Annotated in this window: 31 protein-coding genes; 7 read left to right on the top strand and 24 right to left on the bottom strand. The window is 46.3% G+C overall.

Annotated features, from left to right (window positions below; translation table 11 throughout):
• Positions 1–263 precede the first annotated feature (263 nt).
• The 6 genes from tsf to QME03_RS04925 form a co-directional block, all read right to left on the bottom strand.
• A complete protein-coding gene (tsf, locus tag QME03_RS04950) occupies positions 264–1,256 on the bottom strand; it encodes a translation elongation factor Ts (RefSeq protein ID WP_281723667.1) in 993 nt (330 codons plus the stop codon).
• An 87-nt stretch (positions 1,257–1,343) separates the two neighbouring features.
• A complete protein-coding gene (gene rpsB / locus QME03_RS04945) occupies positions 1,344–2,159 on the bottom strand; it encodes a 30S ribosomal protein S2 (protein WP_025816739.1) in 816 nt (271 codons plus the stop codon).
• Positions 2,160–2,390: 231 nt separating this feature from the next.
• Positions 2,391–2,777, bottom strand: a complete 387-nt coding sequence (gene rpsI, locus QME03_RS04940) for a 30S ribosomal protein S9 (RefSeq protein WP_009236730.1) — start codon at positions 2,775–2,777, stop codon at positions 2,391–2,393.
• A gap of 9 nt (positions 2,778–2,786) precedes the next feature.
• Positions 2,787–3,248 (bottom strand): 50S ribosomal protein L13, encoded by a 462-nt coding sequence (gene rplM, locus QME03_RS04935; RefSeq protein ID WP_025816742.1) that lies wholly within the window; start codon positions 3,246–3,248, stop codon positions 2,787–2,789.
• A 337-nt stretch (positions 3,249–3,585) separates the two neighbouring features.
• Entirely contained in the window at positions 3,586–3,780 is a 195-nt protein-coding gene (locus tag QME03_RS04930; protein ID WP_281723666.1) for a hypothetical protein, read from the bottom strand.
• A gap of 39 nt (positions 3,781–3,819) precedes the next feature.
• Positions 3,820–4,056 (bottom strand): hypothetical protein, encoded by a 237-nt coding sequence (locus QME03_RS04925; protein ID WP_281723665.1) that lies wholly within the window; start codon positions 4,054–4,056, stop codon positions 3,820–3,822.
• A gap of 529 nt (positions 4,057–4,585) precedes the next feature.
• On the opposite strand from QME03_RS04925, the gene QME03_RS04920 reads away from it, so the two are divergent.
• The 4 genes from QME03_RS04920 to QME03_RS04905 all read left to right on the top strand — a co-directional run bounded on the left by QME03_RS04920 (position 4,586) and on the right by QME03_RS04905 (position 8,799).
• A complete protein-coding gene (locus tag QME03_RS04920; RefSeq protein ID WP_281723664.1) occupies positions 4,586–6,295 on the top strand; it encodes a sigma-70 family RNA polymerase sigma factor in 1,710 nt (569 codons plus the stop codon).
• 142 nt (positions 6,296–6,437) lie between these two features.
• Positions 6,438–6,965 carry a hypothetical protein gene (locus tag QME03_RS04915; RefSeq protein WP_281723663.1) on the top strand — a complete coding sequence of 176 codons (528 nt, stop codon included), beginning with the start codon at positions 6,438–6,440 and terminating at the stop codon, positions 6,963–6,965.
• Between the two features lie 161 nt (positions 6,966–7,126).
• A complete protein-coding gene (locus tag QME03_RS04910) occupies positions 7,127–7,531 on the top strand; it encodes a hypothetical protein (protein ID WP_345740170.1) in 405 nt (134 codons plus the stop codon).
• Between the two features lie 518 nt (positions 7,532–8,049).
• Positions 8,050–8,799 (top strand): class I SAM-dependent methyltransferase, encoded by a 750-nt coding sequence (locus tag QME03_RS04905; RefSeq protein ID WP_281723661.1) that lies wholly within the window; start codon positions 8,050–8,052, stop codon positions 8,797–8,799.
• A 1,203-nt stretch (positions 8,800–10,002) separates the two neighbouring features.
• Here the strand turns inward: QME03_RS04905 and QME03_RS04900 are convergent.
• The 9 genes from QME03_RS04900 to aroQ form a co-directional block, all read right to left on the bottom strand.
• Complete coding sequence (locus QME03_RS04900) at positions 10,003–12,840, bottom strand: M16 family metallopeptidase (protein WP_281723660.1); 2,838 nt, start codon at positions 12,838–12,840, stop codon at positions 10,003–10,005.
• A gap of 7 nt (positions 12,841–12,847) precedes the next feature.
• Entirely contained in the window at positions 12,848–14,152 is a 1,305-nt protein-coding gene (locus QME03_RS04895; protein ID WP_281723659.1) for a thioredoxin family protein, read from the bottom strand.
• Positions 14,153–14,157: 5 nt separating this feature from the next.
• Complete coding sequence (locus QME03_RS04890; RefSeq protein WP_281723658.1) at positions 14,158–14,643, bottom strand: hypothetical protein; 486 nt, start codon at positions 14,641–14,643, stop codon at positions 14,158–14,160.
• A 3-nt stretch (positions 14,644–14,646) separates the two neighbouring features.
• Positions 14,647–15,276: a fasciclin gene (locus tag QME03_RS04885; protein ID WP_281723657.1), complete on the bottom strand. Its 630-nt coding sequence runs from the start codon at positions 15,274–15,276 to the stop codon at positions 14,647–14,649.
• A 69-nt stretch (positions 15,277–15,345) separates the two neighbouring features.
• The gene (locus QME03_RS04880) at positions 15,346–16,896 is read right to left on the bottom strand and encodes a RagB/SusD family nutrient uptake outer membrane protein (protein ID WP_281723656.1); all 1,551 of its coding nucleotides are present in this window, start codon (positions 16,894–16,896) and stop codon (positions 15,346–15,348) included.
• Positions 16,897–16,900: 4 nt separating this feature from the next.
• Positions 16,901–20,365, bottom strand: coding sequence for a SusC/RagA family TonB-linked outer membrane protein (locus QME03_RS04875; protein WP_281723655.1), 3,465 nt, complete (start codon positions 20,363–20,365; stop codon positions 16,901–16,903).
• 1,130 nt (positions 20,366–21,495) lie between these two features.
• On the bottom strand, positions 21,496–22,428 hold the full coding sequence (locus QME03_RS04870) for an ABC transporter ATP-binding protein (RefSeq protein ID WP_281723654.1): 933 nt from the start codon (positions 22,426–22,428) through the stop codon (positions 21,496–21,498).
• A gap of 97 nt (positions 22,429–22,525) precedes the next feature.
• The gene (locus tag QME03_RS04865; RefSeq protein ID WP_281723653.1) at positions 22,526–23,161 is read right to left on the bottom strand and encodes an O-methyltransferase; all 636 of its coding nucleotides are present in this window, start codon (positions 23,159–23,161) and stop codon (positions 22,526–22,528) included.
• 3 nt (positions 23,162–23,164) lie between these two features.
• Positions 23,165–23,581, bottom strand: a complete 417-nt coding sequence (gene aroQ, locus QME03_RS04860; protein ID WP_025817370.1) for a type II 3-dehydroquinate dehydratase — start codon at positions 23,579–23,581, stop codon at positions 23,165–23,167.
• Positions 23,582–23,626: 45 nt separating this feature from the next.
• Here aroQ and QME03_RS04855 point away from each other — a divergent pair, with 45 nt between their 5' ends.
• Positions 23,627–24,553, top strand: a complete 927-nt coding sequence (locus tag QME03_RS04855) for a site-specific tyrosine recombinase (RefSeq protein WP_281723652.1) — start codon at positions 23,627–23,629, stop codon at positions 24,551–24,553.
• Between the two features lie 151 nt (positions 24,554–24,704).
• On the opposite strand, the gene QME03_RS04850 is transcribed toward QME03_RS04855, so the two are convergent.
• From QME03_RS04850 to QME03_RS04825, 6 genes are all read right to left on the bottom strand, one after another.
• On the bottom strand, positions 24,705–25,733 hold the full coding sequence (locus tag QME03_RS04850; RefSeq protein ID WP_281723651.1) for a M28 family peptidase: 1,029 nt from the start codon (positions 25,731–25,733) through the stop codon (positions 24,705–24,707).
• A gap of 323 nt (positions 25,734–26,056) precedes the next feature.
• A complete protein-coding gene (locus tag QME03_RS04845; RefSeq protein ID WP_281723650.1) occupies positions 26,057–27,874 on the bottom strand; it encodes a membrane dipeptidase in 1,818 nt (605 codons plus the stop codon).
• Positions 27,875–28,094: 220 nt separating this feature from the next.
• Positions 28,095–28,562, bottom strand: a complete 468-nt coding sequence (locus QME03_RS04840; protein WP_110369984.1) for an Lrp/AsnC family transcriptional regulator — start codon at positions 28,560–28,562, stop codon at positions 28,095–28,097.
• Positions 28,563–29,038: 476 nt separating this feature from the next.
• Positions 29,039–30,016 carry an FKBP-type peptidyl-prolyl cis-trans isomerase gene (locus QME03_RS04835; RefSeq protein ID WP_281723649.1) on the bottom strand — a complete coding sequence of 326 codons (978 nt, stop codon included), beginning with the start codon at positions 30,014–30,016 and terminating at the stop codon, positions 29,039–29,041.
• Positions 30,016–30,891, bottom strand: a complete 876-nt coding sequence (locus QME03_RS04830) for an FKBP-type peptidyl-prolyl cis-trans isomerase (protein WP_281723648.1) — start codon at positions 30,889–30,891, stop codon at positions 30,016–30,018. The genes QME03_RS04835 and QME03_RS04830 overlap by 1 nt, the downstream gene beginning before the upstream one ends.
• Positions 30,892–31,060: 169 nt before the next feature.
• Positions 31,061–31,666, bottom strand: a complete 606-nt coding sequence (locus tag QME03_RS04825) for an FKBP-type peptidyl-prolyl cis-trans isomerase (RefSeq protein ID WP_281723647.1) — start codon at positions 31,664–31,666, stop codon at positions 31,061–31,063.
• Positions 31,667–31,928: 262 nt separating this feature from the next.
• Between QME03_RS04825 and QME03_RS04820 the strand changes: the two genes are divergently transcribed.
• Both QME03_RS04820 and QME03_RS04815 read left to right on the top strand, forming a co-directional pair.
• A complete protein-coding gene (locus QME03_RS04820) occupies positions 31,929–32,633 on the top strand; it encodes an SIR2 family NAD-dependent protein deacylase (protein WP_281723646.1) in 705 nt (234 codons plus the stop codon).
• Positions 32,634–33,042: 409 nt separating this feature from the next.
• Positions 33,043–33,447 (top strand): hypothetical protein, encoded by a 405-nt coding sequence (locus QME03_RS04815; RefSeq protein ID WP_281723645.1) that lies wholly within the window; start codon positions 33,043–33,045, stop codon positions 33,445–33,447.
• 1,190 nt (positions 33,448–34,637) lie between these two features.
• On the opposite strand, the gene QME03_RS04810 is transcribed toward QME03_RS04815, so the two are convergent.
• The 3 genes from QME03_RS04810 to QME03_RS04800 all read right to left on the bottom strand — a co-directional run bounded on the left by QME03_RS04810 (position 34,638) and on the right by QME03_RS04800 (position 40,891).
• Positions 34,638–35,216 carry a hypothetical protein gene (locus QME03_RS04810; protein WP_281723644.1) on the bottom strand — a complete coding sequence of 193 codons (579 nt, stop codon included), beginning with the start codon at positions 35,214–35,216 and terminating at the stop codon, positions 34,638–34,640.
• A gap of 225 nt (positions 35,217–35,441) precedes the next feature.
• On the bottom strand, positions 35,442–40,373 hold the full coding sequence (locus tag QME03_RS04805; RefSeq protein WP_281723643.1) for a DUF4132 domain-containing protein: 4,932 nt from the start codon (positions 40,371–40,373) through the stop codon (positions 35,442–35,444).
• A gap of 101 nt (positions 40,374–40,474) precedes the next feature.
• Positions 40,475–40,891, bottom strand: a complete 417-nt coding sequence (locus QME03_RS04800; RefSeq protein ID WP_025815764.1) for a hypothetical protein — start codon at positions 40,889–40,891, stop codon at positions 40,475–40,477.
• Positions 40,892–41,386 lie beyond the last annotated feature (495 nt).

Raw genomic sequence — 41,386 nt, 5'->3', positions numbered from 1 at the left:
TGGCATTTGACAGTCTCCAGAGATTCTTAAGAGGGAATTAACTGAATTACCCTAAGTATTCTAGGTATTCTAGTTGTTCTAGGTTATTTTTGGTTTTCTAGATTTTCTAGTTGTTCTAAGTTGTCCTAGTTTCTCTTTTTTCTTGTCTTATAAGCAAAAATCCCCACAGCCCAAGGCTGCAGGGATTAGTCATTATTCTATCAAGTAGCCACCCGTATAAACCGGTAAAGCCTTATCGGCCCAGCATTACGGGGGGGTATCATTTATTCAGCGCGAAGCGTGAAGCGCTTGAAATCAAGAACGGTGAGGTCTTTGTCGGCAGCTTTAAGATACTGTCCAACGCTTAATTTAGAGTCTTGGATGAACTCTTGTTCGAGCAAACAGTTTTCCTTAAAGAACTTAGCCATACGGCCTTTAGCGATGTTGTTCACCATTTCTGCAGGCAGTGAAGCAGCTTTCTCTTCAGCAACGGTGGTTTTAATCTTGCGAATTTCTTCGGCTTGAGCCTCGGTGATGTTACCTTTAGCAATACCTTCGGCGATGTGCTCTTCGCTTTCGGCGATGTAAAGGTTGAATCCAGCCTTCTTCAAGGCAGCTTGCACAGCCTTTTCAACTTGCTCTTCCTTGGTTTTTTCGATAGCTACTTTCAGCTCTTCGTCCTTAACCTCTTGTGGAACGCTAGCCTCGTCAAGCGCGATAGGCTTCATTGCAGCAATCTGCATCGTAACTGCGTGACCCTCTTCTGCAGCAGGCTTGTTGGTTTGAACCATGGTGCAAAGCAGGTTTTTGTTCATGTGGTTGTAGGTGTAGATGTTTTCTCCCTCGATGAAATGGTATCCATCAAGTTCCATTTTCTCACCAGTGATACCCGAACGAGCGATAACAGCGTCTTCAACCTTCGTTCCATCAGCCAATGTAAGCGCCTTAACCTCGTCGAGGTTTTTAGCCTTAGCAGCAACGGCAGCATCGATGATGTCTTGCGTAAGTTGAATATAGTCTTTGCCATTAGCAACGAAGTCGGTTTCACACTTCAAGGCGATGATAGCACCGAAGCCATTTCCAGCCTTTACAAGTACGCAACCGTTAGAGGTTTCGCGGTCTGAACGCTTAGCGGCGATAGCCTGACCCTTGGCGCGAATAATCTCAATTGCCTTCTCGATGTCGCCAACGGTTTCGTCGAGAGCTTTCTTGCAGTCTGCCAAACCAGCACCAGTGAGTTTGCGCAGCTTCTGTACGTCTGCTATTGAAACAGCCATAATATTTTCCTTTGCTTAATTTTATTGTTGAGAAAAGAAGCGGCTCGGGCGGCTATTAATGCCCCTTTGCCGCTTCATATTTTATTTTTAGGCCTCTTCTTTAACTTCTTCAGCTACTTCGGCTACGGCCTTAGCCCCGTCTTTGCGTGCTTTTTTAGGAGCGCGAGCGGTTTCTTCGCTTTGTTCGGCAGCAGCCTTTTCGTCGGCTTTTTCTACCTTACGCTCTTCCAAGCCTTCGGCGATGGCAGCGCAGCAAGCGTTGAGAACAACCTCGATGCTATCTTTAGCGTCGTCGTTTGCGGGGATAATGAAGTCGATATCGCGAGGGTCTGAGTTGGTATCAACCATTGCGAACACAGGGATACCAAGGCGTTTAGCCTCTTTAACAGCGATAGCTTCCTTCATTACGTCGATAACAAAGAGAGCGCTAGGCAAGCGTGTGAGGTCGGCAATAGAGCCAAGGTTCTTCTCAAGTTTAGCGCGTTGGCGTGTTACTTGAAGCAACTCGCGCTTTGAGAGGTTGGCAAAAGTACCGTCGTTCATCAGTTTGTCGATGTTCGCCATTTTCTTAACAGCCTTACGAATGGTGGGGAAGTTGGTGAGCATACCGCCTGGCCAACGTTCGATAACGTAAGGCATGTTTACGCTAGCAGCCTTTTCGGCTACCACGTCCTTAGCTTGTTTTTTAGTAGCGACGAACAAAATGCGCTTGCCCGACTTAGCAATTTGCTTGAGCGCTTCGGCTGCTTCGTCTACCTTAGCCACAGTTTTGTGGAGGTCGATGATATGGATGCCGTTGCGTTCCATGAAGATATAGGGAGCCATTGCAGGGTTCCACTTGCGGCGGAGGTGTCCGAAATGGCAACCTGCCTGTAACAGTTGGTCAAAATTTGTTCTTGACATGTCTTTGTTTTGTTTGGATGTTTACTTTCTTTTAAATTCTTTTTATTTAGAACCAGCGGGCAGGTAATCGTGGCTTATGCCTTAACGAGTCGCGCCCGTTTAGATGCTAAACGTTGTTCAGCTTGGGTTTTGCCAGTGCTTGGTGCCTAAATACAGCGTTGTGATACTTAAGCCACCTTTGAGATAGACCTTAAGCGCAAGCCAGTAAATGGCAAGCAGGGCATAAACACATTAACGCTTGCTGAACTGGAAGCGACGACGAGCCTTGGGTTGACCTGGCTTTTTGCGCTCAACAGCACGAGAGTCGCGTGTGAGGAAACCTTGGTCTTTCAGAGCTTTCTTGTCTTCCTCGTTTACTTTAACCAGTGCGCGTGCGATGGCTAGGCGCAGTGCTTGGCTTTGTCCGGTGTAACCACCACCGTCGAGGTTAGCTTTGATGTCGTATTTCTCGGCTGCTTCGAGCAACTGCAGTGGTTGTCTAACCACGTACTGCAAGATGGCAGAGGGGAAATATTGGTTGATGTCTTTCTTGTTGATCGTTATTTTGCCAGTACCTTCAGAGAGGTAAACACGAGCTACAGCGCTCTTGCGGCGACCAATTGCATTTACTACTTCCATTTCTTTTCCTTATTTATACTGGTTAATGTCGATGGCCTTGGGCTGTTGAGCAGCCTTGTCGTGCTCGGTTCCTTCGAATACGTAGAGGTTGCCAAGCAAATGGCGGCCTAGGATGCCTTTGGGCAGCATGCCCTTAACAGCGTGGCGGATGATGCGATCTACGCCACCCTTACGCTTGCGCAATTCGGCAGGCGTGTTAAAACGCTGTCCACCGGGGTAGCCAGTATAGCGAGTGTAAACCTTATCGGTTTCTTTCTTACCCGTGAAAACCACTTTCGCGGCGTTGATGATAATTACATTGTCGCCACAGTCAACGTGGGGAGTGAAGTTGGGTTTGTATTTGCCGCGGATAAGCTTAGCTACCTTTGAGCAAAGACGACCAACTACCTGGTCGGTAGCGTCGATAACTACCCACTCTTTCTTAGCCGTTTCCTTGTTAGCGGAAATAGTCTTGTAACTTAAAGTGTCCATTCTAATTTTTAATTGATACTACTAAAAAACATTTTTCGGTTTTCGCAGCCGATTCACTAACCGTCAGGCTCGGCCAAAAGCATGACTATTAACACGGTTGCAGCGGAGGCTCTAAGGGTTACCCCCATAATAATCGGACTGCAAAGGTACGAATTAATGTGCTTTAACTAATAAGTGCGACAGCTATTTAACTTTGTCGTTACGTTTAATTAACAAAGTTTAGTAATTCGAGATAGTCGATTGGGGGTAATGTAAATTACACCACCGTTAGGCTTGTGGCGCAGCCCCATGCGTTGTTATACTTATCAGTCACGATAAATCCATCGTTCTTATAGTCTTATTGTAAACCCGATGCCCTTTCGCCGAACAATGTGCGATGCCTAAACGCGATGTCGCCACCCACTTCGGCCGCAAACGGTCTGCTTTCTCCATCTCTGCGCTTAAAGCTAAGGGCGATTAGCGGTGCGTTGGCTTGCATGCGTGCAGCAGGATTGTGTACAATTTCCACCCGTTCGATGCCGCTTGCAGGCATGGTGCGCAGCAATTCTTACAGTTGGTTGTAGGGAATGTTCTATGGTTCGCCGTTGATAGACACGGCAATAGCGCGTCCGCCAAGCATGTAAACGCCGTTTTGCACCACTATTCCAGGCAGTGTGCCAATGGCATCGTAAACGTTCTCCATGTCTTTTTGTGCCACAAGTCGTGGCAAGTCGTAGCTAACGGCATGGTTCAAATGCTGTTCTTCTGTTTGTGCTTGCACGTTTGGTGTGCTCCAGGTAGATAGTGCGAGGGCTAAAAGGGCGGTCAATGTGTTTCTTTTCAGTTGTATCTGTATCAGGTGATTACTTGTTTGGGGTCGCGTTTGTTTTAAGAAAGACGTCGTTTTATTCCGCTTTCTTTCGCAACCAACCCCTGTAAATTTATCGAATTTTCGGGTTTACGCCAAGGAATTATAAGAGAAAGTTGGCGACTAAATGGCCTAGTTTTTCCACGCATACACGTTAAGCTAAGTATTTTAAGCACATTCTCTGCCTTTAAGTTTATTGACGTTTAACTGTGTTTTCCCTCTTATCATTATCGCGAATTGACCTGAAACGGAAACACACTGTTGCATAATCGCATCCAAAACGAAATAACATCGCAAACATTTGGCATTCTCCTCTTAATGTAGTAGTTTTGCGTTATTCAAGTCATTTCGCGCTTGTGTCTTCTCAACAGCTCTATGCCAACGTAGCTGTTTAAGTGCCAAATAATGAAAATACAGCATTTGTCATGCAGTCTTTTGCCTTCTACTCACTCCTCTTAATAAGGAAAAGACATTTCTTGTTAAGAAATATATGATAGATATAGACGCTTGCAAAAGGGGAAACAAAGAAACCCTTGGTGAACTATATGCGGCGTATGCTCCCAAATTAAAGAGCGTATGCCGTAGCTATGTTAAAGATGAAAGCGTGGCAGAAGACATTCTACACGATGCATTCATCATCATTTTTACATCCATTGGCGAACTAAAAGAAAACCAAAAATTAGAAGGATGGATGATAACCATAGTGAAAAATCTCTCGTTAAAGCATCTTCGACACATGCAAAAACACAGCACGTCTCTGTTGAACCTAAACAGAGAGGTGATGGACGACACCTTAGAAAACAGGCAAAGCGTGGAGTTAGACGTGCTGTTACAAGCCATCGATGCCTTACCCAGAGGCAGTCGCGAGGTATTTAAGCTGTCGGTTTTGGACGGACTCTCGCACAAGGAGATTGGACGAATGCTTGGAATTAACCCACATAGTTCGTCTTCGCAATTGTTTAGGGCAAAAAAGATGTTGCAGGCAATGCTAAGTAATTATTGGGGATTGCTGCTGTTGCCACTTTTCATTCCTATATATATATATATGGTGACAAGGCAAAAGGCGGGCAGATTAACCACATTAAAGCCACGAACAACGAAACAACGGCAAGCTACCCCCGAAAGGACGAAGGCCGAAAGCATGAAACCCAATGCCAATCAGCCAGCATATTCCACCCCAACGCCAACTACACCCGCTGTTGGGGATAGCAAATTGGCACAAACTGTCGCCAACAACGGCACATTTTATTTTCCTAATAGTGCAGACAGCACAAAGCTTACAAAAACTATTTTGCCATTTGATGCAGACACAATACAACGGAAACTGGCCGTAACACACACACCAAAAGACACGCTGCCATCATCGCTACCTGCAATTGCTGCAAACAAAGACATTGCTTTGAATGAACAAATGGCCCAGAGCATCAAGCCCAAGAAGAAATATCCTTGGACGTTTAACCTTGGATATTCGTCTAATGCTGGCGCAAACAGTGCATTGTCAAATCAAAACTATCTCACGATGATTGACTATGCTAATGGTGAAGCCACCGCAAAACTATACACATGGGAAGATTGTCAGAACTATTTAGCAAGGAACAATGCGCTGATGGACTCTGTTGAAAGGGCTAGGCTTACCTGGATTGTGAACAACAACATCGACTCGCCCACAGATGCTGATGCCGGCTTAGGCGAAAAGGCCAACCATCATCGCCCCATTACATTAGGGCTCTCGCTCAATAAGCAATTAAGTCTGCGCTGGACATTTGGCACAGGGCTAACGTACACAAGCCTAAATTCAGAGTTTGAAAGTGAGTATCATCGCGCAACATTGAAGAAAACGCAAAGAGTAGACTATCTTGGCATACCTTTGCGCCTTACCTATAGCTTTTGGAATAAGGGACGTTTCAATGCCTACACCACGGGTGGCGTAACGTTCGAGATGCCTATTTATGGCTCACTTGCTAAGAAATACACCATAACGACAGACTCAACGTACACTTCGCGCGAGGATATTAAGGCGCGTAGTCAATGGTCGGTCAACCTTGGCGTAGGCGTGCAGTATCGCCTATTCAAGCCGTTCAGTATCTATTTAGAGCCCAACATGTTCTATTACTTCGGCAATGGAAGCGGTATCGAAACCTATCGCACCGAACATCCGTTCATCATAACCGTACCATTCGGTTTGCGTCTAACGTGGTAGACCATAGAAAAGCAGGTAACAAAAATCTCCATCAAGCGTGCAGTCTTTTCAAGTATCTTTACTCTTTATGGTAGATGCGGCCTAAAAACCGCCTCTTTACATCGTGTATATCTTATCAATATAATTATAAACCGCATTCATTATGAAAAAATTATTATCTATCTTATCCATTCTCGCTCTTTCGTTTGCGAGCATAAGTTGCAGTAGTGACGAGAAAACACAGTCTGAAGAAACAGTCATCAAGCCCGAACTGTATGCAATTGGTACAACTCCCGTCAGCCGCTCTGCCATTTTCAAACAGTATCTGTTCACACTCGACAACATCAAAAACTTCAATTCGAAAACAAGAGAGATGGTGTTCGTTAACTTTGAGCCGAACAGTTCCTTGTTCCCCATTTACCAAAGAATAGAAATATGTACGCCCAACAAAGTATTGCTTCATATCACTACGTTTGTATCCGAAGTTAATAGCCAACTGTTTACCGACCTGTCTTTGGTCTCTGAGAACGGCAAATTTTATCTGAGCGACTGTTATCCGCGACATATAGAAAACAATAGTGACTATGCGAGAGAAAACGAAGCGATAAAAGAGGCTAAACAAAAGCGTGCCGCCGAATGGGAAGAGTTTCTCTCTGTACTTAAAAAGCATGGTAAACTAATTGAAGAGTAAACATTAGGACAAGTTAATGGAAAGGAAAAGTATATATGAAGAAAGTGATTTTTAGCCTGATATGCTTTGCTGGGCTATCGGCATGTTCCACAGAAAACGCGGTGGTAAGTTCGTTAAACACTTACGATGTGTCAAATTCACCATGCAAAAGGGAGACGACAATGGCAGATTTGCAAAGACAACCGCGCGAGGAAGAGAACAAACAAACGAAACTAAGCATTGAATTGGGAAAAGATGGTGTTGCCCAATGTAAGGTGGAAGACGTAAAGGACAATTGCGCCATACGAGAACGAGTGGTAAATGTTACCTGCGAGGGCAACCAAATTACCTTAGTTGTTCATCATAAGGAACGCATTGAAGTGTTGGCAGATTGTAACTGTATGTACGACGTTGACTTTAAGATGAGCAAACTCTCCCAAGGCAATTATCACCTCAAAGTGTATTATGCAGGAAGTGTCGTTAAATACGATAAGGAACAGCTCGTGTACGATGGGGAGATAAGGCTTGTGTCGGGCAAGGTAAAACAAGTTACGTTAAGAAGTGGTGTTACGTTGCCTGTTGATTAAAGCTTCCGTTAGGGGTTTTCCTCTGTACTTTTGCAAAGACTTTTATCTTAGGTGGGTGCTGTTATTTACGTTCAATGGCTCTTAAATCTTATGGTTGTTGCCCCTTTTTCAGACCGGCATTACGTGTTTTGTAATTAAGAAAATGGTCAGCACGGTTAGGCAAAACCAAGCCATAAAGGTAATTAACAGCATCCACCCACCTCTATCTGTCTATCTTCTTCACCTCTTTCCGTTCTTATTTTTGTTCTGCACCTGTCGGCGACAAACGATGTGGTACATCCCATGAACAAACACACAACGCTTAAGGGGAAGAACTTGCTTGTTGTCGTTTTTCTTTTTACCTTTGCATGGCAGTGATAATGTTTCCCAAAACCACATCACCACGCGCTTTTGTGTGCAATGTGGTCTCAGGGAAAGGTATTATTTATAAGGCGAGAGAACCATTACGGCGGTTCTTTGGTCTGTTGAAACGATCGATTAAAAGAGAAACGTGTATAACATAACAACATATCATCATTATGGCAGCAGACATATCAACATGGTTGAAACCCGAAGTTAAGGCAGAGGGTTTAAAACAAGAGGACGGCATCTTCGTGTATATGGATAACAACTTTGTTAGTGGGGATAACCACAAGTACATGAAGATGTACGATTGGATGTCTTACGTTTACGATTTTGGAGAGAAATGGATGGGGCGACTTAAATATGGCGGGGCTATCGACCAATTGCGTTCCCAACTGATGAGCCGTTTGGAGTGGCGAAACAATATCTCCGTGCTCTATGTTTCTATTGGTACAGGGGCCGACTTGAACCATCTGCCGCAGGGTGTCGACCTTAAAACGTTGGAGTTGGTGGGTGCCGACATTTCGTTGGGTATGCTTAAGCGGTGCAAAAAGAAATGGCAGAAGAAAACAAACTTAACGCTTGTGCAATGTCCTGCCGAACAACTGCCTTTTGCCGACAATACTTTCGACCTTGTTTTCCACAATGGAGCCATCAACTTCTTTAACGATAAGGCCCGTGCAATGAACGAAATGCTGAGGGTTGCCAAACCTGGGAGTAAGATTCTTGTGGCCGACGAAACAGCCGACTTTGTGGAGTCGCAGTATAAGAAAAGCGTTTTCTCTAAGTCGTATTTCGATGGTAAGACGGTAGACTTGCACGAAATGGAGCAATGTGTTCCGCCACAGGCAGAAGACAAGCAAACAGAACTGTTCTGGAACAACAGGTTTTATGGCATCACGTTTAGGAAAAGCAGAGGTGGTTAGGTGGCTGCTCTACCAGTCTTGTTAATTTGTCAGCCCGTTAACTTGTCACCTTGTTAACCCATCAACTAAAATTTGTCAAGTTTTTAGTGCGGATTTTAACATTATGAGTGCCCTTTTTATCCACCAATCGTATGTCAGCGTGCAAAAAATCGATTCTCGCGAGGGTTTGTCTTGATGCAAGCGGGGGTTAGTTTGTGAATGGAACAAAATGAATATTTATTTGGAAGAGCCGCCATTTACACCCGTTTTGGGGCTATTTGCTGCTAAATGTGGTGCAATATGCTGCTAAATGCGGTGCGTTTTGCTGCTAAACGCAGTGCGTTTTGGTGCTAAACGCAAGGTAAAAAGGTACAAAACGCAAGGCGAAATGGTGCAAAACGCAGTGTAAAATGCTGCTAAACGCAAGATGGAGAGCATAAATATTCAGAGCAATGGTATAAACAAAACCTTTTATCACCACCAAAATCATAGCTGAAAGGGTCCAAATAGGGCTGAAAAGTGGGTTTTTAGGGGCTAAAAGCGTGTAATTGGGCTTGAAAAATTTCGAGCTTACGACCAAACTAGAAAGGCAAAATGGTGCAAAATGCAGGTTGTATGCTTAAAAACGGACAATTTAAAAGATGTGAAAGGTTATAAAAAGTACCGATTTACCTACTTTATGGCCTCTATTTTCGCTAGAACGCTGCGAAAATTAGAGCGGTTTTGTAAAATAAAAGATAATAATTTAAGTTTTTAAGTTTTTAAGTTGATGAGTTTTTAAGTTGATAAGTTTTTGAGTTGATGGGTTTTTAAGTTGATGAGTTCGTGGGTTTGTGAGTTGATGATTGTTTGAGCTGACGAGTTTGTTGTGTACTGATGTTATAGTCAAACGGAATTGTTTTTGGAAAACCATAGTTGCATGGTAAGCAAACCAAAGTGTTCCTTCTCTCTGTGTAAGGGTTTGTTGATGGCGAGGCTACACAGGTATGGCATTCTTATAAAACAATTACCCCAAGGCAATTCTGTTTGATTATTCTGTGCAGGTAAATGTTGATTGCAGCTCTAAACAAGCGTAGGTAATGCGTTTTGTCGCAACGTGGTTGAGAGTGGCATTTTTTGTTTGGGAAAAACAAATCGGCGCTCGCACCTATATGATAAGATGCGAACGCCGATGTGGTGTTATATATAATAAGGTGTGACCTTATTAGAGCGCTTTGTTTGTGCTTAGCTTAGTTTGCCTTCGTGTGCAATGGCTTGCACAACGATTTCGCGTTTCACGGCGTTGTTGAGCAGCTTTGCGGCAACGGCCATCACGTCGGCTGGCGTTAGAGTGCTAAACACGGGTTCAACGGCTGCGCTTTCTTCGGGCGTTATGGTTTCTCCTGTTTGTGCATACACGCCTAAAGTGGCCATCCAAAGTGAGGGATTGGTGGCGAGTTCGGGCGAAGCGGGCGACTGTTCGTCTACGGCTAGGGGCACAACAGCCTGCTTAAACTGGTCGGCTGTGAATTTACCTTGGCTTACTTCTTCGAGCAAGGCATATACTTTGGCCACGGCTTTGTCTACGTTTTGGCGTGCGGTGGATAGGTGTATGCTCAGTGTTTCGCTTGTTTCGGGCTGCGAAGTGTAGTTGGCGCTTACGCCGATGGTGTAACTGAGTTGCTCTTTCTCGCGAATTTCATCGAAAGCTTTGGTTTCTAATATCGAGCGCATCACTTCAAGGGCTGCTTGTTCTTTATCGCTGAGACGCTGTTTGTTGGCAAAAGATATTTCTATCTCGGCCATATCGCCTTGCATATCCACGTTGAACCTGCGTTTGATAACTGGTTCTTTAGAAGCGAAATTCATCGCTGTGGGAGCTGGAAGCGTCTGATTGGGGTCGCCTTTAAGCGATGCTAGGTAGCGCGTGGCGATGTTTTTAGCTTGCGCTTCGGGCATATCGCCCACGATGAAATAGGTGAAACGTGCTGCATTACCAAAGTGTGCGAAGAACTGCGAGGGTAATTCATCGAACTGCATGCGGTCGAAGAAGGCCTCGTTTTCTATGGGATTGGCCTCAGATGGCGGGAAAAGCAGTTGTCGAATTGAGTCTTGTGCAGCCTCCATTCCTTCGGTTGCACGATTGGCATAGAGGTATTTGCTACGCTGAACATACTTAGAGAACACGCTTGGAGAGAAGTTATGGCGCGACAAAATAAGGTTTAAATAACCAAAGAAGTTATCGGCTTGGCTCACATCCATGCTTCCAGAGAGGTCGTCTGAGTAGTCGCCGGGCGACATGGTTAGGTCTAATTCCTTGCCTTGTAGCCACGAAGCCAGTTGGTTTCGGTTATATCCGCCCACGCCCGTTTGCATTAATTGGTTGCGCATGGCCGTGTAATTGGGCAGTTGTTGTGGCGAAACGGCGGCTTTACCGCCAGGAGCAGTGGCCGAGAAAAATAGTTTTCCCTTGGCTTGTGGCAAGTATTTATAGATAACGCGTGCGCCATTAGAGAGTTTCCACTCTTTAGCTGCGAGCTTAGCGATGGCTTTTTCGCTCACAATTTTGCCTGCAACGATGTGGCTAAGGTCGAGTTTTGTGGGTGTGCTGTTGTCTTGAGTCATTGCCACTTGGGGCTTTTCGCTGTTTGCAAGCGCTGTAAGGAAGTTGGTTTGCGTGATGTTTAATTCGCCAGGATTGCGCTCATAGGTGATGAAAGCCAAGTTGTTTGGTGTGAATAGCTTAGCAATCCAAGAGTTAAAGTCTTCCACTTCTTGTTCAACAAGCACCTCAATGTTGCGTTGAATTTGCTGACGGAAGTCGGTGATGGGTGTGCCATACAAAAAGTTTTGCTTCATCAATCCAAACACATTGTCGGGTGTTCCCAGTCCGTTTGCTTCCAAGGCCTCTTTCATTCCCTGATACATCTTGCCTTTTTCTGCTTCGAACTCTTGTTTTGCGAAGCCGCTATTCGCCATTGCAGCTCTAACATTGAGCAGTTGTTCCATAGCTTGTTGTGCATTGTTGGCATAGGGAACAACGTCCCAAGCCACCTGCGCGAAGCCACGTACAAGGGGCGAAAGGCTTACCGAAGCGGCGATAAAGGTTTCTTCGTCGGCGTTTTTAAGTCGAGCAAAGCGTCGTGGAGCCAGTGTGTTGAACATGTTTGTGAAGAGGAAATTCTTCACAGCCTCGTCGTCGTTGCGGTTGTTTGCTAGTCGGATGCGTTGATATAGTCCGAAGGAAGCACTCTTATTCTCCTTGTCTACAAACTGCATGAAGAGCGGTTCGCTATTATCTCCAATTAATCTACACTCCAAGTCGTATGGAGTGGGCTTAGCAGGCAGGGTCGAGAGCGTGGCTTTGATGGTGCGTTCGGTCTGGTCTAGGTCAACATCTCCAATGATAGCCACGAATTGATGGCGCGGTCTGTACCACGTATCGTAGAATTTTCGCAGATCTTTTGCCGAGAAAGCGCGTATGCGAGCTTCGTTTCCAATAACGTTGCGGTAGGCATATTTCGAGTAGTTGTACATCACTTGAGCCGTGCTGTCTGTGATGCGTCGGTCTATTCCCTCGCGTCGGCGCCATTCTTCCATAATAATTCCGCGTTCTTTCTCAACGTCGGCAGGTAGCAGTTTAATGCCGTGGCACCAGTCTTTGAGTAGCAAGAACATCTTACCCATCAGCTGTTGGTTGTTTGTGGGCACGTTGTGCACGGCATATCTGGTATCGTCAACGCCCGTAAACGCCTCAAATTCGGTTAGTGCGTTGGCCTTAAGAAAAGCCATTACGCCCCCAGGGAAGTTGTCGGTGGCATTAAAAGCCAAGTGTTCCAGTGCGTGAGCCAACCCCGTTTGGTTGTCGTCTTCGTTCACAGCTCCCACGTTTTGGTAGAGATAGAACTGAGCCACGCCTGGTGTAGAGCCGTCGTTATATATATAATAGGTAAGTCCGTTGGGCAACTTACCTTTTCTTAGCGCTTCGTTTTGTGCTTGCACCTGCTGGGCCAAGGCCAAAGATGCCAGGCCTAGCAGAGCAAAGCGCATGCTTCGCGCCATTTTTCTTAGCGTTGTGTTCATGCTTTGGTTACTTTTCTAGTAGTTCCAGAGTAGCCAATTTTTGCTTAATGGCGTTTTGTACCATGGCTTGTGGCATCTCCATGTTTTGCATTCTTAGCGACTCGGCGTAGCCTTGGTTATAGCATTCGCGTGCTTTAGTGTAGTTCTTCAGCTCACGATACGAGTCGCCAATCATTACGAGATAGTTTACGCGTTCCATCACAGCCTCTTCTGCTTTCAATGCTTGTTCCACCCATTCGATGGCTTGTTTGTGGTCGTCGGCTGTTAGTTTTTTGCCAGCAGCGATGTAAAGGTCTTGTGCAGCCTTGCCATAATCGGCTGGAGCCACCTTGTCTCCCATCTTTTGCAAGAGGGATTTTGTATCGCGGATGTAGCCTTTCACGTCTTTGTTTTTATAAAGATTGTACAGTGCATCGTAGTAAAGCTTAGCCCTATCGTAAGGTTTGATGGTGGGCAGAGCAGCTACTTCGTAGGCTTTAGCATATTCGTTTTTGATTTTTTCAACGTATTGCTTGTACTTATCGCTACCTTCTTTCACCAGTTCTTCGGCCCAAGCATCGTTAGCCATAATCACATAGTAGGCTGCGGGGTTGCCAATGGCAGCTTTCCATGCGTCAAGGTTCTGGTTAATAAAGTCAACCATCTCTTGCTTATGCGCTTTATCGTCGTTTCCTTCAAGGTTGTAGATAATGGCGTAGTCGTCTTTGTTGATGAGTTTCGGACCTTTTTTAGCGGCGATATAGCCTTTATAGAGTTTTTGAATGCGCACAACCCACTTGTCGGCATCCATTCCTTCTTGCGCAGCAAGGAAGTTTGGGGCCTTCATCAGCATCTGTTGTTGCACTTCCAGGTCGTTGGGATTTTTCTTATATTCGTCGTATAGCTGTTCGAAACTAACGCCTTCGCCGGCCACAATCTTTGCTGCCTCGAGCAAATCTTCTTTTCCCAGTGCGCCAACGTTCACGCCAATGGTTCGTCCATCGGGCGCAATGAAGGCCACAGTGGGGTAGGCTTCCACCTTATATTGCTTGGCAATCTCTTTGTTTTCGGGCTTTTCGGCGTCTATTTGTAGGCTGATGAAGCGCGGATTGAAGTATTCGCCCACTTCGGGAAGTGTGAAAACCTCTTTGGCCATGCGTTTGCAGGGCACGCACCACGTGGCATAGAAGTCAACGAAGAGCGGTTTGTTTTGTTTTTTAGCTTCGGCCAAGGCTTCGTTAAACGAGCCTTTGAAAAACGTTATACCTTGTTCGCCCTGCGCTTTGCACACCAGTGCCAGCAACATAAGGGGCAATAATATCAGTCGTTTCATATTTATTATGGGTTTCTTTGTTCGGGTTCGGGTTCGTCGTCGCCAACGATGATGGTGTAAACATCGTCGATGGTTTGCGAATGCCCATCGTTATATACTCTAAGCGATAGCGTGTAGCGTCCATTTGGCAGTTCGGCCACGCCTTCTTGCATCAATACAATCATGCCACCGTCTACTTTTAGCAGTCCCTTTTGCGCTAAGGCTTTAAACTTTTCGGCATCGCCGCCTTCGGTGGCCTTAACGTCGGCCAGTTCGTAGTTAATGGGATTGGTGCCAGCCACGCCCTGAATGCGATACGACACCCAAGGGAGGTTGTCTGTAAAGCGCAGTGTGCTGGCGTGCGGGTTGTGGTAAACGTTGAGCGTATCGGGGCTAAACGATGCGCCCTTTGTTCGTAGAAATCCTACAGGCATTGTGTTGCAAGCTGCCACTGCCATTGCGATAAGCGCAACAACAAAGAGCGTGCTGCCCAAATTATATATCTTCTTCATGTGTTAAAAGTCGCTTAATCTAAAATCGTAATCCATTGAATGCACCACGCCTGTGAGCGTTTGAATGTTGCTTGAGGCCACAGCGCTTTCTTTACTAGCGCCTAACGAAGTGACGTAAATACGTTTAGGACCTGCTCCTGGCACGCCACCAAAGGTGTCGTTGAAGGTGTAAATCCAAAATTGTTTACCCGATGCCATATCGAACGTTTCGCCTCCAGTGCCCACAAGCACGTTGGCGTCGCTGCTTTTTCGTCCTGGTTTAAAGTCGTCGAGCAGCATTCGTTTGTTTAATAGGCCGTTAAGCACAAATGCTTTGCAGTCGTCTACGGGCATTTCTTCAACACTTGTCATACCGTTTTCAAAGAGATAGGCTCGTATGGAGTTGCTGGTAGCACCAAAATAGGTGATATCTTTGCCGTAAGAGCTGGTTCCTTTGAACACATCTTCTAGTTGGGCGCGTGTAATCATCTGTTGTAACAGTTGCCAATTGTAGGGGTCTTTGCTAAAATATTCCCACATGGTGCAGTCGTGTATGCCATTTGCTTCGCCTGTATCATCGAAATTATATTGCGTGCAGCTCACCGATATTAGTGTCAGTAAGCATGCCACAGCTAAAAATTTAATGCGTTTCATATTCTTTCTTTCTGTTTGGGCCACGGTTCAACGTGTTGTTGTGCGGTGGTCACGGTTAGGAAATATTGCTTATTCGTATCGCTGCCAATATGTTTTTTGGCGGATAAGCTTGTTTATGGGGTTTCCGTCCTTATCTGTCTTGGCATCGATGGGCAGTGGTAAGCCCAAAGCACCGCCGCGAATGTCGCTCAAAGTAAGGGTAGTGAACTTGCCAGTCAGCTCGTCCTTGATGTAATTGTTGCGGATGATGTCGGCATAGCGTGCATCGTTCTCGGCGATAAACTCGCGTTCGCGTTCGCGGAAGATGGCTTTGCGCAACCCCTTCGTGTCGTTGGCCGAGGGATAAGCGGTGGCTCCTGCACGATTGCGAATAACGTTGAGGTCGGCAATGGCTTGCCCATTGTTACCCAATTTGGCTGCACATTCAGCGCGAAGCAGATAGAAATCGGCCAAACGCCAGTACACATAGTCGGCATTTATCGAACGATATAGCTTACCCGACGACGTTGTTTGGTCGGGGTCGATAACAGCTGTGCGGAATTTGTAGGGTATGGCGTAGTTGTGGCCTCCATATGTGTGGTTCGTATCAAACTTGTAGAAGAAAGCCGTGCGCCGCAAGTCGCCTGCATCTGGGTACAGCTTGCTGATGGTTTCCTTGTAAAGTTTAAATCTTGGCTGGCTTGCTATATCGGCCAGCGTTTGTGTCTCGTCTACGGGCCAGCTTACAAAGTTCTCGGCCACTTTGTTGGGCGAGTATGTTTGTGCCGAGCGAGCTTTGTCGTAATACAAGCTGAAGATAGCCTCGGGATTGGTCTTCTCTGGTGCAGAGAGATATTCGCAAAGTTCTTCGGGTGTGTTGCAAAGGCTGTAGTCGCCCACCTCTTTGTTTATCAGCATAGTGCTATATTCCATCGATTTGGTGTAGGCTTCTTGTGCATTGCCCTCCAATTTCATCAGTTCGATGATGCTTCCTTTCCAGGCATAGAGGTGTGCCAGCAGTGCAGCGCATGTTCCTTTCGATGCCGTTTGCCTGTTGGTAATGGGTGTTCCGTCCATCTTACGCAGTTTGTCGTAGGTGGGCAGCATGTTGAAAGCCTTTGTGGCGTGGTCGATGGCCGTGTTTATCACGTCCATTCGCGACGAAGTGGCGTATTCCTTAATCACGTAAGAGTTCTCGGTGATAACAGCGTCGTCGAAACGTTGCGCCAGTAGGAAGTATCCAAGCCCCAAACCAAACTCTGCTTGCCCCAAGTAGTGGTTGCGACGGTCGTCGGTAAGGCTTTTTGCTTTATCAATATTGTCTACAATGACGTTTGAGGTAAATATGATGTCGTAGAGTTCTTTCCACGATTCGTTTTGTGCAATCACCAGTCTAGGGTTCCATCGGCGCACCTCCATACCATCTTGCAGCGTGTCGGCAAAAATTCCAACGGTGGTAAAGGTGTTGTTGTTGGGTACGTTGACGTTAATGAAATATTCAATCGAGGCGGTGGCAGCGTTCACCCCTGCTTCGTCGTTAAACGATGTGCTATATGTTTGCGCATTCTCTGGCGTTATGTCTAAGCTGCAAGACGATAGTGTGGCGGCCAAGAGAAGCGTTGCGATGCTTATTCTTTTCATCTTTCTAGAATTTAACATTGATACCAAATGTAAGCTTGCGGTTTAGTGGATATTGCGAACCATCGTCTTTGCCAGTATAGGGGTCGATAACTTCGGGATCTAAACCAGTGTAGTTAGAGAGCATAAAGAGATTTTCGCCCGAGAGATACACGTTGACACTCTTAACAAACTTAGATTTAAACCAAGCTGCGGGAAGTGTGTAGCCCAACACCAGTTGTTTCAATCTAAGGAAGCTGATGTTCTCAATATTCGAATCGACATTACCGTCGAAATGTCCCAAATAACCAGGATCGGCAAATTCTAATGCGGGTTTAGTGGCATTGGGATTGTCTTTGCTCCAGTAATCGCTGGCTTTGAAATAGGCCATCAGGGGGTTAACGCTCTTGTTAAAAGTGAAGGCACTGTTTTGCACCATGTTCATCACTTTGCGTCCAAGTACGTAGCTAAACAGCAGGTCTACGTTAAAGCCCTTCCAGTCTAGGTGGGCATTAACACCGCCGTAAGCTGTTGGTAGGGTGCTACCTGCATAATACAAGTCGCTGTTGTCTATCCTTCCGTCCATGTTTTGGTCCTTAATCTTTCGTCCGCCAACGCGCAAGGGATAGTTGGGATTAACAAAGTAGAGGGGCATGCGTACGCCTGTTTGACTATAATGGTAGGGTATTTGGCTTTCGTCTTTTACTATTCCCTCGTCTTGATAGGTGTAGATGCCGTAAACGGGGCGGCCTAGCACCTTGTCGTTGAGGTCTTCGCCGTTATCTGTCTTGCGGAAAAGGTTTCGGTTGTGCGACACGTTGAGTCCTACGCTCAGGTTAAGGTCTTTACTGCGGATGAGGTCGGCTTGTACGTCAAACTCTATGCCCTCGTTAGAGATGGCCGAGATGTTGTCCCAAACCTTATTTGTATAGAAGAAGTTGCCCGGCAAGTATTTTTGCATAAGCAGGTTGCTTGAATACTTGTAATAGTAGTCGAGTTTGAATTTCAGTCTGTAATCCAACACTTGCAGGTCGAGGCCCACATCGTATTGGTCGCTGTTTTCCCAAGTAAGGTATTTATTGGCTAATGCGGCGGGAACCAATCCTGCTGTGCCGTTAAACACATTGGTTTCGGAAAGTACGCCCAACGCAAGGTAGGGTTCTTGGAACTTCTGGCCCGAGCGTCCCCACGATGCGCGCAGCTTGGCAAAGCTAAGCCACCACAGCTTTTTCATAAAGCGCTCTTCGCTAAAGGCCCAACCCAAGCCCACTGAGGGGAATGTGCCCCAGCGAACATTGCTGCCAAAGACTGACGACCCATCTCGACGTACTGAAAATTCGCCCAAATACTTCTTCTTGTAGCCATAGGCGGCACGTCCAAGGAAACTGAGCATGGCCTGATCTTCCTTGTTCGAGTCGAAGTTTCTCGCAGGCTTCTTTTCTCCGCTGATGTCTGTTAGCTGTGTTGGCCATCCTTCACCCACATATTTCACTTGATTGGTGGGTCCACCTTTGGCCCATCCGCCGATGCTTTGCATCAAATCGTAGTTATAGGTTACACCAGCCATCAGCTCCAACTTATGCGCTTGGGGCAGGGGCACATTGTATGTGGCAATGTTTTCGGTTTGTAGATTGGTCATTGCCGCATTCGAACCGCGCGCCTCCGACAGGTTGTCGTACATCAAATAGCTGGGGCGGAAGATGTAGATGCGGGTAAAATAGTGGTCGATCGACGCAGTGGAGGTAAATTTCAAACCCTTTATGGGCGAATAGTTAAAGCCTCCGTTGAGTCGTAAGTTATAGTTCGAGTTGGTTTGGTCTATATCGCGCAGTTGTTTCACGGCTTCGCGTTCGGCCGTGCTGCCCTTACCAGGCAATACACTGGGTGTTTGCTTGGGGTCGAAGGTAAGTCCCTGCACACGTCCGCCCGAACCTGCGCTTTGGTCGGTGTAAGCCATGTTTATACGGATAAACATATCGAGCTTGGTAGAAAGCTTGAAGTCGAGGTTTGTGAGCAAGCTGTAACGGCGGAAGTTAGAGTTAATCATAATACCCGTTTCGTCGTACACGCCTGCATTGGCCATATAGCGCATATTTTCGGTGCCACCAGCCAGTTGCACATCGGCTTTGGTAACACGTCCTAGCCTAAATCCGTACTTCCACCAATTGGTGCGGTTGTTATAGAAGGTGTTGAGCGAGTCTTGCATGATGGGGCTAATCTTTCCGTCGCCCGTCATCACGTTTCCGTTTCGCCACAGATAGTCCATACCGCCATCGAGATCGTTGCCCCAACCCCATGTGTCGGCATAGTTATTGGGCAGCACAATACCGTCGGTTGCCCCGTTGTAGTGTGCCGAGCGGTATTTCTTGGCCAGTAAGAGTGCGATGTCGCGTTCGGCCTTTCCAATGGTTTGTTTGGGTGTTGCTGGCAGCCACGAGAGCGATTGCGACACGTTTACCTGTATTTCGTTGCGCCCGGCCTTACCCTTTTTGGTGGTGATAAGGATAACGCCATTGCCTGCACGCGAGCCATAGAGCGATGCCGAGGCGGCATCTTTAAGCACTTGCACACTCTCGATGCTCGAGGGGTCGAGCCCAGCGAGGGCATTAATGCCACCCATGTTTTGGGGGTCGTTGGCCACGGGCACGCCGTCTACCACGTAAAGTGGTGTTCCGTCGTTCACGCCTTGCTGGTTGAGCGAGCTAAATCCGCGTATGGTTACTTTCGAACCGCCACCACCTGGCGAACCCGAAAGGTTGGTTACGTCTACACCTGCAATACGGCCTTGCAGCAAGTTTTCAAGACTAGGCGAGGGCACTTTCTGCAAATCTTCGGCCTTTACCGAGCCAATGGCTCCCACTTGTTCGCGTGTGTTGCGCTTACCGTAGGCAATAACGGCCACTTCGCCCAACATTTTTTCCGACGAAGGCAGCAACACGCTTAGTTCGCGACGAGCATCATACTTCATGGTTTTGGTTTCGAAGCCCACGCTCGATATGGTTACATTGCCCTCTTGGCGGTCTACCTTCATGGTAAAATGTCCATCGAGGTCGGTGGTTGTGCCTTGGGTAGTGCCTTTAATCTGCACGGTGGCAAAAGATACGGGCTGTCCGTCTTTGTCTTTCACAAGTCCCTTGAGTGTGAAAGCTGTTTCTTTATGCTGCTCCATGCGGTAAACGTTGATTTTCTTTCCGTCTACGTTGTAGGCGAAAGCGGTTTTGGCCAGCAAGCTTTGCACAGCTTGCAAGGCATCAACGTTTTCGAAAGAGATGGTTACCGTTAGTGTGTCGTTACGCACATCATCGGTGTAAGATACTTCGTAGTCGCCTTGCCTTCCTACAAAATCGAGGATTGTGGCCAGCGGCTTGTCTTTAAACGACACGCTAATGCGCTTGCCCTGCGTTTGGGCAATGGCTTCAACTGGTTGGAACAAAGTTAAAGCGATGGTCGTTACAAGCACTGCTAGAAGATAGCGCTTTAGAGATACTGCCATACAATTGGTTTAAAAAGTGATGATATTATGTTGATATAGGTAAGAATTTATGTCATTTTACCCATGGTTTGATTGCAAAACTAAATCAATAGTTATTCTTCTATGTTTCAATTTCTAGTGGCAAATATAGTAAAAAAACTGCATAAACATAACGATATGTCTGTTTTCTTTCCAAAATTATTTTTTTTTCACACCAAGTTGCGGTCATTAATTATTGAAAAACGAACACTGTGGGCGCACCAATTTATGCTCTCTTGGCGCCAGCATACTGCTGATGTGTGTAGGTGGGTGTGGTTGTAAGGTGTTAATATATAATTAATTACTGCTGCATAGCCTTGTGGCGAAAGTGGTTTTGCTGCTGCTAGGGAACATCACTGTCATTAGGTGGGATTGCACGGACAGGAAAAACAGGTTCTGGCTATCAAAAAAATGCGAATGATGGCCACAATATGGTGATTTGCTTATATCAAATGTTTGATTTGTTAGCTGTTTTTGGGCAAGATTGGGACTTAGTGCGCTGCGTTAAATGCGGTGTAAATATTTTACAAAGCACACCTCTGTGGGTGACCCTTTTTAGAGCATTATCTGGCTAAAAAGGGGTTTTTTATCTCCAAAAACACAGTTCTGAGTTTTATTTTTGCGCCAAGTTTTACCCCAAAACGTGCTTTTTGCACCTTTTTGCTGTTCTAGTTTGGTGAAGACGTTGGGTTTTTTATCGCCCAAAAACGTGCTTTTTGCCCCCAAAATGCCCCTAATAATGGCCTTTTTCTATCCGGGTAAAGGTAATTTTTTTGTACATGGATGGCTTCTGCTGCCCCAAAACGTGTGCAAAAAGCACCATTTTACCTTGCGTTTTGCTGCATTTTACCTTGCGTTTAGCACGAGTTAGCCTTGCGTTTAGTAGGAGTTAGCACTGCGTTTTGCTGCATTTAGCACTGCATTTTGCTGCAATTAGCTCGATTTTTGGTGTAAAATGCGGTTTATTTATGCTAAAACGCCACTTGCTGACTTTTATGAGTGTATCGCTTTTTTTGACCAATCAAACTCACGCGAGAATTGTTTTTTTGCGAGCGAGTGGGCGATTGCTTGCAAATATCGCACTCATAATGTTAAAATCTGTGCGAAATATTTTACAACCCGTTGAACGTGGCCAACTCTTCGCCCAGCAGTTGTAAGAGGGCTTGCGTGCGTTGGTGGTAGTCGGTGGTAGAAGCGAGTGTTAGTTGGGCTTGCTGTGGGCTTTCGGCTTGGCCTTCAGTGCAGAAAGCCATGTGTTGTTGGCCTTGCTCATTGGTAAGGCAGCGTTTTTCAAGCACCTGCAAATGGGCAAGATGGTTGGTGTGGTTAGTGGTTGTGTCTTGTGGGTTTGAGTGTTGGGCTTGGCCCTTAGTTACTACCCAAAGCGCGTCGGCGGTGTGCACAGCCTGTTCTAAATCGTGGGTGGAAAGAAGCACCATCTTATTGGTTTCGTGGGCCAATGCACTAAGTAAGGTCATCATTTCCACCTTACTTTTATAGTCGAGAAAAGCTGTTGGCTCATCGAGTAGCATTACGGGTGTATCTTGTGCCAAGGCTTTTGCAATCATCATTTTTTGTCTTTCGCCGTCGCTAAGTGTCTGCACCATGCGGTTTTGCAGGGCAGTTATGCCCACTGCGTGCATGGCCCATTGCACCTTGTGGTGGTCGTGGGCGCGAAGTGTGCCCCAAATATTGGTGTAGGGTGAGCGTCCAAGGGCCACAACTTGTTGTACGGTGAGGTTTTCAACGCTAGTTTTGGTGGTAAGCACCACGCTGATAACCCTTGCCAACTGGGTTTGCGATAGTGAAGTGAGACTGGTGGGGGCGTGGTTATCGCCCTGATTGTAAAGTATTTGTCCAGCTAAAGGGGGCTGAAAGGCGACCAGTGTGCGCAGCAGCGTGCTTTTGCCTATGCCATTGGCACCCACAAGACAGGTTAAACGCCCCGATTGTAGGGTGGCGTTGATGTGGGTTAGCACGCTGATGGGTGAGCGACGACCACGGAGATAGCCCACAGAGAGGTTGTTGAGGGTTATGGAGGGCATGGTGGGGAGTGGGTGTTTGTTGGAAAAAATGTTTAGCCAAAGCAGCAGGCGAGTGTGGTTAAACGTTTAATTGCAGATGTTTGTGCGTGAGGATTGTTTACTGGGAAGCAATTTTGCGTATCAAGGTTAGTCCGTCGCGCAGAGGCAAAATCACTTTTTCAACGCGTGTGTCGGTAGCCACGAGGTCGTTAAATCGGCGTATGCCCAGTGTTTGTTGGTCTTTATCGTAGGCCGAATCGAACACATGACCATCCCACAGCGTGTTATCAGCCATGATAAAGCCCCCTTGTCGCAGCACGGTGAGCGCCATTTCGTAGGTTTCCACATAAGTGCGCTTGTCGCCATCAATAAACACGAGGTCGAAGGTTACGCCCAGTTGTGGTGCTTGGGTGATGGCATCGCCTATGATGAAGCGTATTTTGCTGGCCACATCGCTGTTTTCAATCCAGGGTCGAGTAAAGTCTTCTTGCTCGTCGTTAATTTCAAAAGTGTAGAGCAACCCATCATCGGGCAATCCTTGCGCCAAACAAATGGCGCTATATCCGCTAAAGGTACCCACTTCGAGCACGCGTTTGGCTTGTGTCATGTGCACAAGCATTTTAAGCAAGCGGCCTTGTAGATGTCCACTTGCCATGCGTCCGTGCAACGTGTGGATGTTGGTGGCTCGATAAAGTTGATAAAGATAATCGCCTTCGGGGTCGATGTGGTTGGCGATGTAGGTATCTTGGTCCATGCTTTAGGGTTTGAAACTGGCCACAGCCAGTCGGTAACTATCTAATCCGAAGCCACAAATCACGCCCTTACATGCGGCAGCGATGAGGCTTTGATGCCTGAATGGTTCGCGTTGGTGCACGTTAGAGATATGCACTTCAACAACAGGTGCGCTTATCGCCTTGATGCAATCGGCCAATGCAATGCTGGTGTGTGTGTAAGCTGCAGCGTTGAGCACGATGCCATCGCAGGTGAAACCCACTTCTTGCAACTTGTCTATGAGTTGGCCTTCGTGGTTGCTTTGAAAGTAATCAATCTGCATGTCGGGGAAAAGCGCACGCAGGCGAGGCAAGAAATCGTTGAACGAAGTGTCGCCATATATGCCTGGTTCGCGCACGCCCAGCAAGTTAAGGTTGGGCCCATTGATGATTTGTATCGTCATGTCAGCTTTATTTTGTACTTTTGTTCACAAAATTACGAATAAACGATGGAAAGAGAAAATAAAACCGTCGACAATATGGTGAAGAGCTATATGCGCTACCTAAAATTGGAACGCAACCTTAGCCCAAACACCATTGAGGCATATCGCAACGATTTGCGCTGGCTATTGGGTTATATCAACTACCATGGACTGAAGGTTGAGGCTGTTACGCTAGAGCATTTAGATAACTTTTCGGCTTCGCTTCACGACCAACGCATCACGCCACGGTCGCAAGCACGGATATTAAGTGGTGTTCGTTCGTTTTTTAGATTTCTGCTTCTCGATGGTTTTATCGACTCCGACCCAACCGAATTGCTGATGTCGCCACATGTTCGCAATGCTTTGCCCGATGTGCTTAGCACGGCCGAGGTTGACCGCTTGGAGGCATCGGTTGACCTTTCTAAATGGGAAGGGCAACGCAATAGGGCTATTATAGAGGTGTTGTTTAGTTGCGGACTGCGTGTGTCGGAACTTGTTAATCTGAAGCTTTCTAACCTTTACGTGGAGGAAAAGTTTCTTCGCGTAACTGGAAAGGGAGATAAAGAACGGCTAGTGCCTATATCAAGCAGGGCACTAGACGAATTAAAGGCTTGGTTTGTTGACCGCAACGCTATGCGCATTAAACCAGGTGAGGAGGATTATGTGTTTCTTAATAGGCGTGGCGCACACCTTACTCGCACCATGATTCTTATCATGATTAAGCGCCAAGCGGTGGAAGCAGGCATCACCAAGACTATTAGTCCGCACACGCTTCGCCACTCGTTTGCTACGGCTTTGCTTGAAGGGGGCGCCGACCTCATCGCTATTCAGGCTATGATGGGCCACGAAGATATTGCTACTACCGAGATTTATACCCACATAGACACTTCATCGCTGAGAGAGGAAATAACTAAACATCACCCAAGAAATAAGAAAGAGGCCGAAAAAAGGTGAACGTGGAAGGGATTTCGGGTGGGTGGGGTTCTAGTTATCCTAGGTATTCTAGTGTTTTAGGGTTTTCTAGGCTTTCTATATTTTTAGATATCCTAGGTGTTCTAGGCATCCCAAGTATCCTAGGTATTCTAGGTTTTTAGTTTAGAAATCCTTATTTCTCAGTAAAAAGCACTTGTATAACCGTTTGTCCCACGGCTTTTAGCGTGTTGGGATCGATGTTTTGGAGGTTATCGTTGATGGTGTGCCATGTTGGTCCAAACGAACTTTGCACGCAATCGGGATAATAAGGAATGATGTCTATCGTTGGGATGTTGGCCTTTTGATTAAGAGGCACATGGTCGTCTGTAATCATTCCGCCATCTGTTTTGGGGAAATAACTGCCGAAACCAGCTGCTCGAGCAGCGCGCCATACCTTCTTTACGATGTCGGGAGCAAAGGCCATCGACATGCCTTCACGATAAAACTTAGAGCCACGACCGCCCACCATATCGAGTAAAATGCCATAACGAGCCTCGTAACCAGTGGGTAGGTTGGTGGCAAAATATTGTGCACCCAATGCCCAAGTGTCTTCACTGTCGGCCTGATTGCTCCATTTTGGCGTGCCCCAGTCTTCGGCATCAAGACAAACAAAGTCTACACCGATGGCCAAATCCTTGTTTTGTTGTAGCAGTCGAGCAATCTCTAGCATCACGCCCACGCCGCTTGCGCCATCGTTTGCGCCATCAATAGGCTTGCGCCAATTGGTGCTGTCGGGGTCGTTGTCGGCCCAAGGACGCGTGTCCCAGTGAGCACAGAGCAGCACACGCGTTGTTGCTTCGGGCTTATAACTGGCAATAATGTTGCGACTTCGCAGCATTGTACCATCATAACCGCGCAGCTCGGCACGCTGGTTGGTAATCTTGCAGCCATAACTTTCAAATTTCTTTGCAATCCATTCGCCACATTCGTCGTGGCTCTTTGTGTTCATCGACCGTGGTCCGAAGGCGCATTGAGCAGCGATAAAGGCATAAGCCGAGTCGGCATTAAAGGTTGGTCCGGTGGGATTTAGCTTCTCTGCAGCTGCCATTTCAGCGGCTTCGGCTTCTTCTGCTGCACTCTGTGAGGGTGAAAACAAGCCCAACGAATAGGCTATGATGGCTATAACGGCAAGCATGATAACTGCTATGGTGGTTTTTTTCATTGATTTTTGAATTTATAGAACAGCTGATAACTACCTCAAAAGTGTTTGCGAGAGTCTTGTTTGCAACCTATGGCGATACATATATATGGAGATGTGACTTTTAATTGTTGGAAATGGGCCGCTGTTTAAATGCATAACTTCGTAGGCTTGTCAACTTATTAACGCTTTGACTCATCCATTTATTAAGTCATCAACTGATTAACTCATTAGCTTATTAACTCATCAAGTTATCAAGTTATTAACTTATCAACGGATTAATACTTCAACTCATCAATGCATTAACTCATCAACACGTTCGTTCAATCCCACATCTTACTTTCGAATTATTGCGCTTTACATTGTTGCATCACCCTTAACCAGTTGCCGCCCCATATCTTTTTGATGTCTGTTTCGGAGAAACGGCGGTGCAAAAGTTGGATGGTGAAGTTGATTATTTCCGACGAATTGGCTATGCCTCGCACGCCACCGTCGCCGTCGAAGTCGGTTCCAAGCCCCACGTGGTCTATACCCATCACCTTTATTGCGTGCTCAAGGTGCTCCATAGCGTCGTAGATGTTGGCTTCGCCTAATGTTCGTAGAAAGCCCTTATATAGTGTAATGTGCGCCACTCCGCCCTTAGCAGCAAGCGCACGCAGCTGTTCGTCGGAGAGATTTCGGGGCACATCGCACAGCGCTTTGCAGTTGCTATGACTGCAAACGATGGGGTGACGGCTAATTTCTAGTGCATCGTAGAAGCTGGATTCGGCCCCATGACTAAGGTCAACCATGATACCCATGCGGTTCATCTCTTCGATAACGCGACGTCCAAACTCGCTAACACCACCATGAGTAGCTGTTCCGCGAGCACTATCGCAGATGTCGTTATCGCCGTTATGGCATAAAGTGATGTACGAAACGCCCCGATGAGCAAAGTGAGCCACGTTGGTTAAGTCGTTTTCGAGTGCCAAACCGTTTTCTATTCCCAGCACAATACTCTTTTTCCCCGCAGCTTTATTGGCATAAAGTTGTTGAGGCGAGCGAGCTAAAGCCACGTGTTCGCTGTTTTGTGCCACGATGTTTTCAATCTTATCGAATATCAAATCGGCATAACTTCGTGGGCCCGACACGTCGAAAGCCACTTTGTTGCGAAAGGCTTCTCCAGCTTTGGGTTGTGGCAAATAGGCCACCATGGTGGTTGCATCCTGTCTACCTTCGGTCATTTTATGCAGATCTACGAGTATTCGTGGGTCGCGTTGGTCGAATCTAACGTTAAGCGGAAAGAACATTGGTGTATCGCAATGCGTGTCGAGTGTAAGCACTTTGTCGTGCATACGTTTGGCTTCGGCAAAGATTTCGGCTTGTTTAACCAGCCATTGAAACAGCGGAAGACCCTGTTCTTCCATCCATTCGGGATGCCATTGCACGCCCAAGAGAGGTTTAAACTCGGTGCTTTCCATTGCCTCGGGCACACCATCTACAGTGGCTGCAGTAAACTTAAACTTGCTGCCAGCATTGCAAACGGCTTGATGATGGAACGAGTTTACATGCATGCTACTAGCATGGAAAATCTCTGTTAGTAGCGATTGGGGTTCGAAATACACCGTTTGCGTGGCCAAATTGCGTGGTGCGTCTTGCGAATGTTGTATCAGATTATCGGCGAACCTAGGCAAGAAGTGTTTGAATTCTCGTTCTGCCAAGGCGCGTCGAACCTCGTAAGTAAAATGCTCTTCGATATCTTGCGCCACCTTTCCACCCAGTGCTATGGCCATTGTTTGCATGCCACGGCAGATGCCAAGGATAGGGATTTGGCGGTTATAAGCCAACTGCGTGATGAGCAGTTCGGGCAAATCGCGCTCGGGATTAACGCCATGTAAGCGTGGCGAAGGCTCCTCTCCAGCCCAAAGCGGGTTGAGATCGGCCCCTCCAGTGAGGATAAGTGCGTCGATGTTGTTTAGTGTATTCACAATAACATCCACGTTATCAACTGGCGGAATGAGCACGGGCGTGCCCCCAGCGTTAATTACTTGGCGGTAATAACGGTCTGCTAGCATGGCGCTTTCGTCGTTAAAATTGGCCGTTAAGCCGATAACGGGTTGGCGCTTAGCTTGTGGAAACGAAGCGTATATGTTTTTTAATTGCGCTTGAAAATCGAAGTTGTGCATGAATTTTTGCAGTTAGTTTGGGAAATAAGGTAACAGAAGACTTTGAGTAAAGGTTTCGATGCAGGCGAGTTTGTGGTTAACCAAAAGGCTTTAAAGCCTTGTTTGCAAGTTGCTATGCAAACAAGCGCTAGCGATAAAGTCGCGTTCTAGGGCGTGATTACTTCGCCTTGCTGCTTTTTGATGCAGCACAGGCCTGACTTTTAACCTTTTCTCTCTTTCCTTATTTCTCTTCGGGGTCTACCAAAATCTCTCTTTTGATACTTTGTTCGAGAGAAATGAGTGTCTCGGTAGACACAACACCAGGGATGGTTTGCAGTTTATTGTTGAGTAAGTCCATTAGTTGCTCGTTGTCTTTGGCGTAAAGCTTGATGAGCATGGTGTACGAACCTGTGGTAAAGTGACACTCAACGATTTCGGGAATGCTAGTAAGTCTCGACACAACATTCTTATACATGCTGCCACGTTCGAGGTTAAGCCCTATATAAGTGCATGTTGAATAGCCCAAACTCTTGGGATTAACGTCGAAACCGCTACCAGTGATAACACCGTTTTCTATTAGGTGTTGCACGCGTTGGTGTATTGCAGCACGCGATACACCGCATTCTGCTGCCACGTCTTTAAATGGGATGCGGGCATTTTGCGACAAGATGTTCAAGATTTTCTTGTCTAGGCTGTCTATTTTCTCCATGTTTTGTTAAACGTGTTTTATGATTTAGTTGTTTTAATGTGTTCGTAAACTGCAGCAAATGTAAACAATTTAAATGAAACGAACAACAAAAAGTTAGATAAAAAGGTGTTTATGGGGGCTTTTGACAATTGGTTAACGTCATTAAAGATAAATTAAGAGGTTAGAAGCTAAGTGAAATATGCACATGGGATTGTCTATTTACGTAAAAAATCCAGATGCTTATCGAGCCACTTTCTTGCTAGTTGATGTTTGTTAGCTAGTTGTTCTCATAGCTCTTTGTTGTTCTGGGCGTGTTAAATAGCAAGTTATCCCAATGTTTGTCAACGCTTTTTGCGGTATTGATGGCCGCAGGTGGGCGTCAGGTGCATGCACTTAGTTTCTAACCTCTTATTGTTAGGTTGCTTTAAGCTGGTTAATGGCGTATTGGGGTAGCGTTTACGCAAGCTTTTTTAGCCAAAGACCAGGTTTATAGCTTGTTATTTTCTTTTCTTTGCAGCAGGGCGAGTAGCCTTTTTTGCAGGTTTAGCCACCTTTGTTTCGCTTGCATCGGTGTTAGCTTCGGGCTTCGCTTTAACCACTTTGATTAGTTCTACGGTGAAGATAAGCGTAGAGTAGGGAGGGATAGAGCCCATTTGGTTTGCTCCATAGGCCAAGTTTTGAGGGATATAAAGTTCCCATTTGCTGCCAGGAGTCATCAGTTGCATGGCTTCGGTCCAACCAGCAATCACGCGATTGACTTGGAATTGCGAAATGTCTGGTGTGCGACTGTAGCTGCTATCGAATATCGTACCATCGATAAGTTTACCTTCGTACTTCACAACCACCTCGTCTGTTGCTGTGGGTTTTTCGCCTGCGCCATTGGTAATCACCTTATATTGCAGTCCGCTAGGCAGTGTCACCACGCCTGGTTTTTTAGCATTCTCGGCCAACCAGTTTCTACCTGTACTAATTTGAGCTTCAACTTTAGCCTTTTGAGCGGCCTCAATGCGCTTTTCTAAGAGTTGTTGAGCTTCGTCTTCAGTATATTTAGTGAAGTTTTTTTGTAGTGCATCTACAAATCCGATGTAGAAGTTTTTAGCCGAAATAGAGTCTTTCGTTCCTTCAAACTCGTGTTGCATTGAGGGCAAAATACGCTGTTGTGCCATCTGTGCTATTTGTATACCAGCTACATAAGCGGCAAAAGCAGCATCGGTTTGGTTGTCTAGCGCCTTGCGAAAACCGCGAATGAAGTCGGCCATATAGGTGGTATCCACCTTATATTGTTGCTGAACAAAAGTCATGAGACCCTTTGTTGCAGCCATACCGGCAGCGTAACTCATCGAGTCGGAAGTGGTTTTTAACTCTACAGGGGCAGGAGTTGCCACCTGTACTGCGTCTTTCTTTTTGCCTGCGAGGGCGGTATTAAAGGTGGCACTCGCTAAAAGTGCGAGTGCCAAATAGGTTGTTTTTTTCATTATTTTTCGCCTACTGAAACCAATTCGATTTTGAAAATAAGTGTAGAGAAGGGCTTAATGTTGCCTTGATCGCGTGAGCCATAGGCCATGTCTTCGGGGATATATACTTCCCAAACGCTACCTGCGGGCATGTGGGTGAGTGCTTCGGTCCATCCCTTAATTACTTGGTTGGCACGCATAGTAACGGGCTCGCCGCGTTGATAAGTGCTGTCGAATACCTTACCATCGATGGTTTTGCCTTCGTATTGCACCTTAACCACAGAAGTATCTTTAGGTATTTCGCCGTTTCCTTCTTTAATCACTTTGTATTGTACACCGTTGGGCAGTTGTTTTACGCCGGGTTTCTTAGCGTTTTCGGCCAAGAACTTCTTTCCAGCTTCCTTATTAGCGCCGTATGCGGCTTCGGCCGACTTAGATTTGATGTCTTCAGCCTTTTCTTGAACGCACTTCAAGGCCTGTTCTTGTGTCATCAAGCCTTTCTTTCCCTTAGCTCCGGTGATAAAACCAGCCAAGAAATTCTTCATAGAGATGGTCTTAGTAGAATCTTCTCCAAAGAGTTCGTGATTGATACCCTTAACCATTTGGTTAGAGATTTGCTGACCAATTTGAACGCCTGCATAGTAAGCGGCCTTCTTTTTGTCGTCGCCAGCGTTAGCACCATCGTTAAGACCCTTAACAAACTCGTCGATGTAGGCTGTGTCTACGTTCAAACCGCGGCTAAGATAGTCTCTCAGACCTTGTGTTTGGCTGAGGCCAAGGGCGTAACTCAGGGTGTCGATGTCGTTCTTTAGGTCGGCTTTAGGCGTAGAGTTGCCACAAGCCGTGAAAGTAGCTGCGGCAATTGCCACTGCTGCTAGGATTGTTAATTTCTTCATTTAATTATTTTGTTGTTTTTTAAAGTTTCTGCTTATCTTGTAGGCTCATGGGAATGTGCCTATGTTTTGGGCGTAAGCCCTCTAGCGTTAACAGTTTTCTTGTGGAGAAAGCGCCCTTGTTGCCCATGATGTAAAGCTGTGGGCTAGGCTTTTCTATCTTTTGGGGTGTTTATTTCACCTCAATTAGCTCCACATCAAATATCAATGAGGCGAAAGGAGGGATAGAAGCACCAGCACCACGCTCGCCATAACCCAATTGATAGGGGATGAAGAAGCGATATTTAGCACCCTCTTTCATCAGCTGCAAACCTTCGGTCCAACCAGCAATAACGCCGTTTAGTGGGAATGTTGCAGGCTCACCGCGCTGGATAGAGCTATCGAACATGGTACCATCTACGAGCATTCCCTCGTAATGGCATACCACATTGTCTGTAGCCTTGGGGCTTTTGCCGTTGCCTTCTTTAAGCACCAGGTATTGCAAACCACTGGGAAGCGTAATCACACCGTCTTTTTTGGCATTTTCAGCAAGATATTTTTCGCCCTCGCTTTTTGCTCCCTTGTACTTCTCGGCTGCCTCTGCGCGCTGTTTTTCTTCTTGCTGGCGGAAGTATTCTCCCAATAGTTGCTGTGCTTCGTTGGTGGGAATTTGCGACTCTTTGCCGTCAATCATGTCTTTAACTGCCTGTGCGAAATCGCCTGCATTTAATTCGGCAACGCCCATTTGCGACAGTTGGCGACCTATGCTTAATCCCAAAGCATAACTAAGTTTATCCATAACAATATTGTCTTTAATCTCTTTATTTTTAGTACAATGGTACAAAGTTACAATTATTTATCTTATCAGATACGTTTATTTGAAAAAAAATCACTAAATTTGGGGTGACAAGCAGCCTGCCCGCTTGTTTTCAGACTGGCTCTGATAGTACATACGCCACGAAATGATGGTTTTGCTGCAAGCAGTTTCATACCGCGCTACAACGAAACGAGCGCCGGCGATGCAAAGAAAAGGGGCACATAACCATTTAAACCAAAACAACATGAACTCAAAAAACAAACACATCGTCTTTCTAACTGGTGCGGGAATGTCGGCCGAAAGTGGCATCAAGACGTTTAGAGGTAACGACGGACTATGGGAAAACTATCCTGTGATGCAGGTGGCATCGCATGATGGCTGGCTTGCCGACCCCAATCTGGTGAACCAATTCTACAACGAAAGGCGACAACAACTCTTCGGCGCACAGCCTAATAAAGGCCATCTGCTTATCGCCGAACTGGAAAAACAATGTCAAGTGTCGGTTATTACACAAAATGTTGATGACTTACACGAACGCGCTGGCTCGTCGTTTGTGATACATTTACATGGCGAACTGCTTAAAGTGTGCTCGTCGGCCGACCCTAATAATCCGCGATATATTCGCCAGCTAACGCCTGATAACCCTCTCGTTGCACCCAACGAAAGGGCCGAAGATGGCTCGTTGCTCAGGCCTTACATCGTGTTCTTTGGCGAAGCTGTGCCACTTATCGAACGCGCTGCACGCACGGTGAAGCAGGCCGACGTGCTTGTGGTTATCGGTACTTCGCTCAATGTTTACCCCGCTGCTGGACTTTTGGCCTACGCGCCGCCTTCCACGCCTATTTATCTCATCGACCCCGAGACGGTAGAGACGCAGCAATATCCTCGAGTTCAGCACTTGCGCATGGGCGCATCGCAGGGTATGGAGCAGTTGATGGCTAAACTTTAACAAACCGCTTGTTTTGCTTTGGGGTTAGCTTCTTTGCCATGAAGCGTGCTCGTGCAATCTAAACGGGGCGGTCTATCTTCCTTTTTTGCGACTTGCATCGCGCTTTCACCATGCGTTTGTGTATGGAAAATAGCGATGCCTGTCGCTTTTTTTTGTTTTGCAGCACAGCTTTTTATTCTATGTGTGAAGCACTTACGCGTTAATCTTCATTATGTAATCAGCGTGTAGCTGTGTTTGCGCTAGCGATGTTTCTTTAAGAACTTGAGAAAAGCAAATCCTGGACAAGAAGATTGCTTTTAGAACCGAACTAAAAAAAATAAAAAAAGTGGTTATTCACTTTCGCATTAACGGCAATTGTCGTAACTTTGTGGCGTATTAATTCATAAATATTAGAAAGGAAAATAAGTACATGAAAAGTACCATTTTAAAAAATCGCGCATTACATGTTGTTGCAATGCTCGTGTTGCTCGTGGGCGGCTTAACATTTGCATCTTGTGTTAGCGAAAACGGAGAAGATATTGAAAAGAGCCCTATCGTTGGCTCGTGGATTTCAAACACCACTCCAACCTATTACATTGTGTTCGACGAGTACCATCAGTACTTCATAACCAACGACATTAACACAAACGTAAACACCGAAGTAGGAACTTATACCTTTACCAACAACACCTTGACTTGCAAAGTGAAGGGAACTAACACAACAAAGGTTTATTCTTGTTCTGTAAAAGGTAGCAACCTCACACTAACGGGCGTAACTGGCGCAACGGGTGTACAGCAATTCACCAGTTATACCAATACGCGTGTTCGCCGTTAATTAACGATTTTCTCATCGCCACACCTGGACTTTATGCCCCTTGGTGTGGCGTTTTTTTTTGCTAAGAGGTGGTGTTGGTTAATGCTCAACTGCTTTTTCTTGCCACTAATCACTTATGTTTAAGATGCGCACCACGCGGTGGCGTTTGGTTCGCTGTGGCTAATGGTGTTGTTAGCCTTGGTCTTTGGGGCGTGTTTATTTCTTTTTCTTCTTGCTTAGGCTTAGGTTTATTGTCGCTTCTCTTTGTGCGATGTAAAATAAAACGCACAAAATTTAACATTATGAGTGCGAAATTTGCAACCAAGTATGCGCTCGCTAGCAAATAATCGATTCTCGCGAAGGTTTCGAGGGGTGAAAATAAGCTTTGTTTTTGATTGTCGAAAAAACGAACTTTCGTTGAAATAAACCGTGTTTTCCGTTAGTTTTTGGGCTATTTGCAGCAAAATGCACTGCAATATGCAGCAAAACGCAGTGCTATCTCCTAGTAAACGCAGTGCTAACTCGTGCTAAACGCAAGGTAAAATGCAGCAAAACGCAAGGTAAAATGGTGCAAAACGTAGACGAAAGAGCGGATTGAAGTAGACTAAAGGGTGCGAAATTTTCACTTTTCGAAGGCCAAAACACCCCAAAATAGGGCCTTTTTACCTACGAAAAGCTGTTTTTGGGACGATGAATTTTCGTGAGTTGGCGAGCAAATAGAAAGGCAAAATGGTGCAAAATGCACTTTTTTTGCTCAAAATCGACGTAAAAATAAGATGCGTGACAACAGAAAAGGGGCAAAAAGCATGTTTTTACGCCTTGTTTTTCGCTAGAAGGGGTTGGCTTGGAGGGTGTGTTTTGTAAAATAATAATACCGCATTTAACATACCATGCAAGGAAGATAGATTGCACAAACGCTGTTACCTAACTTTTGGGTTTAACCCTAATGCCCCCGCTTGGCACATTCGTTCTAGGCGATTAGGCTGTGAAATGCTGATTAGGGTTAAAGGCAAAGTGAGCTTGCAGCAATAAATGTGATTGTGCTTACCCTGTGAGGGTGCACGGCAAACGTGTAATGGCACAGTGGGCAGTGTGTTTGCGTGCTATACAGCTTAACACTATCGTGCTAAACAGCTTAGTACTTTTGTGCTAAGCAGCTAAACACTTTCGTGTTAAAATTTCCCTCTGGCAGATTGTGGCGTAGTTAATCACTATTTAGCAACCTGCTCAATATAGGCATCTACCAATGGTTTTATCTCTTCTTGTTTGTCAAACAGGTTGTAACACACAACAACGAGCGTGTTTGCATGCCAATAAGAGAAGCACGAAACGGGCGCTTCGGATACTATATTCACCTGCACGGGCTTGTTGCCAATCTGCTTTTTTAGGTAGTTTAGCCATTTGTCTTGCCCCCTGCCAAATGTAAGCAGTTGTATTGTGAAGGTGGAATTGTGGGTCAGCCTTTTGATAAGTGCATGCTGGCAGCGATAGCTTATGTGGCTTGGTTTGATGGGCAATGCCTTTTTGTGCTTGAAGATAATCGCCTCGAAAAAAGGGATAATGTCGTATTGGTGAATGCTTTTATAATGGGATAGTTGGTTAGAACCCGTTGCGTGGCTTATCTTTTTATTCCACGAATAAGCCATCGATTCTACCACTTCGTAGCGGGTGTCTCCATCTTTTTCTGCCGTAACGTTCGCAATTATGCGCCACAACTTAGCCGTTCTGCCAGCATCAGCATAAGGGTTGAGCATAAGTAGCAGTACGAAAACAAGGATAAAGTGCTTCATGTTTTAATCGATTTATAAATGATTTTTTAATGTAAGAACGCGCTTGCGTAGTTCTTGTGCCCTGTTAGGGCTAAAAAAAATGGCCCACCAACGTAAAAAACTTCAGGGCTAAGCCAGTATGCAGCAGCATTTGGCTCAGCCCCTTAGTATTATTGCGTATCACAAAGCACAGCCTGCGGGCCGCGTGGTGAACCAAAACCACAGTACGGCCCCAGGGCTAAGGCCTTATTGTCTTTCAATCCATTGCAAGATGGTTGGGTCTTTCAGTTTGTTGTCTTCGGCTAGCAACACCACTTTCGACACGATTTCCACCGTTTTGGGGTCTTCGTCAACAAAAGGCAGATAGAGTTTACCACGTTGCGAGCTGTGAACAGGTATGATAGGAATTTCGTTTCCACCCTTTTGTCGCACAATAGCCGAACCTAGATGTACGGTGTATTCGGCCAATGTGCCTTTGATGAAGGCGAAATTGCCATCCACGCGCACGTTGTTGAGTTTGAGCATCTCGGCAGTGCATCGCACAATAGCTGCGCGTAGTTCGCGTGTTGACTGGCCTGTTTCGGGGTCGACGCCACCCACGAATGCAATACTTACCGTTAAATCCACATCGCGCATCACCTCACTATACAGCACGGGGTCGATATCGCTGATGTATAAAGGCTCTGTTCCGCGAGTGCGATTAAAGCTAACATACTCGATAGCGGGTGCTTCGGCATCCGACGGACTAAACCAATCGGCCCTTGCATAGAGCGTTACCACCACCCCTTGCTTGTGGAACACCTTACGCAGTCCCGATTCGTAGTCGGCCACCCAGCCGCGCGAGCGCAGTGTAGCCAGCGTTTGTCGCACCTGTATTTGGTAACCACTGTAACGGCGGCTTTCGTCTTTGTCGGCTTCGTCTTGTGTGGGCACGTACAATTCGCGGAACACTTGTTTGAAAGGTTGCACCAATTGTGTTTCGAACACATGGCTTTGCCAAGCCGCCCACTTGCCCGATGCGTGCAGATGGTAAGGGTGAACGATGGTAAGCGGCGTTTTGGGGTCGATGTCTAGCAGGCCATCCAAGGTGAGAAGCTTACCATTGGCATAGCGTCCTATATTGTTGTTTTGTTGCACCAGCAGCTTAGCAAAGAGCGGAGAGACGATGGGATTTTGCTCAATCACGGCAGCATCGGCAGGCATGATGGTGGTTTGTTGTCGCATCATGTCTTCAAAAATCTCACGAGCACGGCGATATTGCAGTGTCCAGTCTTTGTGTGTTTGGTTCACTTGCAAGTAAACAGCGTTTTTCTTGAGCTTCGCGGGCACCGATTTTAGTGGTTTATTGTCTTTCTCAATAATGAGTTTGTTAGTGCCATCAGCAGCAATTTCGATGCGAATGAGATAGCCATCGGCCTCCAATCCGTCTAACACAGCCTTGTTGTCGGCCACCAAATGGCCTTCCATTCGCCACACCAGCTGTATCACATCATCGTATCCAGCCGAGCGAGCAAGGTTGATGAGTGCTATTTCGGCTGTGCGTTTCTCTGATGTTTGGCGTTGCGCGCCAAACTGTTTACTTTCTTTTAAGAAAGCCTGAATGCGTTTGTAGCGTTTCAATAAGGCTGTGTCTACCTTTGATTTAGGCAGAGGCACCAGTCCCAGTGCGCACAAAGCGTCTTTGTTTCTGGTTTTGTCTATTTGCTCATACAGTTCGGTTTCCTTAATCAAACCTTGTGTAACATCGGCAAAACGGCGAGCCCTACTGTGGTAGTTGCTGCTTCCCATGTACTTAGCAGCATCGTAGAAGAGGGCGAATTTCTGTTTGCCCACCAGCTTAAATGCCTCGTTAAACAGGCGTGCATCAAACGCGCCGTCGGCCAGCTCTTCAGGAGCGAGGTCGGTGTAGAGTGCAATTTGTGCACGTTTGGCTTCGCTGTCGCTCTCTTTAGTGTGTGCCACAAAGTAATAATAAGCCTCGTTAAAGCCTTTCCATTTAAGGTGTTCGCGCACCAGTTCCATCCATTGTGGGGCAAAGAAGGCCAGTTCCACCAGTCGGCTAGGCTCAATACCCTTCAGCATTTCGGGTTTATCGGTCTCCAAGGGGTAGCAGTTCACAATGCATGCTGTGAGCACGGCGCGTTTCTCTTTAGCATAATAGTCGCGCACCAGGTGTTCTTTACCCAACGCCTGCATAGCCTTTTGCAAGGCCGCAGTGCCCCATAACACCACTTTATTGCGATAACGCCCGCACAAAAGCTGTGTTGCCGCGGTGGGAGCATTGCGTCTTGTGAGTTCAATGTCCAGCAGATGGTTGGCAATGCGGTTAATAACATCGCGCAGATGTCGGTAAACCTTCTCAGAGTAGGGGCTGTCTTTGGGTTGCAAGTTCCAAACAGGTTTGCGGCGATAGTCGCGATCGTAGAACACCACAAACGAAGCCGTGTCAAGCATTTCGCCACTTTCGGCCATCAAGAGTTGCATCAATTGGTCGTCGGTAAGCTTTCCTTCGAGGTTCATGCGTGCGGCCATCAAAGGGGGAATTTGATAATTGCTTCTTGATTTCTCCTTATCGTCCAAGTAGAATTTTTTGCTGATAGCCAGCAAGAGCGTAGAGCAGGCGTCGAACTCTTCATCGGTGCGCCATGCACATTGCAGCGTTTGCAAAGCATGTTGCAAGGGGAAGCAGGTGGGGATGGGGTAGATATAAGTGGAGTATTTGGTTTTGCGCACCACTTTCTTTTCGTTGCAATAGAAGAAAAATATTGTAGCCAAGGTATAGGATGCATCAAAAAACAGTTCGGGGTGCTCTTTATACACATCTTGGAAGCGAGCAGCAATCACCATATTAAAGTGCGATCTGTATTTCAACTCCAGCTGTCTTAGTTTTGAGTTGAGCGGATAGTTAGCAAGATTTAGGCTAATCCAGTCGTCTTGGCTTTGGCCAACACTTCTAACCATTAGATGAAGCCCATAGAGGTCTTGGTCTTTTACATCGTTATCTTTAAAGAACTGTTGCCACAATTCGGGGAAAGGCAAGCTGTTAAGGCCAGAATCAAAGTTCACCTCACGCAGGTAGGCATCGCCCAGGGTATATTCATCGTTCCACTTACTCTTGTATTGTTTCTCGGCATTGGCATTGATGAGGGCTTCAAACTTTTGATAAAGGGCAATCAACGAGTCGTAGTTGTAGGCGAAAAGACTGCTTAAGTCGGGCGCGCCACTCTTTCCCATTAGTTTAGAGAGTAGGCCTTTTAGTGCGTTGTTAGAGTCTTCGTTAAAGGGATTTTGTATTTCGGGCATCTCGATAACAGAAGGTTTGTAAAGTCCAAATCCCCCTTCTTCGCCAGGATATACCTTCATGCTCTGCCCCGCTTCTTGGCTAATGGGTGCCTCAAAGGCCTTGGTGAGTGTGGGCGAAGCTTCGCGCAGTTCGCTTAGAGAGCCTTGAATGTCGGGCGATTTAAGTTTTTGAATGCGTTTATAACATTCAATGAGTTGCTCGTCGGGCAGCCAAAGCAAGATAGAAATGATGCGTTGGCGGGTAGACGATACCTTCGATTTGAGTTTGCCCTCAATGGTTTTTACTTGCTCTTCGGTGTAATGCAAGTTCTTAGCAACCTTTTCAAAGCGTTCAAACTTGTCGGGGTCTAGGCTCACAATGTGGCTCACAACGAATTTTGTTTTGCTTTCTTCGCTAGCCTTAGGGAAGAAATCTTTTAAAAAGTGGTCGAGTGGCGTGAGTCCATTCTTATCGGCGCGCCACTTATAAACGTTCATGAAGTGCGCATAAACGGCCGATTGTTTCATCGTTAAAAAGCGGTCGATGTAGGTTTGGTCGCCCAATCGCGAGGCCAGATACCACAAAACATCTGTTGTAGTGCCATTGCTAACCGACATAGCAAACCATTCAAATCCGCCATACGTTAGACTTTCGTTGGCCTTAAGCGTTTTATGCCAGTCGAAAATGGTTTCGAAAAGCAGCTCGGCTTGTTTGCGTTCTTCGCCTTTGTACAGGCCAAGTTTGCCACTATCCACCGCATCAAAGTTATCTCTGTTATTGAGTTCGTTGGTGGTAAAGGCCAGCACATACTTGTCGTCGAGATGTTTACACAGCACATCGAGATGTTTTTCGCCCTCAAAAATGCTGCTGCGGTTAAGGTAATATATAGCAGCCACGCGCACTTGTTGTGGGCATTGACTGTCTATAAGGCTTAAAGCAGCCTGTTCGCTTTGTGCGTAATCGTCCAGTCCGGCGCAATAAAGTGCCACGTAAACCAGTAGGGGATTGTCGCCACGATAGGCCTCTTCGCGCATCTCAGGGTTGCGGAAGAAGGTGCGGATGGCATGAAATATGGTTTTGATGTCTTTGTCTTCGATGTTTTCGTAGGCCAGTCCAGCCCAGGCTTGCACGGAACGTCTCACCGAAGCAAAGCGCAACAAATTTTGTTCGTCAATGATTTGAAGCAGCTGTTCAAAGAAGTTGAGGTTGCATTCGTCACCTGTTTCCACGATGCTCTGCCTTAGTCCCTCTTGCAGTTGAGCGGCTTTAAGCACCTGTAGTAGCAGTGTGTGCAGCTCTTCGTTATTGGTTCGTTCGATGCTTCGTATCAAAGCATGGGTCATAATGCCCACATTGTTTTCGCTGGTAAGCACCTCTTTGGCAGCTTGCAGCGCGCGTTGGTCGTTGGCAAGCATATAAGCAGTGATTACATGCGAGAATACTGGCGCGCCCCAATCCCAGTCTTTCACTTGGTATTGTCCACGAACGAGCTTGTCGATATCAGCGCCCATCAAGGCGAACACAAAGAAAGCGAAATAAGCTTCCTTCACTTGGTGCATGTTTGTTTTGAGGTCTTCGTCGCGGTTGCGCAGACTGATGCGGTAAATACCTCTAGTTGGTGAGTACTGATGCAGCTCTTGCAGATAGTTAGCAAGCATCTCAGAAAGCTCTGCAGGCAACAAATTGGGCAGAGCTCCGCCGGCATTAACCAGTGCCGTGGCGTTAATTAGTGGCATTTGCGAAATGATTTCGCCACTAAAAGAGTACTCTCTCAGGTCGTTTTTGTCTTCTAGCATGTTCTTAACAAATAGTTTTTCGTATTTGTTAAGCTTGCCCTTATCCAGGGCGTTAAGGTATTCGTGGGCTTGAGCCACCAATTCTTTATAGGTTTGCATATTATAAATGAGGTGTGGTTTAGTTGCTTATGAAAATGCCAGGCGTTGTTGTCAAGCTGGAGAAAATCCATGGCAGAGTGCCTTGGCGGTGAGTAAAGGGGTTAGAAAATGCATCTCCAACAGAGGCCAGTGAGCATGGTGAAGCGAATGAAAACCAGTTCGCTGTCTTCCTTTAAGCTAATAGGACCCTCCCATTGTGTGAGTTCTTCGCCATCGGCAAACACTCTAAAGAGTCCATCGACAAATGCTTGGCGCATGCGTTCAAGCGACTTCTCGGGTGTATCGTTGTTGGTGGCGTAGTTTTCAGCAAACTTAACGCGTCCTTCTTCGGCCTGTGCGTCGATGTCGCTTTGCGTTAAGGGCTGGTTGTTTCGTTCGGCTTGAGCGTCGGCCAAGCCCACGAGCGTAAGTTCTTCAAGCAGTTGTTGTAGGGTTTGGGGTGTTTTAACCAACTCTATTTGGCGTTTACCCAATTCTTTTCTCTTGCCTGCATTTTTGGCTATTACGGTTATTCGCATTGTTTTGGGTGTTTTTTAAGTTCACGATTGTATAATCTAATAGGTTGACATTGCCCCTTTTTGTTTTCAATTATGGCCAGTGGCGGGTGCTGAATGGCTGTATAATTGTAGCAAAAGGCTGTGGCGTGCACCTTGTATTGTCTGCAATTGGTGGGCCTACTGTTTGCCGTGTTGCAGTTTGTTTACAAGTGTTAGCTACCCGTTGGCAAGTGCTTAGGGCTATAATTGTCAAGGTTTGTAAGGCATTCACTTGTCTTTCGCTCTTAGAGCGAGTAGAGAGCAGTGCCTTTATCTTGTTGATTGATGCCACAAAGATACTTTTTTATTTTACATTTTTGGTGTTGTTTGCAATATTTAAGATTGCTAACAGCGTTATTTCGCTCCTCTTTCACAAATGTAGTTGTAATAGTTGTGTTGAGATTAAAAAGTGTTTAAACTCAAATCGGTCATTAGAGCTTAAACAGATTTTGTTTTATTGTCGAGCAGATTGCCTGT

The sequence above is a fragment of the Hoylesella shahii genome (assembly GCF_937990675.1).
In the GTDB taxonomy this organism is placed as follows: Bacteria; Bacteroidota; Bacteroidia; order Bacteroidales; family Bacteroidaceae; genus Prevotella; species Prevotella shahii.
This window is presented reverse-complemented; position numbering and strand designations above follow the sequence as displayed.

Excerpts from the sequence above, each read along its gene's own strand:
- tsf (WP_281723667.1), bottom strand. The coding sequence starts at position 1,256 with ATGGCTGTTTCAATAGCAGACGTACAGAAGCTGCGCAAACTCACTGGT.
- rpsB (WP_025816739.1), bottom strand. The coding sequence starts at position 2,159 with ATGTCAAGAACAAATTTTGACCAACTGTTACAGGCAGGTTGCCATTTC.
- rpsI (WP_009236730.1), bottom strand. The coding sequence starts at position 2,777 with ATGGAAGTAGTAAATGCAATTGGTCGCCGCAAGAGCGCTGTAGCTCGT.
- rplM (WP_025816742.1), bottom strand. The coding sequence starts at position 3,248 with ATGGACACTTTAAGTTACAAGACTATTTCCGCTAACAAGGAAACGGCT.
- QME03_RS04930 (WP_281723666.1), bottom strand. The coding sequence starts at position 3,780 with ATGCCTGCAAGCGGCATCGAACGGGTGGAAATTGTACACAATCCTGCT.
- QME03_RS04920 (WP_281723664.1), top strand. The coding sequence starts at position 4,586 with ATGATAGATATAGACGCTTGCAAAAGGGGAAACAAAGAAACCCTTGGT.
- QME03_RS04915 (WP_281723663.1), top strand. The coding sequence starts at position 6,438 with ATGAAAAAATTATTATCTATCTTATCCATTCTCGCTCTTTCGTTTGCG.
- QME03_RS04910 (WP_345740170.1), top strand. The coding sequence starts at position 7,127 with ATGGCAGATTTGCAAAGACAACCGCGCGAGGAAGAGAACAAACAAACG.
- QME03_RS04905 (WP_281723661.1), top strand. The coding sequence starts at position 8,050 with ATGGCAGCAGACATATCAACATGGTTGAAACCCGAAGTTAAGGCAGAG.
- QME03_RS04900 (WP_281723660.1), bottom strand. The coding sequence starts at position 12,840 with ATGAACACAACGCTAAGAAAAATGGCGCGAAGCATGCGCTTTGCTCTG.
- QME03_RS04895 (WP_281723659.1), bottom strand. The coding sequence starts at position 14,152 with ATGAAACGACTGATATTATTGCCCCTTATGTTGCTGGCACTGGTGTGC.
- QME03_RS04890 (WP_281723658.1), bottom strand. The coding sequence starts at position 14,643 with ATGAAGAAGATATATAATTTGGGCAGCACGCTCTTTGTTGTTGCGCTT.
- QME03_RS04885 (WP_281723657.1), bottom strand. The coding sequence starts at position 15,276 with ATGAAACGCATTAAATTTTTAGCTGTGGCATGCTTACTGACACTAATA.
- QME03_RS04880 (WP_281723656.1), bottom strand. The coding sequence starts at position 16,896 with ATGAAAAGAATAAGCATCGCAACGCTTCTCTTGGCCGCCACACTATCG.
- QME03_RS04875 (WP_281723655.1), bottom strand. The coding sequence starts at position 20,365 with ATGGCAGTATCTCTAAAGCGCTATCTTCTAGCAGTGCTTGTAACGACC.
- QME03_RS04870 (WP_281723654.1), bottom strand. The coding sequence starts at position 22,428 with ATGCCCTCCATAACCCTCAACAACCTCTCTGTGGGCTATCTCCGTGGT.
- QME03_RS04865 (WP_281723653.1), bottom strand. The coding sequence starts at position 23,161 with ATGGACCAAGATACCTACATCGCCAACCACATCGACCCCGAAGGCGAT.
- aroQ (WP_025817370.1), bottom strand. The coding sequence starts at position 23,581 with ATGACGATACAAATCATCAATGGGCCCAACCTTAACTTGCTGGGCGTG.
- QME03_RS04855 (WP_281723652.1), top strand. The coding sequence starts at position 23,627 with ATGGAAAGAGAAAATAAAACCGTCGACAATATGGTGAAGAGCTATATG.
- QME03_RS04850 (WP_281723651.1), bottom strand. The coding sequence starts at position 25,733 with ATGAAAAAAACCACCATAGCAGTTATCATGCTTGCCGTTATAGCCATC.
- QME03_RS04845 (WP_281723650.1), bottom strand. The coding sequence starts at position 27,874 with ATGCACAACTTCGATTTTCAAGCGCAATTAAAAAACATATACGCTTCG.
- QME03_RS04840 (WP_110369984.1), bottom strand. The coding sequence starts at position 28,562 with ATGGAGAAAATAGACAGCCTAGACAAGAAAATCTTGAACATCTTGTCG.
- QME03_RS04835 (WP_281723649.1), bottom strand. The coding sequence starts at position 30,016 with ATGAAAAAAACAACCTATTTGGCACTCGCACTTTTAGCGAGTGCCACC.
- QME03_RS04830 (WP_281723648.1), bottom strand. The coding sequence starts at position 30,891 with ATGAAGAAATTAACAATCCTAGCAGCAGTGGCAATTGCCGCAGCTACT.
- QME03_RS04825 (WP_281723647.1), bottom strand. The coding sequence starts at position 31,666 with ATGGATAAACTTAGTTATGCTTTGGGATTAAGCATAGGTCGCCAACTG.
- QME03_RS04820 (WP_281723646.1), top strand. The coding sequence starts at position 31,929 with ATGAACTCAAAAAACAAACACATCGTCTTTCTAACTGGTGCGGGAATG.
- QME03_RS04815 (WP_281723645.1), top strand. The coding sequence starts at position 33,043 with ATGAAAAGTACCATTTTAAAAAATCGCGCATTACATGTTGTTGCAATG.
- QME03_RS04810 (WP_281723644.1), bottom strand. The coding sequence starts at position 35,216 with ATGAAGCACTTTATCCTTGTTTTCGTACTGCTACTTATGCTCAACCCT.
- QME03_RS04805 (WP_281723643.1), bottom strand. The coding sequence starts at position 40,373 with ATGCAAACCTATAAAGAATTGGTGGCTCAAGCCCACGAATACCTTAAC.
- QME03_RS04800 (WP_025815764.1), bottom strand. The coding sequence starts at position 40,891 with ATGCGAATAACCGTAATAGCCAAAAATGCAGGCAAGAGAAAAGAATTG.